53 protein-coding genes and 1 riboswitch (2 of these 54 only partly in view) are annotated in these 57,671 nt (G+C 55.2%); of the genes, 20 read left to right on the top strand and 33 right to left on the bottom strand.

What is annotated here, in order from left to right:
• Window positions 1-1,739, bottom strand: the 5' portion of a protein-coding gene (gene aceE, locus SP99_RS03630) for a pyruvate dehydrogenase (acetyl-transferring), homodimeric type (RefSeq protein ID WP_025756775.1). The gene continues 925 nt to the left of window position 1, outside the view; only the first 1,739 of its 2,664 coding nucleotides appear in the window; its start codon is at window positions 1,737-1,739; its stop codon lies off the left edge, out of view.
• Between the two features lie 123 nt (window positions 1,740-1,862).
• Window positions 1,863-2,627, bottom strand: a complete 765-nt coding sequence (gene pdhR / locus SP99_RS03625) for a pyruvate dehydrogenase complex transcriptional repressor PdhR (RefSeq protein ID WP_008501960.1) — start codon at window positions 2,625-2,627, stop codon at window positions 1,863-1,865.
• Between the two features lie 537 nt (window positions 2,628-3,164).
• Between pdhR and aroP the strand changes: the two genes are divergently transcribed.
• The 3 genes from aroP to SP99_RS03610 all read left to right on the top strand — a co-directional run bounded on the left by aroP (window position 3,165) and on the right by SP99_RS03610 (window position 7,058).
• Window positions 3,165-4,535, top strand: coding sequence for an aromatic amino acid transporter AroP (gene aroP / locus SP99_RS03620; protein ID WP_045284782.1), 1,371 nt, complete (start codon window positions 3,165-3,167; stop codon window positions 4,533-4,535).
• A gap of 164 nt (window positions 4,536-4,699) precedes the next feature.
• A complete protein-coding gene (locus SP99_RS03615; RefSeq protein ID WP_047957761.1) occupies window positions 4,700-6,097 on the top strand; it encodes a glycoside-pentoside-hexuronide (GPH):cation symporter in 1,398 nt (465 codons plus the stop codon).
• A 10-nt stretch (window positions 6,098-6,107) separates the two neighbouring features.
• Entirely contained in the window at window positions 6,108-7,058 is a 951-nt protein-coding gene (locus SP99_RS03610; protein ID WP_047957760.1) for a glycoside hydrolase family 43 protein, read from the top strand.
• A gap of 18 nt (window positions 7,059-7,076) precedes the next feature.
• Here SP99_RS03610 and ampE read toward each other — a convergent pair whose 3' ends face one another.
• Window positions 7,077-7,931, bottom strand: coding sequence for a beta-lactamase regulator AmpE (gene ampE / locus SP99_RS03605; RefSeq protein ID WP_045284785.1), 855 nt, complete (start codon window positions 7,929-7,931; stop codon window positions 7,077-7,079).
• A 9-nt stretch (window positions 7,932-7,940) separates the two neighbouring features.
• Window positions 7,941-8,492 (bottom strand): 1,6-anhydro-N-acetylmuramyl-L-alanine amidase AmpD, encoded by a 552-nt coding sequence (gene ampD, locus SP99_RS03600; RefSeq protein WP_047957759.1) that lies wholly within the window; start codon window positions 8,490-8,492, stop codon window positions 7,941-7,943.
• Window positions 8,493-8,579: 87 nt separating this feature from the next.
• On the opposite strand from ampD, the gene nadC reads away from it, so the two are divergent.
• The 4 genes from nadC (at window position 8,580) to hofC (ending at window position 12,652) form a co-directional block, all read left to right on the top strand.
• Entirely contained in the window at window positions 8,580-9,473 is an 894-nt protein-coding gene (gene nadC / locus SP99_RS03595; RefSeq protein ID WP_045284787.1) for a carboxylating nicotinate-nucleotide diphosphorylase, read from the top strand.
• Window positions 9,474-9,647: 174 nt separating this feature from the next.
• Window positions 9,648-10,085: a prepilin peptidase-dependent pilin gene (ppdD, locus tag SP99_RS03590; RefSeq protein WP_047957758.1), complete on the top strand. Its 438-nt coding sequence runs from the start codon at window positions 9,648-9,650 to the stop codon at window positions 10,083-10,085.
• A gap of 10 nt (window positions 10,086-10,095) precedes the next feature.
• A complete protein-coding gene (gene gspE, locus SP99_RS03585) occupies window positions 10,096-11,478 on the top strand; it encodes a type II secretion system protein GspE (RefSeq protein WP_047957757.1) in 1,383 nt (460 codons plus the stop codon).
• Window positions 11,468-12,652: a protein transport protein HofC gene (gene hofC / locus SP99_RS03580; RefSeq protein WP_047957756.1), complete on the top strand. Its 1,185-nt coding sequence runs from the start codon at window positions 11,468-11,470 to the stop codon at window positions 12,650-12,652. The genes gspE and hofC overlap by 11 nt, the downstream gene beginning before the upstream one ends.
• A gap of 41 nt (window positions 12,653-12,693) precedes the next feature.
• Here hofC and SP99_RS03575 read toward each other — a convergent pair whose 3' ends face one another.
• Window positions 12,694-13,737, bottom strand: a complete 1,044-nt coding sequence (locus SP99_RS03575; RefSeq protein ID WP_025756765.1) for a GMP reductase — start codon at window positions 13,735-13,737, stop codon at window positions 12,694-12,696.
• A 228-nt stretch (window positions 13,738-13,965) separates the two neighbouring features.
• Here SP99_RS03575 and coaE point away from each other — a divergent pair, with 228 nt between their 5' ends.
• The 3 genes from coaE to yacG are packed head-to-tail and all read left to right on the top strand — an operon-like array spanning window position 13,966 to window position 15,533.
• Window positions 13,966-14,586, top strand: coding sequence for a dephospho-CoA kinase (coaE, locus tag SP99_RS03570; protein WP_047957755.1), 621 nt, complete (start codon window positions 13,966-13,968; stop codon window positions 14,584-14,586).
• Entirely contained in the window at window positions 14,586-15,329 is a 744-nt protein-coding gene (gene zapD, locus SP99_RS03565; protein WP_045284792.1) for a cell division protein ZapD, read from the top strand. The genes coaE and zapD overlap by 1 nt, the downstream gene beginning before the upstream one ends.
• 9 nt (window positions 15,330-15,338) lie before the next feature.
• Window positions 15,339-15,533 carry a DNA gyrase inhibitor YacG gene (gene yacG / locus SP99_RS03560; protein ID WP_025756762.1) on the top strand — a complete coding sequence of 65 codons (195 nt, stop codon included), beginning with the start codon at window positions 15,339-15,341 and terminating at the stop codon, window positions 15,531-15,533.
• A gap of 34 nt (window positions 15,534-15,567) precedes the next feature.
• Here yacG and mutT read toward each other — a convergent pair whose 3' ends face one another.
• The 23 genes from mutT to leuO form a co-directional block, all read right to left on the bottom strand.
• The gene (gene mutT, locus SP99_RS03555; RefSeq protein WP_025756761.1) at window positions 15,568-15,960 is read right to left on the bottom strand and encodes an 8-oxo-dGTP diphosphatase MutT; all 393 of its coding nucleotides are present in this window, start codon (window positions 15,958-15,960) and stop codon (window positions 15,568-15,570) included.
• Between the two features lie 57 nt (window positions 15,961-16,017).
• Window positions 16,018-18,723: a preprotein translocase subunit SecA gene (gene secA / locus SP99_RS03550; protein ID WP_047957754.1), complete on the bottom strand. Its 2,706-nt coding sequence runs from the start codon at window positions 18,721-18,723 to the stop codon at window positions 16,018-16,020.
• Window positions 18,724-18,781: 58 nt separating this feature from the next.
• Window positions 18,782-19,285, bottom strand: coding sequence for a secA translation cis-regulator SecM (gene secM / locus SP99_RS03545; protein WP_162299935.1), 504 nt, complete (start codon window positions 19,283-19,285; stop codon window positions 18,782-18,784).
• A 280-nt stretch (window positions 19,286-19,565) separates the two neighbouring features.
• Window positions 19,566-20,483, bottom strand: a complete 918-nt coding sequence (gene lpxC / locus SP99_RS03540; protein ID WP_025756758.1) for a UDP-3-O-acyl-N-acetylglucosamine deacetylase — start codon at window positions 20,481-20,483, stop codon at window positions 19,566-19,568.
• A gap of 101 nt (window positions 20,484-20,584) precedes the next feature.
• Complete coding sequence (ftsZ, locus tag SP99_RS03535) at window positions 20,585-21,736, bottom strand: cell division protein FtsZ (RefSeq protein ID WP_008501978.1); 1,152 nt, start codon at window positions 21,734-21,736, stop codon at window positions 20,585-20,587.
• A 63-nt stretch (window positions 21,737-21,799) separates the two neighbouring features.
• On the bottom strand, window positions 21,800-23,056 hold the full coding sequence (ftsA, locus tag SP99_RS03530) for a cell division protein FtsA (RefSeq protein ID WP_025756757.1): 1,257 nt from the start codon (window positions 23,054-23,056) through the stop codon (window positions 21,800-21,802).
• A complete protein-coding gene (gene ftsQ, locus SP99_RS03525) occupies window positions 23,053-23,895 on the bottom strand; it encodes a cell division protein FtsQ (RefSeq protein WP_025756756.1) in 843 nt (280 codons plus the stop codon). The genes ftsA and ftsQ overlap by 4 nt, the downstream gene beginning before the upstream one ends.
• 1 nt (window position 23,896) lies before the next feature.
• Entirely contained in the window at window positions 23,897-24,817 is a 921-nt protein-coding gene (locus tag SP99_RS03520) for a D-alanine--D-alanine ligase (RefSeq protein ID WP_047957753.1), read from the bottom strand.
• Window positions 24,810-26,285 carry a UDP-N-acetylmuramate--L-alanine ligase gene (gene murC, locus SP99_RS03515; protein ID WP_047957752.1) on the bottom strand — a complete coding sequence of 492 codons (1,476 nt, stop codon included), beginning with the start codon at window positions 26,283-26,285 and terminating at the stop codon, window positions 24,810-24,812. The genes SP99_RS03520 and murC overlap by 8 nt, the downstream gene beginning before the upstream one ends.
• Before the next feature lie 56 nt (window positions 26,286-26,341).
• On the bottom strand, window positions 26,342-27,406 hold the full coding sequence (murG, locus tag SP99_RS03510) for an undecaprenyldiphospho-muramoylpentapeptide beta-N-acetylglucosaminyltransferase (protein WP_025756753.1): 1,065 nt from the start codon (window positions 27,404-27,406) through the stop codon (window positions 26,342-26,344).
• Window positions 27,403-28,647, bottom strand: coding sequence for a cell division protein FtsW (ftsW, locus tag SP99_RS03505; protein ID WP_025756752.1), 1,245 nt, complete (start codon window positions 28,645-28,647; stop codon window positions 27,403-27,405). Before ftsW ends, murG begins: the two co-directional genes overlap by 4 nt.
• On the bottom strand, window positions 28,647-29,963 hold the full coding sequence (murD, locus tag SP99_RS03500; RefSeq protein ID WP_047957751.1) for a UDP-N-acetylmuramoyl-L-alanine--D-glutamate ligase: 1,317 nt from the start codon (window positions 29,961-29,963) through the stop codon (window positions 28,647-28,649). The genes ftsW and murD overlap by 1 nt, the downstream gene beginning before the upstream one ends.
• Window positions 29,964-29,965: 2 nt before the next feature.
• Entirely contained in the window at window positions 29,966-31,048 is a 1,083-nt protein-coding gene (gene mraY / locus SP99_RS03495; RefSeq protein WP_008501985.1) for a phospho-N-acetylmuramoyl-pentapeptide-transferase, read from the bottom strand.
• Entirely contained in the window at window positions 31,042-32,400 is a 1,359-nt protein-coding gene (gene murF / locus SP99_RS03490) for a UDP-N-acetylmuramoyl-tripeptide--D-alanyl-D-alanine ligase (RefSeq protein WP_047957750.1), read from the bottom strand. Before murF ends, mraY begins: the two co-directional genes overlap by 7 nt.
• Window positions 32,397-33,884, bottom strand: a complete 1,488-nt coding sequence (gene murE / locus SP99_RS03485; protein ID WP_025756749.1) for a UDP-N-acetylmuramoyl-L-alanyl-D-glutamate--2,6-diaminopimelate ligase — start codon at window positions 33,882-33,884, stop codon at window positions 32,397-32,399. The genes murF and murE overlap by 4 nt, the downstream gene beginning before the upstream one ends.
• On the bottom strand, window positions 33,871-35,637 hold the full coding sequence (locus SP99_RS03480) for a peptidoglycan glycosyltransferase FtsI (protein WP_047957749.1): 1,767 nt from the start codon (window positions 35,635-35,637) through the stop codon (window positions 33,871-33,873). Before SP99_RS03480 ends, murE begins: the two co-directional genes overlap by 14 nt.
• Before the next feature lie 15 nt (window positions 35,638-35,652).
• Window positions 35,653-36,018, bottom strand: coding sequence for a cell division protein FtsL (gene ftsL / locus SP99_RS03475; protein WP_025756747.1), 366 nt, complete (start codon window positions 36,016-36,018; stop codon window positions 35,653-35,655).
• Window positions 36,015-36,956, bottom strand: a complete 942-nt coding sequence (gene rsmH, locus SP99_RS03470; protein WP_023310390.1) for a 16S rRNA (cytosine(1402)-N(4))-methyltransferase RsmH — start codon at window positions 36,954-36,956, stop codon at window positions 36,015-36,017. The genes ftsL and rsmH overlap by 4 nt, the downstream gene beginning before the upstream one ends.
• A gap of 2 nt (window positions 36,957-36,958) precedes the next feature.
• Window positions 36,959-37,417 (bottom strand): division/cell wall cluster transcriptional repressor MraZ, encoded by a 459-nt coding sequence (gene mraZ / locus SP99_RS03465; protein WP_021240528.1) that lies wholly within the window; start codon window positions 37,415-37,417, stop codon window positions 36,959-36,961.
• A gap of 598 nt (window positions 37,418-38,015) precedes the next feature.
• Window positions 38,016-39,023, bottom strand: a complete 1,008-nt coding sequence (gene cra / locus SP99_RS03460) for a catabolite repressor/activator (RefSeq protein ID WP_014168621.1) — start codon at window positions 39,021-39,023, stop codon at window positions 38,016-38,018.
• Between the two features lie 179 nt (window positions 39,024-39,202).
• Window positions 39,203-39,694, bottom strand: a complete 492-nt coding sequence (gene ilvN / locus SP99_RS03455) for an acetolactate synthase small subunit (RefSeq protein ID WP_014882536.1) — start codon at window positions 39,692-39,694, stop codon at window positions 39,203-39,205.
• A 1-nt stretch (window position 39,695) separates the two neighbouring features.
• A complete protein-coding gene (gene ilvI, locus SP99_RS03450; protein ID WP_025756746.1) occupies window positions 39,696-41,420 on the bottom strand; it encodes an acetolactate synthase 3 large subunit in 1,725 nt (574 codons plus the stop codon).
• 381 nt (window positions 41,421-41,801) lie between these two features.
• Complete coding sequence (leuO, locus tag SP99_RS03445) at window positions 41,802-42,746, bottom strand: transcriptional regulator LeuO (protein WP_047959766.1); 945 nt, start codon at window positions 42,744-42,746, stop codon at window positions 41,802-41,804.
• Window positions 42,747-43,351: 605 nt separating this feature from the next.
• Here leuO and leuL point away from each other — a divergent pair.
• The 5 genes from leuL to leuD all read left to right on the top strand — a co-directional run bounded on the left by leuL (window position 43,352) and on the right by leuD (window position 48,210).
• Complete coding sequence (leuL, locus tag SP99_RS25275) at window positions 43,352-43,438, top strand: leu operon leader peptide (protein WP_071530973.1); 87 nt, start codon at window positions 43,352-43,354, stop codon at window positions 43,436-43,438.
• Between the two features lie 90 nt (window positions 43,439-43,528).
• Window positions 43,529-45,100, top strand: coding sequence for a 2-isopropylmalate synthase (gene leuA, locus SP99_RS03440; protein WP_047957748.1), 1,572 nt, complete (start codon window positions 43,529-43,531; stop codon window positions 45,098-45,100).
• Window positions 45,100-46,191 (top strand): 3-isopropylmalate dehydrogenase, encoded by a 1,092-nt coding sequence (gene leuB / locus SP99_RS03435; protein WP_025758003.1) that lies wholly within the window; start codon window positions 45,100-45,102, stop codon window positions 46,189-46,191. Before leuA ends, leuB begins: the two co-directional genes overlap by 1 nt.
• Before the next feature lie 2 nt (window positions 46,192-46,193).
• Entirely contained in the window at window positions 46,194-47,594 is a 1,401-nt protein-coding gene (gene leuC / locus SP99_RS03430; RefSeq protein ID WP_047957747.1) for a 3-isopropylmalate dehydratase large subunit, read from the top strand.
• Between the two features lie 10 nt (window positions 47,595-47,604).
• Window positions 47,605-48,210 carry a 3-isopropylmalate dehydratase small subunit gene (leuD, locus tag SP99_RS03425; RefSeq protein WP_025758004.1) on the top strand — a complete coding sequence of 202 codons (606 nt, stop codon included), beginning with the start codon at window positions 47,605-47,607 and terminating at the stop codon, window positions 48,208-48,210.
• Window positions 48,211-48,302: 92 nt separating this feature from the next.
• Here the strand turns inward: leuD and SP99_RS03420 are convergent, their stop codons facing one another.
• The 3 genes from SP99_RS03420 to sgrT form a co-directional block, all read right to left on the bottom strand.
• Window positions 48,303-48,455 carry a Hok/Gef family protein gene (locus tag SP99_RS03420; protein WP_047957746.1) on the bottom strand — a complete coding sequence of 51 codons (153 nt, stop codon included), beginning with the start codon at window positions 48,453-48,455 and terminating at the stop codon, window positions 48,303-48,305.
• 216 nt (window positions 48,456-48,671) lie between these two features.
• A complete protein-coding gene (locus SP99_RS03415) occupies window positions 48,672-49,850 on the bottom strand; it encodes a sugar efflux transporter (protein ID WP_047957745.1) in 1,179 nt (392 codons plus the stop codon).
• Between the two features lie 120 nt (window positions 49,851-49,970).
• A complete protein-coding gene (gene sgrT, locus SP99_RS23040) occupies window positions 49,971-50,123 on the bottom strand; it encodes a glucose uptake inhibitor SgrT (protein ID WP_032672519.1) in 153 nt (50 codons plus the stop codon).
• A gap of 88 nt (window positions 50,124-50,211) precedes the next feature.
• Here sgrT and sgrR point away from each other — a divergent pair, with 88 nt between their 5' ends.
• From sgrR to thiQ, 4 genes are all read left to right on the top strand, one after another.
• Complete coding sequence (gene sgrR, locus SP99_RS03410; protein WP_047957744.1) at window positions 50,212-51,867, top strand: HTH-type transcriptional regulator SgrR; 1,656 nt, start codon at window positions 50,212-50,214, stop codon at window positions 51,865-51,867.
• Between the two features lie 36 nt (window positions 51,868-51,903).
• A riboswitch (TPP riboswitch) is annotated at window positions 51,904-52,004 on the top strand.
• 31 nt (window positions 52,005-52,035) lie between these two features.
• Complete coding sequence (gene thiB, locus SP99_RS03405; protein ID WP_047957743.1) at window positions 52,036-53,019, top strand: thiamine ABC transporter substrate binding subunit; 984 nt, start codon at window positions 52,036-52,038, stop codon at window positions 53,017-53,019.
• Window positions 52,995-54,605: a thiamine/thiamine pyrophosphate ABC transporter permease ThiP gene (gene thiP / locus SP99_RS03400; RefSeq protein ID WP_047957742.1), complete on the top strand. Its 1,611-nt coding sequence runs from the start codon at window positions 52,995-52,997 to the stop codon at window positions 54,603-54,605. Before thiB ends, thiP begins: the two co-directional genes overlap by 25 nt.
• Window positions 54,589-55,290, top strand: a complete 702-nt coding sequence (thiQ, locus tag SP99_RS03395) for a thiamine ABC transporter ATP-binding protein ThiQ (RefSeq protein ID WP_047957741.1) — start codon at window positions 54,589-54,591, stop codon at window positions 55,288-55,290. Before thiP ends, thiQ begins: the two co-directional genes overlap by 17 nt.
• A gap of 53 nt (window positions 55,291-55,343) precedes the next feature.
• On the opposite strand, the gene SP99_RS03390 is transcribed toward thiQ, so the two are convergent.
• Both SP99_RS03390 and araC read right to left on the bottom strand, forming a co-directional pair.
• Window positions 55,344-56,111: a DedA family protein gene (locus tag SP99_RS03390; protein ID WP_047957740.1), complete on the bottom strand. Its 768-nt coding sequence runs from the start codon at window positions 56,109-56,111 to the stop codon at window positions 55,344-55,346.
• A 128-nt stretch (window positions 56,112-56,239) separates the two neighbouring features.
• Window positions 56,240-57,085 carry an arabinose operon transcriptional regulator AraC gene (gene araC / locus SP99_RS03385; protein WP_047957739.1) on the bottom strand — a complete coding sequence of 282 codons (846 nt, stop codon included), beginning with the start codon at window positions 57,083-57,085 and terminating at the stop codon, window positions 56,240-56,242.
• Between the two features lie 337 nt (window positions 57,086-57,422).
• On the opposite strand from araC, the gene araB reads away from it, so the two are divergent.
• Window positions 57,423-57,671 carry the 5' end (the start) of a ribulokinase gene (araB, locus tag SP99_RS03380; protein WP_047957738.1) on the top strand. Its footprint extends 1,461 nt past the window's final position, so only the first 249 of its 1,710 coding nucleotides appear in the window; its start codon is at window positions 57,423-57,425; the stop codon falls past the right edge of the window.

Raw genomic sequence — 57,671 nt, 5'->3', positions numbered from 1 at the left:
AGCCAGGATGCGCCTGCACCCAGCTCGTTGATACCTTCCTGCAGGATCTGACCTTTCTCGTCTTCTTTGTAGTATGCAACCTGCTCACGGTCCTGCGGGGTGTACTGCTGGCCGTTCGGGCTGTAGATACCGATCTGACGGAACAGACCTTCCATACCGAAAGTACGCGCTTCGTCGGCGATGATTGGCACCAGACGATCTTTGATCGACTTGTTCTTCAGCATCACGTTCAGGGCACGAACGAAAGCGATAGTGGTAGAGATCTCTTTGTTCTGCTCTTCCAGCAGCTGAGAGAAGTCTTCCAGTGCTGGCAGTTCCAGCTTCTCGGTGAAGTTAGGCTGACGAGCTGGCAGGTAGCCTTTCAGCGCCTGACGACGTTCGTGCAGGTACTTGTACTCTTCAGAACCTTCCGGGAAGGTGATGTAAGACAGGTTTTCAACCTGCTCATCGGTGACTGGAACGTTGAAACGGTCGCGGATATAGCGCACGCCGTCCATGTTCATTTTCTTAACCTGGTGAGCGATGTTTTTACCTTCTGCGGTATCACCCATGCCGTAACCTTTGATGGTATGGGCCAGGATAACGGTCGCTTTACCTTTGGTTTCGCGCGCTTTTTTCAGTGCTGCGTAGATTTTCTTCGGATCGTGACCACCACGGTTCAGCGCCCAGATCTGCTCATCAGTCCAGTCTGCAACCAGTGCGGCGGTTTCAGGGTATTTGCCGAAGAAGTGCTCACGCACGTAGGCACCGTCTTTGGATTTGAAGGTCTGGTAGTCACCGTCAACGGTTTCGTTCATCAGCTGGATCAGTTTACCGCTGGTATCTTTACGCAGCAGCTCGTCCCAACGGGAACCCCACATGACTTTGATCACGTTCCAGCCCGCACCCGCGAAGATGCCTTCCAGTTCGTTGATGATCTTGCCGTTACCGGTTACCGGACCATCCAGACGCTGCAGGTTACAGTTGATGATGAAGCACAGGTTGTCCAGCTTCTCACGGGTCGCGATGGTGATCGCACCTTTAGATTCTGGCTCATCCATCTCGCCGTCGCCCAGGAAGGCGTATACGGTCTGCTCAGAGGTGTCTTTCAGACCACGGTGTTCCAGGTACTTCAGGAATTTAGCCTGATAGATCGCACCGATTGGGCCCAGACCCATGGATACGGTCGGGAACTGCCAGAATTCAGGCATCAGTTTAGGGTGCGGGTAAGAAGACAGACCTTTACCGTGAACTTCCTGACGGAAGTTGTTCATCTGCTCTTCAGTCAGACGACCTTCCAGGAATGCACGTGCATAGATGCCCGGAGAGATGTGGCCCTGGAAGTACACCAGATCGCCGCCGTCTTTCTCGTTCGCTGCACGGAAGAAGTGGTTGAAGCACACTTCGTAAACGGTCGCAGAGGACTGGAAGGATGCCATGTGGCCACCCAGTTCCAGGTCTTTCTTGGATGCGCGCAGAACGGTCATGATGGCGTTCCAGCGAATTGCAGAACGGATACGACGTTCCAGATCCAGATTGCCCGGGTATTCCGGTTCGTCTTCAACGGCAATCGTGTTTACGTAGTTGCTAGCCCCTGCACCTGAAGCAACCTTCACGCCGCCTTTGCGGGCTTCAGAAAGCAGCTGATCAATCAGATACTGAGCGCGCTCAACACCTTCTTCACGGATGACCGATTCGATCGCCTGTAGCCAGTCGCGAGTTTCGATCGGATCCACGTCATTTTGGAGACGTTCTGACATGGGGGTATTCCTTATCTATCTAATACGTTGATTTGTCTGGAACCTGTCCCATTGTGCTCTTGGGCAAGAACACAATAAGACAGGTTCTGCGTTTAGTTGCCGCGCTCTAAAAGTACCTGGCGCTTAATCCTTTCGTTGCTGTATGCGGCGTAATGAACGTTCGCGACGCGATTGTTCACGGCTGCGGTCCAGCAAGATTTCCTCAATGAAAGCCAGATGTCGGTGCGACGCTTCGCGCGCCTGCTCCGGTTCCCCGGCCATTATCGCCTCGAATACTCGGGTGCGATGGTTGCTTACCAGTGGGAGCATGTCCCGACGGGCATACAACAATTCAAAATTTTGACGAACGTTCTGGGCCAGCATCGGCTCCATGCAGCGTAGCAGATGGAGGAGCACCACATTGTGTGCCGCTTCGGTGACGGCGATTTGATACTGGACGACGGCGCTGGACTCGGCGTCTAAATCGCCGGACTGCTGTGCCCGTTCAATGGCCTGATGCAGCTCGCGGATACGCACGCGATCTTCATCAGTGCTGCGAAGGGCGGCGTAATAGGCCGCAATACCTTCAAGCGCGTGACGGGTCTCAAGCAGATCAAACTGGGATTCTGGGTGGTCAGAGAGAAGTTCTACCAGCGGATCGCTGAAGCTCTGCCACAGGCTGTTTTGCACAAAAGTTCCGCCGCCCTGACGACGAAGCAGCAAGCCCTTAGCTTCGAGGCGTTGAATCGCCTCACGCAGAGAGGGACGTGAAACGTCGAACTGTTTTGCCAGTTCGCGTTCTGGCGGAAGTTTCTCACCCGGGCGCAGAGTCCCTTCGAGGATTAAAAACTCCAGCTGCTGCTCAATCACATCAGATAGTTTTGGTTGGCGAATTTTGCTGTAGGCCATATTCCCTGTCTTACGCCTTTTTGCCCGGAGTCAATTGGTCTTACCAATTTCTATTTCGTATCGCTAAAGTAACAAAGTATTCACCTTCTGTCCATATTGGTTTTGATTGAAATCAGTAAACCCTGCACATTTTAACAACCTTACAGAAATAACGTTTCAGAAATGTAACTTTGCACAAATGAGTTGATTACCCCTAAAGAGGAAGTTTTAACCATAATGAAACGAGGGTTTTTGCAATCTGAAGCGATTCAACAAAGCAAATAATGAAATTTCGCCCACTTATGGCGAATTTCTATTCTATAGGTTGGGATAAGAAGAATGAGCGGAACGATTTACAAATGCTTTCTTTTTATTCAACTCGTCATCCGTGCGTCATAAAGCAGGTGCATTCGCAGGCACTTACCACTATTCTGGCGCTTACGGAAGAGTTCTCCGCTTTTTTCGGTCTTATTAACCGTAAAGAAATAAATACAGAAAATGGATATTCATAATTACACACGCTCAGCGTGAACATAACAACCACACACGAGGTTTCAAATGGAAGCTCAACAGCACGGCGATCAGCTAAAGCGCGGGCTTAAAAACCGCCATATTCAGCTCATCGCACTGGGCGGTGCTATCGGAACCGGCCTGTTTCTGGGTAGCGCATCCGTTATCCAGTCAGCCGGTCCAGGCATTATTCTGGGGTACGCCATCGCAGGCTTTATCGCCTTTCTGATTATGCGTCAGTTGGGTGAAATGGTCGTTGAAGAGCCAGTGGCGGGCTCGTTCAGCCATTTTGCATACAAGTACTGGGGCAGTTTCGCCGGTTTCGCCTCTGGCTGGAACTACTGGGTACTGTACGTGCTGGTTGCGATGGCCGAGCTTACCGCCGTCGGGAAATACATTCAGTTCTGGTACCCCGAGATCCCAACCTGGGCCTCCGCGGCGGCCTTCTTCGTCATTATCAACGCCATTAACCTGACCAACGTAAAAGTGTTCGGTGAAATGGAATTCTGGTTTGCGATTATTAAAGTGATTGCCGTGGTGGCGATGATCATCTTTGGCGGCTGGCTGCTGTTCAGCGGCAACGGTGGCCCACAGGCAACCGTTCGCAACCTCTGGGAACAGGGCGGCTTCCTGCCTCACGGCATGACGGGGCTGGTGATGATGATGGCGATCATCATGTTCTCCTTTGGTGGTCTGGAGCTGGTGGGGATCACCGCCGCTGAAGCAGACAATCCGGAGCAGAGCATTCCCAAAGCCACTAACCAGGTTATCTACCGTATTCTGATCTTCTATGTGGGTTCGCTGGCCGTACTGCTCTCCCTGCTGCCGTGGACGCGCGTCACTGCTGACACCAGCCCGTTTGTGCTGATCTTCCACGAACTGGGCGATACGGTTGTAGCGAATGCGCTTAACATCGTTGTACTGACGGCGGCGCTCTCCGTTTACAACAGCTGTGTCTATTGCAACAGCCGTATGCTGTTCGGCCTGGCGCAGCAGGGTAACGCGCCGAAAGCGCTGCTCAACGTCGATAAACGCGGCGTGCCGGTAAACACCATTATCGTATCAGCCATCGTGACCGCGCTGTGCGTACTCATCAACTACATGGCGCCAGAATCGGCGTTTGGTCTGCTGATGGCGCTGGTGGTCTCTGCCCTGGTCATCAACTGGGCGATGATCAGCCTGGCACACATCAAGTTCCGCCGTGCGAAACAGCAGCAGGGCGTCACCACGCGCTTCCCTGCCCTGTTCTACCCGCTGGGTAACTGGGTTTGCCTGCTGTTTATGGCGGCCGTGCTGGTCATCATGCTGATCACACCGGGTATGGCGATTTCCGTTTACCTGATCCCGGTCTGGATTGCCGTGCTCGGCGTCGGCTATCTGTTCAGCCAGAAAAGCCGTAAAGCCATGAAGGCCCACTAAGCCTCCTTCTGCGGTACCTGCTTTTGCGGGTACCGCACGTTGTTACCTCCCTCACACTTTCACCTCCACAGCGCTTTTATCCATATCACCGCCCTGATACTGCAACGCATATATTCCTTCGCCAGCAAATAATTCTCTCCATACCGCAAACCGGAGAGCAGTCTATGGATAACGCTAAACTGTCAGTAAAAGAAAAGATCGGCTACGGGATGGGCGATGCAGGTTGCAACATCATCTTTGGCGCCATCATGTTGTTTGTGAACTATTTTTACACCGATATTTTTGGTCTGGCGCCGGCGCTGGTGGGCGTACTGCTGCTCTCCGTGCGCGTTATTGATGCCGTCACCGACCCGATTATGGGCGCGATTGCCGACCGTACCCGCAGCAAATACGGTCGGTTTCGTCCATGGCTGCTGTGGATTGCCTTCCCCTACGCACTGTTCAGCATCCTGATGTTCACCACGCCAGAGTGGAGCTATAACAGCAAAGTTATCTATGCGTTTGTCACCTACTTCCTGCTCTCTTTGACCTATACGGCAATCAATATTCCCTACTGCTCGCTGGGCGGGGTGATTACCAACGACCCTAAAGAGCGCGTCGCCTGCCAGTCATATCGCTTCGTGCTGGTCGGTATCGCCACGCTGCTGCTGTCCCTGACGCTGCTGCCGATGGCGGACTGGTTCGGAGGAGAGGACAAAGCCAAAGGCTACCAGATGGCAATGACCGTGCTGGCGCTGATTGGAACCTGTATGTTCCTGTTCTGCTTCGCCACCGTGCGCGAGCGTGTCCGCCCGGCAGTCCAGACCAATGACCAGCTGAAAAACGACCTGAAAGACGTGTGGAAGAACGACCAGTGGGTACGCATTCTGCTCCTGACCCTGTGCAACGTCTGCCCCGGCTTTATTCGCATGGCGGCTACCATGTATTACGTGACCTGGGTGATGGGCCAGAGTACCCACTTTGCCACCCTGTTTATCAGTCTGGGCGTGGTGGGCATGATGCTCGGCAGCATGCTGGCGAAAGTGCTGACCGACCGCTGGTGTAAGCTGAAGGTCTTCTTCTGGACCAATATCGTGCTGGCGATTTTCTCAACGGCCTTTTACTTCTTCGACCCAAAAGCCACCCTAACCATTATGGTGCTCTACGTCCTGCTGAATATCCTGCACCAGATCCCATCTCCGCTGCACTGGTCGCTGATGGCCGACGTCGATGACTACGGCGAGTGGAAAACCGGGAAACGCATCACCGGGATCAGCTTCTCCGGCAACATCTTCTTCCTGAAGCTGGGCCTGGCGATTGCCGGGGCAATGGTCGGCTTCCTGCTCTCCTGGTACGGCTACGATGCCGGGGCGAAAGCGCAAAGCGCGGATGCGATTAACGGTATTGTCCTGCTGTTTACCGTCATTCCGGGCATCGGGTATCTCATTACCGCAGGCGTGGTGCGTCTGCTGAAGGTTGACCGTGAAACGATGAAGCGGATCCAGGAGGACCTGGAGAAGCGTCGCAACAACTATCGCGAGCTGAACGAGTATCAGGAACTCAGCGTCGCTGAGACAAAATAAGGAAAGTCGCATGCAAACCTGGCCAAACCCGTTTATTGAACAACGCGCCGATCCGTATATTTTGCACCACGAGGGGCAATACTATTTTATCGCCTCCGTGCCGCAGTACGACAGACTGGCGATCCGTCGCGCGGACTCGCTGGAAGGGCTACGCGACGCTGAAGAGGTGACGGTCTGGCGAAAACCCGAGACCGGCCCAATGAGTCAGCTCATCTGGGCCCCGGAACTGCACCACATCGACGGCAAGTGGTACATCTATTTTGCGGCGGCGCACACGCAGGCGCTCGATGCGCTCGGGATGTTCCAGCACCGCATGTTTGCCATTGAATGTGCCGACCGCGATCCGCTTACCGGCAGGTGGGTGGAAAAAGGGCAAATCAAAACCCCGTTCGATACCTTCGCCCTGGACGCTACCACCTTTGTTCATCAGGGTAAACGCTGGTATCTGTGGGCGCAAAAAGCGCCAGATATCAACGGAAACTCCAACCTCTACCTGTGCGAAATGGCGAACCCGTGGACGCTGAAAGGCGAGCCGGTGATGCTCAGCAAGCCGGAATATGACTGGGAATGCCGTGGGTTCCGGGTCAACGAAGGCCCGGCGGTACTGGTTCACGACGATAAGCTGTTTATCAGCTATTCCGCCAGCGCCACCGATGAAAACTACTGCATGGGTCTGGTGTGGATAAACCGCAACGCCGATCCGCAAAACCCGGCGAACTGGCACAAATCTCCGCGCCCGGTATTCGCCACCAGCTATGAAAACCGCCAGTACGGGCCGGGCCATAACAGCTTCACGAAGACCCCAGACGGGGAAGATGTGCTGGTGTATCACGCCAGAAACTACACCGAAATAGAAGGCGATCCGCTATACGATCCCAACCGCCACACCCGCCTGAAGCGCGTTCGCTGGAACGAAAACGGGATGCCTGATTTCGGCATCCCGCCTGCGGATACGATTTAATCGTTACGGCACGCTGGCTTACACCAGCGTGCCGTAAATCGTCAGCAGCGCCACCACAACCACCACCACAAACGAGGTCTTCTTCGCCATTGAGACGGCGGCTTTAGGCGTTTCGATCTTGTCGGTATGCGGCTCGCGCGCCAGGGAGAACTGCGCCAGACGTGTTAACACCTGGTACTGTGAGGTATGGCGGTCAGCAAGAGAAGCGAACCATGCGGGCAGCGCTTTTTCGCCGTGGCCAATTAACGCATACACCACGCCCACCAGACGCACCGGGAGCCAGTCGAGCACATGCAGGATGGCATCAATCCCGGACAGCAAACGCTCATGCGGCGTCAGGTAACGGGCAAGCCAGGTCTGCCAGGCGCGAAGAAAAGCATAACCCATCAGCAGGACCGGTCCCCACGGCCCGCCCACCACAAACCAGAACAGCGGAGCCAGGTAGTAGCGGAAGTTAATCCACAGCAGCGCGTTTTGCAGCTCGCGCAGGAATTCGCGTTCATCGCAATCCGGCGGCACGCCGTGGATCAGCGTCAGTTCGCTCGCCATGGCACCGCGCGCGTGGGCATCATCACGCGACGCGGCTTTAAGATAAGCGTGGTAGTGCAAACGCACCTTCCCTGCGCCAATGCACAGGACACCGAGCAGGATCCACACCACCAGCAGCGGCACGTTGAAAAACAGTCCGTACAGCGAGCGCAGCAGCAGGAAGGTAATGACCATCACCCCGGCCATCATCAGCAGCGTACGCAGCATAGAAAAGTGCTTAATCCGGCGGAAAAGCACCTCCAGCCGGTGGTCCAGATGCCAGTGCTCGCCGAGTTTAAACAGGCGTTCAGCGATGATAACCAGCAGCATGGTAAACAACGTCATGGTATCTCCTTATTCTGACGACGCGTTGAGCATGGCGCGAAACCGGGGCCAGTCAAAGGCCGGGCCAGGATCGGTTTTTCGCGTCGGGGCAATATCACTGTGTCCCGTAATATTGTCGGCGATGGCCGGATAGCGCCCGATAAGCGCGCGGGTCACGGCCACTAACTGTTGATACTGTGAATCGGTATAGGGCGTGGTATCCGTGCCTTCCAGTTCGATGCCGATGGAGAAATCGTTGCAGCGTTCGCGCCCATGATACAACGACACCCCGGCATGCCAGGCGCGCTTATCAAAAGGAACGTACTGAACCACTTCACCATCACGGCGAATCAGGCAGTGAGCCGACACGCGCAGATGCGCAATCTCAGCGAAGAAAGGATGCGCATCGGGATCTATCGTTCCCGTGAATAACGCGTCAATCCACGGACCGCCAAATTCACCCGGCGGGAGACTAATATTATGAATAACCAGCAGTGTGGGCTTTTCATCCTCCGGGCGGCAGTCGTGGTGCGGCGAGGGCACATGCCGCGCATCCACCAGCCATCCGTTTTCTAACAACATGCTGGAACTCCTTATGTATGGTGCTGTTACTCGGTTCAGAGTAGCATGTTTCAATATTATGATTCGTTACCAATTTGGAGTTTTATCATGCCGCCTCGCCGCTACAACCCCGACCACCGACGTGAAGCGCTTCTGGAACGTATTAATATGGATATTCCGGCAAGCGTCGCCCATGCCCTGAAAGAAGACCTGGGCGGCGACGTGAATGCCGAAAAGGATATTACCGCACAATTGTTGCCAAAAGAGACACGCTCTCACGCGGTGATTATCACCCGTGAAGAGGGCGTTTTTTGTGGCAAGCGCTGGGTTGAAGAGGTCTTTACCCAGCTGGCGGGCGATGATGTGCAGATCGTCTGGCATGTTGAAGACGGCGATGCGATCGCCGCAAACCAGCCGCTGTTTGAACTCGACGGCCCGTCCCGCGTGCTGCTGACCGGCGAACGTACCGCCCTTAACTTCGTCCAGACCTTGTCCGGTGTGGCAAGTGAAGTCCGTCGCTACGTTAACCTGCTGGCTGGCACCCGTACCCAGCTGCTGGACACCCGCAAAACGCTGCCGGGTCTGCGTACGGCGCTGAAATACGCGGTACTCTGCGGCGGTGGCGCAAACCATCGTCTGGGATTATCTGACGCCTTCCTGATTAAAGAGAACCACATTATTGCCTCTGGCTCCGTGCGTCAGGCGGTGGAGAAAGCCTTCTGGCTGCACCCGGACGTGCCCGTTGAAGTGGAGGTCGAAAACCTCGAGGAGCTCGACCAGGCTATTAAGGCCGGGGCTGATATCATCATGCTTGATAACTTCGAAACGGAACAGATGCGCGAAGCCGTCAAGCTCACCAACGGCCAGGCACAGCTTGAAGTGTCCGGGAACGTCACCTTCGACACGATCCGTGAGTTCGCCGAGACGGGCGTGGATTACATCTCCGTCGGGGCTCTGACCAAACACGTTCGCGCTCTCGACCTTTCCATGCGTTTCAAATAATGATGGCTCCCCTCTCCACCCGGAGAGGGGAATGTCTGCCCCGCTCGCAATTCCGTTGTACTTCCCTGCAACGCAGAATGAATTCTCTGAAGCCCCTTTCCCGTTCCCTTTTTTGCCCCTCGTTTCTGCCCTTTCGCGCTGACAGAGTAGCGCCACTTAACCTAAGGAGCAGATATGGACAAACAACACGGATTCACGCTCATTGAGTTGATGGTGGTCATTGGCATTATTGCAATTCTGAGCGCCATCGGCGTCCCCGCCTATCAGAACTACCTGCGCAAAGCGGCGCTGACGGATATGTTGCAAACCTTCGTCCCCTACCGCACCGCCATTGAGCTGTGCGCACTGGATCATGGCGGCGTGACAGACTGTGACAGCGGCAGCAACGGCATCCCTTCCCCGACGACAACACGTTATATCTCGGGAATGAGCGTAACACAGGGCGTCGTGTCATTAACGGGCCAGGAGAGCCTGACCGGGCTGGAGGTGGTGATGACGCCCCAGTGGAGCAGCGGCAACGGTATGACGGGCTGGAAACGTAGCTGCAATATCAGTAACGACAGCGAGCTCAAACAGGCCTGCGAAGACGTTTTCCGCTTCGACAATAACTGAGGAGCGGCTAATGAAAACCGATCAACTCGTGGCACTTTGTCTGCGCCATCATGCTCTGCTGCTCACCAGCGACAGTGACAGGGTAAGTATCGCCGTCGTGGGAACCCCCGCCAGTGAACTGATGGAAGCCCTGCGCTTCGCGACCCAGAAACGGATTGATATCGAGTGCTGGAGCGCAGAGCGCATGGAAAAACACCGGCAGCTCATGTCGCAATCGCATCTGCCCGTCGTTTCGCAAACACACTCAACGGTCGATATCCTCAACCACACGCTGCAGCAGGCAATAAACCAGCGCGCATCCGACATTCATATCGAACCGGGAGAGCATGCCTGTCAGATCCGTTTACGTATCGATGGGGTGCTTTACCCGCAACCTCCGCTTTCCGCCTCGCTGGCCAGCCAGTTCAGCGCACGTTTAAAAGTGCTGGGTAATCTGGATATTGCAGAGCGCCGCTTACCGCAGGACGGTCAGTTCACGATTGAGCTGGCAAACGAGCCGGTCTCATTTCGGATTGCCACGCTTCCCTGCAGCGGTGGCGAGAAAATTGTGCTGCGTCTTCTGCATCAGGTTCAGCAGGCGCTGGAACCGAAAGCGCTCGGCATGAGCGCTGAACAACTGGCCCGTTTTAATGGGGTACTCCACCAGCCGCAGGGGTTGATTCTGGTCACCGGCCCCACCGGCAGCGGCAAAACCGTGACGCTCTACAGCGCGTTGCAGGCGCGTAACACCCCGGAGGTCAACATCTGCAGCGTGGAGGATCCCATTGAGATCCCCCTGGCGGGGTTAAACCAGACACAGATAAATCCCCGGGCGGGTTTAACCTTTCAGAGCGTGCTCAGGGCGCTGCTGCGTCAGGATCCCGACATCATTATGGTTGGTGAAATTCGTGACGGTGAAACGGCCGGGATTGCCATTAACGCCGCGCAGACCGGACACCTGGTGCTGTCGACACTGCACACGAACTCAACAACGGAAGCCCTGACGCGTCTGGAACAGATGGGCGTGGCGCGCTGGATGATATCTTCCGCACTCTCGATGGTAATTGCCCAGCGTCTGGTCCGGCGTCTGTGTCCCCACTGTCGTCGGGAAGCCAGCGAGCATGCGGATTTACCTCGCGCAGTGTGGCCCAGACCGCTTCCCCGCTGGCAACCCACCGGCTGCGATCGCTGTTATCACGGTTTTTATGGCCGGGTGGCCATTTTTGAAGTGCTCGCGATCGACAATGACCTGCGACAGGCCATTGCCCGCGGAGCGGGAACAGAGGTAATCGAGGCGAGCGCCCGGCAGGCGGGAATGGTTTCTCTTTTTGAGCACGGCTGCATGGCTGTTGAAGAAGGGTTGACCACGATTGAAGAGTTGATTCGCGTCCTGGGCATGCCCGATGCCAGCTAACCGGCTCTGGCGCTGGCGAGCGCTCACCAAAGAAGGAGAACCCCGAAACGGGACGCTCTGGGCTACAGACCGCAATGCAGCCTACAGCAGGTTGATGCGTCACGATCTTCATCCTCTGACGCTGACCCGCTGCACAGAGAGACACCGCTGGCAGCCACATCACTGCTATGAGATGTTTCGCCAGCTCGCCACGCTGCTGCAGGCTGGGCTGACGTTGTCCCACAGCCTGCAAATGCTGGCAGACCAGCATCCGTCAAAACCCTGGCAGGCGCTGCTGCAAAGTCTTGCTGATGAACTCAGTGAAGGATGCCCCTTTTCTGAGTCACTCAAAAAGTGGCCTGCGGTTTTTAGCCCACTGCATGTCTCGATGGTAAAGGTCGGAGAACTAACCGGGAAGCTTGAGGCGTGCTGTCGTCAACTCGCGCAGCAACAAAAAGCGCAGCAGCAACTCAGTGCGAAAGTGAAAAAGGCGCTGCGCTATCCGGCGATCGTTCTGACGCTGGCCGTCCTCGTCGTGCTGGCGATGGTCACCCTGGTCTTGCCCGAGTTCGCCGCGATCTACAAAACATTTAACACTCCGCTCCCGTGGCTGACACAAAAGGTCATGGGAATGGCAGCATTTATGCAGTCCTACGCCCTCGCGTTGTTTGCCGTGATACTGGCAACCGTCACTGGCGCGTGGGCTCTGCGGCAGAACCCTCGCTGGCAGCGCATTCTGATGCATATGCCAGTGATGGGGACGCTGGCACAGGGCCAAAAGCTGGGACACATTTTTACCGTTCTGTCGCTCACGCAGCAGGCGGGGATCGCCTTTTTGCAGGGGCTGGAGAGCGCAGAGGAGACCGTTGATAGTCGGTACTGGCAGGGAATACTCCGCACGATTCGGGAGGACGTTGAAAAAGGTTTCCCCGTCTGGTCATCCTTTCAGAGAGCGGCCATGTTTACCCCGCTGTGTATCCAGCTTTTACGAACCGGTGAAATGTCTGGCGCGCTGGACAGCATGCTGGCAAACCTGGCCCGCCATCACACGGAACAGACCTTGCAACGGGCCGATAATCTGGCGGCGCTTCTGGAGCCATTGCTTCTGATTGTAACGGGAGTCATCATCGGCACGCTGGTGGTCGCCATGTACCTGCCGATTTTCCATCTGGGGGATGCGATGAGTGCGGGATAGTGCTGACGTGCTGGCGCACGGAGATGCGCCAGCAAAAGCCCTTACAGGCTGTTGAAAACGCGGTTTTCCTGTTCCTGAACGCGAATAAACGTCGTGCGTTTCGTCAGCTCTTTCAGGCGGGATGCCCCCACGTAGGTGCAGGCGGAACGCAGGCCACCGAGGATATCACGTGCGGTATTTTCAACCGGGCCGCGCAGGGGCAGCTTAACGGTTTTACCTTCTGCCGCGCGGTATTTTGCCACGCCACCAACATGACGGGTCATTGCAGACTCAGAGCTCATTCCATAGAACAGCATAAATTTCTCGCCGTTCTCTTCAACCACGGTACCACCACTCTCTTCGTGACCTGCCAGCATGCCGCCGAGCATCACGAAGTCCGCGCCGCCGCCGAAGGCTTTTGCCACATCACCCGGCATGGTGCACCCGCCGTCGCTGATGATCTGGCCGCCCAGCCCGTGCGCCGCATCGGCACATTCAATGACCGCGGAGAGCTGAGGATAACCGACGCCGGTCTTAACGCGCGTGGTGCACACGGAGCCCGGACCAATGCCCACTTTCACGATATCTGCACCGGAGAGGATCAGTTCTTCACACATTTCGCCGGTCACCACGTTGCCCGCGATGATGGTTTTCGTCGGCCAGGCTTCACGCGCCTTGCTGACGAACTGCACGAAGTGCTCGGAGTAACCATTCGCCACATCAATACAAACGAAGCTGAGTGCCGGGTTCGCATTCAGGATCTGTTTGGTCTTTTCGAAATCGGCATCAGAGGTACCGGTGGAGACCATTACATGCTTCACCACATCAGCAGACGCGGACGCAACAAATGCATTCCACTCTTCAGGGCTGTAATGTTTGTGTACGGCAGTCAGAATGTCGAACTGTGCCAGGGCGGTTGCCATCTCAAAGGTTCCCACAGTATCCATGTTGGCAGCGATGATCGGCACGCCAGACCAGGTCTGACCGGAATGCTTAAAGGTGAACTGACGTTCGAGTTCAACGTCTGAGCGACTTTTCAGTGTAGAGCGTTTAGGGCGGATGAGAACGTCTTTGAAACCTAACTTCAGATCTTCTTCGATACGCATGTGCGGATTCCTGGGGTTAGAGGCAAATATGTTAAAAGCACAACTCCAGTGACGTTATCATACGCACTAATACCTGCTCCGCAAGACTGCGAAATTCTCTTTTTTTACGCTACAATCCTATAAATTTACCTGGTAAAAAGCCGGTAAACAGGGCTAAACAGTTGCTGGCGCACCTTAGAGTTTTAATCAACTGATTTTAATAATGAATAATTCCCAGGATTTGATTTAATGGGGTATATCGTTGCATTAACCGGCGGCATCGGTAGTGGTAAAAGTACCGTTGCGGACGCGTTCTCTCGTCTGGGTATCACGATTATTGATGCCGATATCATTGCCCGTCAGGTGGTAGAACCAGGTACACCCGCGCTAAAGGCTATCGAAAACCACTTTGGTCAGAGCATCCTCACTGCGGATGGCACGCTTAATCGCCGCCAGCTTCGTGAGCGTATTTTTGCTGACGCGTCGGAAAAGCGCTGGCTTAATGCCCTGCTCCACCCCATTATCCACCAGGAAACCCAGCGTCAGATTGCTGCGGCCAACTCTCCCTACGTAGTGTGGGTCGTTCCACTGCTGGTGGAAAATCAGCTGCAGAAGAGAGCCGATCGGGTGCTGGTGGTTGATGTCTCTCCCGAAACGCAGATCCAGCGAACCATGACGCGTGACCACGTCTCACGTGAGCATGCTGAACAAATTCTTGCCGCCCAGGCCACGCGCGCTCAGCGCCTTGCCGTTGCGGATGATGTCATTAATAATAACGGCGCACCAGATGCCATTGCATCGGATGTTGCCCGTCTGCACGCGCAGTATCTGACGTTCGCCGCGCAGGCCGTTGCACAGGAAAAACCATAATGTCGACACACATCCTTTTTGAGCATCCGCTCAACGAAAAAATGCGTACCTGGCTGCGCATCGAATTCCTCATTCAACAGCTTTCACAACATTTGCCTGTTAACGATCATGCCACGGCGCTGCACTTCTTCCGCAACGTGGGCGATCTACTGGATGTGATTGAGCGCGGCGATGTCCGCACAGAGTTGCTCAAAGAACTGGAGCGTCAGCAGCGTAAATTGCAGGCATGGGCTGAAGTTCCGGGAGTGGATGTAAGCCGTATCGATTCCCTTCGTCAGCAGCTTAAAACCAGCAGCAGCAACCTGATGGCTGCGCCGCGCGTCGGGCAGTTTTTGCGTGAAGATCGTCTGATCGGTCTGGTGCGCCAGCGCCTGAGCATCCCTGGCGGCTGCTGTAGCTTCGATTTGCCGACGCTTCACATGTGGCTACATATGCCGCAAGCGCAGCGTGACGCACAGGTAAACAGCTGGCTGAAAAGCCTGGAGCCCATGCAACAGACGCTGTCGCTGATCCTCGATCTGATCCGTAACTCAGCGCCGTTCCGCAAACAAACCAGCCTGAATGGTTTCTACCAGGATAACGGCGATGATGCCGATCTTTTGCGCCTGAATGTATCGCTTGGCGAACAGCTTTACCCACAGATTTCCGGGCATAAGAGCCGTTTTGCAATTCGCTTTATGCCGCTGGACAGTGAGAATGGCACCGTGCCGGAACGTCTCGATTTTGAACTGGCCTGTTGTTAAGGAGTGCCGATGTCTGATATCACCACCGTTAACTGCCCAACCTGTGGCAAAACCGTTGTCTGGGGCGAAGTGAGTCCGTTCCGCCCATTCTGCTGCAAACGCTGTCAGCTCATTGATCTGGGTGAATGGGCGGCGGAAGAGAAACGTATTCCAAGCGAAGGCGATCTCTCGGACAGCGATGACTGGAGTGAAAACCAGCAGTAGTCTGTAAAGCCTGCTGGCGCTTCGCTTAGCAGGCCTACGGTTGTGCGACTAACCGCAGGATCACAGGCTCATTGGCCGGCGGGAATTTTTCGGCATCACTTGCCTGAAGTTCAACCCAGTTACCCGGCTGCCCCTCTTTTCCCCAGGGTTCGCCTTCCCAGTTTTCCACCAGCCAGAACCACAGCGTGATGTGCCTGTCCGGGAACTGGTATTCGAGCTTATCAAACAGCGTGGCGCCAAGCGGAGTGATCCCCACCTCTTCCTGAAGCTCGCGAACGAGCGCCTGTTCCGGCGTTTCACCTGACTCGATCTTTCCGCCGGGAAACTCCCATTTGTTTGCCATATGGGCGTCGGCAGCGCGCTGGGTAATGAAGATTTGGTTTTGCGGGTTGCGAATAATCCCGACGGCAATTTGCAGTATTTTCATCGTGTCACTTCCATAAAAAAGGCGCAGATGTCTGCGCCTTTTTGTTTTTTTATGAACTTAGTTCAGACGGCCGTGGCACGCCTTGTACTTTTTACCGGATCCACATGGGCACGGATCGTTACGACCCACTTTACGATCCCCGGTCTGCGCGGCGATTGCTGCGGCGGCTTCGCTGTCGTCAGTCTGGTGGCTAAGCTGCTGCATCTGTGCCAGGCGCTCAGCTTCTTCACGACGCTGCTGCTCCATCGCTTCCACTTCTTCCGGCATACGCACCTGAACCTTGCTCAGGGTGCTGATCACTTCATACTTCAGTGACTCCAGCATAGAGGCAAACATAGCGAAGGATTCACGCTTGTATTCCTGTTTAGGATCTTTCTGCGCATAGCCACGCAGGTGGATCCCCTGACGCAGATAGTCCATCGCGGCCAGGTGCTCTTTCCACAGGGAGTCCAGGGTCTGCAGCATCACACCTTTTTCGAAGTGACGCATCATCTCAGCGCCAACGACCTCTTCCTTACGCTTGTATACGTCCAGCGCGGTTTCAAAGATACGTTCGCGCAGGGTTTCTTCATGCAGTTCAGGCTCTTTGTCCAGCCACTCTTTGATTGGCAGATCGAGGTCAAAGTCGTTTTTCAGACGTTCCTGCAGGCCTTCGATATCCCACATCTCTTCCAGAGACTGCGGTGGAATATGCGCATCGATTGTCGCCTTAAACACATCCTCACGGATGCTGTTGATGGTTTCGCTTACGTCAGACACGTCCAGCAGTTCGTTACGCTGGGTGTAAATTGCGCGACGCTGATCGTTAGCCACATCGTCATATTCCAGCAGCTGCTTACGAATATCGAAGTTGCGGCTTTCCACTTTACGCTGTGCGTTAGCAATCGCTTTGGTGACCCACGGGTGCTCGATAGCTTCGCCAGGTTTCATACCCAGCTTACGCATCATGCCGGACACACGGTCGGAGGCGAAAATACGCATCAGCGCATCTTCCATCGACAGGTAGAAGCGGGAAGAACCGGCATCCCCCTGACGTCCAGCACGACCACGCAGCTGGTTATCGATACGACGAGATTCGTGACGCTCGGTACCGATGATATGCAGACCACCGGAGGCCAGAACCGCGTCATGACGAACCTGCCAGTCGGCCTTGATCTGCGCAATCTGTTCAGGGGTTGGGTTTTCCAGCTCTGCCACTTCCGCCTGCCAGCTACCGCCCAGCATAATATCGGTACCACGACCCGCCATGTTGGTGGCGATGGTCACCGCAGCCGGATAACCCGCCTGTGCAACGATTTCCGCTTCTTTGGCGTGGAATTTAGCGTTCAGAACGTTGTGTTTGATACCCGCTTTCGTCAGCTCGTGAGAGACCACTTCGGATTTTTCGATGGAGATGGTCCCCACCAGCACCGGCTGGCCTTTCGCGGTACGCTCGCGAATATCTTCGATGATGGCCTGAATTTTTTCCGCTTCGGTCATGTACACCAGGTCCGGCATGTCCTTACGGATCATTGGGCGGTTGGTTGGAACGACCACGGTGTCCAGCTTGTAGATGGAGCTGAATTCAAACGCTTCGGTATCAGCCGTACCGGTCATCCCTGCCAGCTTCTCGTAAAGGCGGAAGTAGTTCTGGAAGGTGATGGAGGCCAGCGTCTGGTTTTCGTTTTGAATATCCACGCCTTCTTTGGCTTCAACGGCCTGGTGCAGACCGTCAGACCAGCGACGTCCCTGCATGGTACGGCCGGTGTGTTCATCAACGATAATCACTTCGCCGTCTTTCACGATGTAGTCGACATCGCGGGTGAACAGCGCATGGGCGCGCAGGGCGGCAGTCACGTGGTGCATCAGCATGATGTTGCTCGGGGAATAGAGAGATTCTCCCTCTTCCATGATGCCTTCAGCCACCAGCAGTTCTTCAATTTTCACCAGACCACGTTCGGTCAGGTTCACCTGGCGCGCTTTTTCATCTACGGAGAAGTGGCCTTCACCCTGGAAGGTGTCGGAGTCTTCTTTTTCCTGACGCAGCAGGTGTGGAATGATTTTGTCAACTTTACGGTACATATCAGAGCTGTCTTCAGCCGGGCCGGAGATGATCAGCGGTGTACGCGCTTCATCGATCAGGATGGAGTCCACCTCATCCACCAGAGCATAGTGCAGTTTACGCTGGACGCGCTCTTCAGGGCTAAACGCCATGTTGTCACGCAGGTAATCGAAGCCGTATTCGTTGTTGGTGCCGTAGGTGATATCCGCGTTGTACGCTTCACGTTTAGCTGGCGCGGGCAGACCGGACATGTTGATACCCACCGTCATCCCGAGGAATTCGAACAGTGGACGGTTGTTTTCGGCGTCACGCTGTGCCAGATAGTCGTTGACGGTGACGACGTGTACGCCTTTACCGGTCAGGGCGTTCAGGTATGCCGGCAGCGTTGCGGTCAGGGTTTTACCTTCACCGGTACGCATTTCCGCGATGCAGCGCTCATTGAGCACCATACCGCCCAGCAACTGAACGTCGAAGTGACGCATGCCAAATACACGCTTACTCGCTTCACGCACCACGGCGAACGCTTCCGGGATCAGGCTTTCTAAGGTTTCGCCTTTTTCCAGACGCGCGCGGAATTCTGCCGTTTTCGCTTTCAGCTCATCATCAGAGAGTTTCTCCATCGCCGGTTCCATACCGTTGATGACAGCAACAGCTTTGCGCATACGGCGCAGGGTACGATCGTTACGACTACCAAAAACTTTAGTTAACAATTTGATTAACATAATAAATTCTCAAACGCCCCATTGTGGGCAGATAAATTAAGGTATTGAAAAAGTTAATTTAGCTGAGGCGCTGAGGCCCGGCGCGAATGCCGTGAGCCTGGCTAATCCATGTTGTGACAGAGAATAAGACGGGAGAAACGAGCGCACGTTGCGCTGACTGGCGAACCATGACCGGCGGCTGACTGTCCTGCGTGAGCAGCGCGTTAAGCGTGTCCAGCAGGGCAAGATGCTGCGCCTGGACCGGCAGCGTCTCTTCAGCAACAGGCATCGCCTGCGGTGCCATTGCAAATGACAGATGACGAATTACCGTACGGATTGCGTGCTGGTGCCAGTAATCAACGGAGAAATTCGGGCGGCGATTGGCTTCAAGCCACGCAAGGTTAGTAAAGTTAACCCGCGTGTTGAGATCGTGTTTGGTTGTGGAGGTCTTCGCCGGCGTCGCCGCTTCGGCACTGTTGCTGAGCGCAGGCAAGCCGAGACTCGCCGCGACCATCCCTAATAAGAGATGCGGCCAGAAGTAACGTCTGCCAAATTGTCGCCAGCGCGTCAGTATTCCGCTCACTTGCTCCACCACATAAGCCAGCCCGGTACAGGCTGAATTCAGTTATTTTTTTAAGCGCCCAGATATTACCACTAAAGCCAATATACATCAGCAGGAATGAGGTGCCGCCGCGGGGAAAAACGGTCAAGAATGCAGCTAACGCACACATTTTCTGCGCAGAGTAAATAAGGGGTAACGCAGGGGGCAATCAACGAAGGGTAAAAATAAAAACGACTGGTCTTCCTGGTCGGAGAGAGTACCAGGTTAACCAGTCGATTTTTTTACGAAACGGGATGAACCGTTACGCCAGAACCATGTTTGGTGCTTTGAAAGCCAGCGGCAGTTCCGCTTCGTCTTCAAAGGTCACATATTCCCAGGCTTCCTGTTTAGCCAGGACGGCCTGCAACAATTTGTTGTTCAGTGCATGACCGGATTTGAACGCGGTAAATGCACCAATGATGTTGTGACCACACATGAACAGGTCGCCGATAGCGTCCAGCATTTTGTGACGAACGAATTCATCTTCAAAACGCAGGCCGTCTTCGTTCAGTACGCGATAATCGTCAACAACGATGGCACAATCGAAGCTGCCGCCCAGGCACAGGCCGCGGGACTGCAGATATTCGATATCACGCATGAAGCCAAATGTACGGGCTCGGCTGATCTGACGCATAAACGCATCGGCAGAGAAGTTCATCGCATAGCGTTGGGTGCTTGCATCAATCGCCGGATGGTTAAAGTCGATGGTAAAGTCCAACGAGAAACCATTGTACGGTTTGAATTCAGCCCATTTGTCGCCATCTTCGACGCGAACGGTCTCTTTGATGCGAACAAATTTCTTCGCGCAGTTCAGTTCTTCGATGCCGGCATCCAGCAACAGATAAACGAACGGAGCAGCACTGCCATCCATAATCGGGATTTCTGGCGCATCGACTTCAACAATAATGTTGTCGATACCCAGCCCCGCCAGGGCGGCGTTCAGGTGCTCTACGGTAGAAATCCGCACGTCATGCTCGTTCACCAGACAAGTACAGAGCATAGTATCACGCACAGATTTGGCATCGGCCGGAAAATCTACCGGTGGATTCAAGTCAGTGCGACGATAGATGACCCCGGTATTGGCCGGCGCAGGGCGTAACGTCAGTGTGACTTTCTTGCCGGTATGTAAACCGACACCCGTCGCCTGAACGATACGTTTAAGTGTCCTTTGTTTGATCATCGTATAATCTCGCCAAATTAACTATCCAACCGAGAGTGTATATCACTAACGGTGGGTCAGTTTAGCACAAAGAGCGCAAATCCCCAAATTCCAGCCAATTCTTAGTCAGCTTGCTTACGCAGGAACGCCGGGATATCCAGATAATCTGGCTCTTTCGCCGTTTGCGGCGTTGGGTCGTTCACCACCTTCGCGGCCGGTTTCTGCTCCTGAGTCAGAGGAGACATTCCGTGCTGCTGGTAACGATCCATTACCGGTTGCTGAGTCTGTTTGTTGGTCACCAGGGTGATCTCAGGACGCTTGTCCATGCCGATACCGGTCGCCACAACAGTCACGCGCAGTTCGTCGTTCATTTCAGGGTCAAGAGATGTACCGATTACCACCGTCGCATTGTCAGAGGCGAACGCACGGATGGTATTACCCACGGTTTCGAACTCATCCAGACGCAGGTCAAAGCCAGCGGTAATGTTGACCAGCACACCGCGCGCGCCAGACAGATCGATATCTTCCAACAGTGGAGAAGAGATAGCCATTTCAGCCGCTTCTTCTGCACGGTCTTCACCGCTCGCCACGCCAGAGCCCATCATCGCGTAGCCCATTTCGGACATCACGGTGCGAACGTCAGCAAAGTCAACGTTCATCAGGCCAGGACGGGTAATCAGTTCAGCGATACCCTGCACCGCGCCTTTCAGCACGTCGTTTGCTGCACCGAACGCATCCAGCAGAGAGATACCGCGGCCCAGAACTTTCAATAGTTTGTCGTTCGGGATGGTGATCAGTGAGTCCACATGCTTGGACAGCTCGGTGATACCCTGCTCCGCGAAGGCCATACGCTTCTTGCCTTCAAAATTGAAAGGCTTGGTCACGACAGCAACGGTCAGGATCCCTAAATCTTTCGCCACTTCAGCCACAACAGGTGCTGCGCCGGTACCGGTACCGCCACCCATACCTGCTGCGATGAAGACCATGTCCGCACCTTCCAGTGCAGCGCGCAGCGCTTCGCGATCTTCTTCAGCCGCATTGCGACCCACTTCCGGGTTAGCCCCGGCTCCCAGCCCTTTGGTGATACCACCGCCGATCTGGATAGTCTGGCCTACAGCCGTCTTACGCAGTGCCTGCGCATCGGTGTTAACTGCAAAGAATTCAACACCTTCAATGCGTTCACGCACCATATGCTCTACGGCGTTACCGCCGCCGCCACCGACGCCGATGACTTTAATCACCGCGTCGTTGGTCAGTTCCATAGGTTCAAACATAATTTCTCTCTCCGTTGTGCCTGTCGCCCGAGACCGCTAATTCTCTCCGGTCTCTTAAAAAAATTAAAACTCTTTTCGCAGCCAGTTGTTCAGTCGTTTGACCCACGACCCCACTGAGACGCGTTTTTCCACTTCTGCTTCACCACTGAGATGCGTTTCCTTCCCGTAGTGGAGCAGGCCAACAGCCGTTGAATAATACGGCTCCTGAGCATAATCCGTTAAACCGGTGATATTCAGCGGCGCGCCAATACGTACTTGCGTATGGAACACGCGCTGCGCACAGGCCGCAAGACCTTCAATTTGCGCTGCACCGCCGGTTAATACAATCCCCGCCGCAAGATGATGTTTCACGCCCTGCTGACGAAGCTGTTCCTGTAACTGTAAAATCTCTTCGTTGACCAGGTTGAGCAGCTCGGTATAGCGCGGCTCAATGACCTCTGCCAACGTCTGGCGCTGCAGGCTACGCGGTGGACGACCACCGACGCTTGGCACTTCAACGCTCTCATCTTTGCCAACGATAGACCCCAGCGCACAGCCATGGCGCACTTTGATCGCTTCTGCATCGCTCGGTGGCGTACCAAAAGCGTAAGCGATATCGCTGGTCACCACGTTCCCGGCATAAGGGATCACTTTGGTGTGGCGCAGCGCACCGCCGGTATACACGGCCATGTCCATTGTACCACCACCTATATCGACCACACAGACGCCCAGTTCACGTTCATCTTCGGTCAGCACGGAATAACTTGCTGCAAGACCGGCGAAAATAAGTTGGTCAACTTTCAGGCCACAACGTTCAACGGCTTTTACAATGTTCTTCGCCATATCGTTGTGACATGTGATCAGGTGCACTTTTGCCTGCATACGTACGCCGGAGAGACCGACCGGGTTTTTAATGCCTTCCTGGTAGTCAATCGCGTATTCCTGCGGGATCACATGCAGCACGCGATGCTCATCGCGCACACGCACGGACTTCGCCGTATGCACAACATTTTCAACGTCTTCCTGCGTCACTTCTTCTTCGGAAATCGGCACCATACCGATTTCGTTCTGGCAGCTAATGTGCTTGCCAGAAAGGGCCAGATAGACAGAAGAAATCTGGCAATCGGCCATCAATTCAGCCTGATCGATGGCGCGCTGGACGCATTTCACCACCGATTCAAGATCGTTTACCCCACCTTTATCCATACCACGGGACGGGCAACTGCCTACGCCAATGATATTGACCATACCGTCGGGCAGAACTTCCCCTACTAAAGCGGCAACCTTCGCGGTGCCAATCTCCAGTCCAACTACCAGTTTTCTGTCCGTCGCCTTGATCATTGTTGTTCTGCCTGTACCTGTGCCTGATTCTGTTGCTGATTAGGTTCCTCGACCGGAGCCGGTACCCAACCGACTGCTGCGCCTGAGTCATAGCGCAAATCAACGTAGCTTATCCGTTTGCCGTCAGTCTGTGCCTGCTGCTGTAAAACCGGGTAAAGTTCTACAAAACGCGCCAGACGCTTCATTGTGTCCCCGCGACCCAGGTTGAGCTTAATGCCGTTCGTTAACGTCAACTGCCAGGAGCGGCGCGCCGTCATCGCAGCATCTTTTAACGTAAACCTGTCCTTCGCCAGCACCTGACCCATTTCACGAAAACCCTGTAACACTTCGTTTTCGCTACCTTCAGGGCCATACAACATCGGTAAATTTTGCTTGTTGACACGATCGGCCGGGACGCTGAAGGAGTTTCCGTCTACGTCAACCATGTGCTGATCATTCCAACGCGCAATGGGCACATATTCAACCAGATGAATCTTCAATTCATCAGGCCATTGCTTTCTTACACTCGCCTGTTTTATCCATGGCAGACGTTCAATCTGGCTCTGGATAATATTAACGTCCTGAGTCATAAAGGTGCCGGGCGACCCCAGCGCCAGAATTGACTGGCGAATATCATCGTTACGCGTGTAGTGGCGCTCACCGGTGACCACCAGCTTAGAAAGTGGCAACCGCTGCGCATCTTCCATCCAGCCCAGTACCATCCAGCCGCTGATAAACACGGTGCACAGCACCCCGAGCAGGAAAATAATGCCTGCAAGACGCGTTCCATTACTCCGGCGTGAAGAGGCGTATTCTTCTTCGTCATCGCGGTTGCGCGTGTTCAATGCAGCCTGAGACATATCAGCCCGCCTGGTCCAGAATGCGTACGACTAACTGCGAGAAGCTCATCCCCGCCTGACGAGCGGCCATCGGCACAAGGCTGTGGCTGGTCATTCCCGGGGACGTATTCGCTTCCAGCAGATAAAATTGTCCATCACGGTCCTGCATCACGTCGATGCGTCCCCAGCCGCGACAACCCAGAATATGCCAGGCTTTAAGCACCAGGGACTGTAATTCGGCTTCACGCTCAGCATCCAGACCACAAGGGCAGAAATATTGCGTCTCATCAGAGAGATACTTTGCCTCATAATCATAGAAGGTTCCGGCCGGTTGGATACGGATTGACGGTAAAATTTCTTCACCAAGCATTGCGACGGTAAATTCCGGCCCGCTGAGCCATTTTTCAATCAGAACTTCTTCATCATGTTGAAATGCCAGCGCTAAAGCGGAGGCTAAATCGTCAGCTTTGTCGACTTTAGACATCCCCACGCTCGACCCTTCCCGGCTCGGCTTTACAATAACCGGTAAGCCCAGTTCCGCAATGCGTGTATTAACGCTATCCGGAAGGCCCAATTCAAATTCGCGACGCGTCAGTGCCACCCACGGCGCAACCGGTAATCCCGCGCCCTGCCACAGTAACTTACTGCGCAGTTTATCCATAGAGATGGCGGATGCCATCACGCCACTACCGGTGTACGGCATGCCGATTAATTCCAGCAATCCCTGCAGGGTACCGTCTTCACCCCCCCGGCCATGTAACGCGATAAAGACTTTATCGAAGCCCAGCGCTTTTAATTGCGTTACGTCGACCTCTCTTGGATCAACCAGGTGGGCATTAACGCCGCCCTCACGCAGGCCCGCCAGCACCGCAGCGCCGGAATTCAGGGAAACCTCACGCTCTGCGGAGGTACCACCAGACAGGACAGCAATCTTATCAGCCATGATGCTCATCCTCCTGGTTTTGCGGCTTCAGTTTGATTTCCGCTAAGGTACGGGCGATTTTACCGATATTTCCCGCGCCCTGAATCAGAATCAAATCGTTACCGGTGAGGACCGGTGCCAGAATTTCCGCCACCTGTGCCGGGTCAGAAACCAGAATAGGGTCAACTTTACCGCGTCCGCGAATGGTGCGACACAGGGAACGGCTATCCGCGCCCGGAATCGGTGTTTCGCCTGCGGAATACACGTCCAGCATCAGCAGCGTATCCACCTGTGACAAGACGCTGGCGAAATCGTCGTACAGATCGCGCGTACGCGTGAAACGGTGCGGCTGGAAGATCATCACCAGATTCTTGTCAGGCCAGCCTGCACGTGCGGCTTTAATGGTGGCGTCGACTTCAGTCGGATGGTGACCGTAGTCGTCCACCAGCATCGCAGTGCCGGTTTTACCGTTTACGGCATTCAGCGGGAATTCACCGAGGAAGTCGAAACGACGCCCGGTCCCCTGGAAGCTTTCCAGCGCACGCAGGATTGCGTCGTCATCAATGCCTTCTTCCGTCGCAACGGCCACTGCCGCAGCGGCGTTAAGAGCGTTATGACGCCCCGGCGCATTCAGCGTCACGTGGAGCAGCTCTTTGTCCTGACGCGCCAGAGTGAAGTGTCCCTGCGCGCCAATCTGTTTGTACTCTTCCACGCGGACGTCAGCGTCTTCACTGAAGCCGTAAGTGGTGATTTGACGACCCACGCGCGGCAGAAGCTCGCGAATGACCGGATCGTCTACGCACATTACCGCACGTCCATAGAACGGCAGGTTATGCAGGAAGTTGATAAAGGTCTGCTTTAAGTTCTCGAAGTCACCCTGGTAGGTATCCATATGGTCAGCTTCGATGTTCGTGACAATCGCCACCATCGGCTGCAGGTGCAGGAACGACGCATCGCTTTCATCCGCTTCCGCAATCAGATAACGACTGTGTCCCAGACGCGCATGCACGCCAGCGGCTTTTACCAAACCGCCGTTGACGAACGTCGGGTCAAGACCCGCTTCCGCATAAATACTGGAAACCATCGCCGTGGTCGTGGTTTTACCGTGGGTCCCGGCAATCGCAATGCCGTGACGGAAACGCATCAGTTCCGCCAGCATTTCTGCGCGGCGGATCACCGGAATGCGCGCTTCATGGGCGGCAACGATTTCCGGGTTGTCAGAGGAGATGGCACTCGATACCACCACCACGCTCGCATCGCGCACGTTTTCCGGGCGATGGTTGAAATAGATAGTCGCCCCAAGTGACGCCAGCTGCTGCGTAACAGGGTTTGGCGCCAGGTCAGACCCGCTGATCTGATAGCCTTCGTTAGCTAACACTTCGGCAATACCGCCCATGCCAGCACCACCGATGCCAACAAAGTGAATGTGCCGGACGCGACGCATCTCGGGCACGATTGAACGCAGTTTTGCCAGTTGTTGTGTATTCATTCTCTAAACGCCATCGACTACTAAAAATTCGTGCCGCGCTTCACGCGCTGCGAGGGTTAAGCCTGGGATGCCAGACTCACTTCTTTTGCCACCCGTTCAGTCGCATCAGGAATAGCGGTCGCGCGCGCGCGTTCTGCCATCTCCAGTAATACGTCTCTGTTCCAGCCCGCCAGGGTGGTGGCGACCGCGTCGGCGGTAAACTGTGGCTGCTCAAAAATTTTCGCCGCGCCGGCCTTCTCGAGCGGCAATGCGTTCCAGTACTGCTGTCTGTCTTTGTGCTGGAACGGCACAAACAGGGCCGGCAACCCGGCGGCGGCAATCTCGCTCACCGTCAGCGCACCTGAGCGACAAACGACGACATCGGCCCAGGCATAAGCGGCGGCCATGTCATCGATAAACTCGGTGACGTTATGCTGCGGCTGCCCTGCCTCGGCATAAGCCTGCTCAACGGTCTGCTGAGCGCCTTTTCCACTCTGGTGCCAGATGGTAACGGCATCGCCCAGCTTTGCGGCAACCTGCGGCATCGTCTGGTTTAAAATGCGCGCCCCCTGCGAACCGCCGACGACCAGCACACGAACCGGCCCTTCACGACCCGCCAGGCGAGCATCCGGCAGCGGCAGCGCCAGCACGTCGACACGCACCGGGTTACCCACCACGTCTGCTTTCGGAAACGCACCGGGAAACGCCTGCATCACTTTGGTGGCGATTTTCGCCAGCCACTTGTTGGTCAGGCCGGCAATCCCGTTCTGCTCATGCAGCACGACGGGAATCCCTAACGACCACGCGGCCAGCCCACCAGGACCCGAGACATAGCCGCCCATGCCCAGCACCACATCGGGCTTAAAGCGCTTCATGATGGTGCGCGCCTGACGCCAGGCGTTAAAAATACGCACCGGCGCCAGCAGCATTGCCTTGAGGCCTTTGCCTCGAAGGCCAGAAATACGGATAAAGTCGATCTCGATACCGTGCTTCGGTACCAGATCGGCTTCCATGCGGTCTGCGGTTCCCAGCCAGCGTACCTGCCAGCCCTGATCCATTAAATGGTGCGCAACCGCCAGCCCCGGGAACACGTGTCCGCCGGTACCGCCTGCCATCACCATTAACCGCTTCGGTTGATTCATCGTGAACCTCGTGTAAACGCCTGGGCTTTTTCCAGACGCGTTTCATAATCTATGCGCAACAACAGCATGATGGCCGTCGACATAATCAACAGACTGGAACCACCATAACTGATCAACGGCAACGTCAGACCTTTGGTCGGCAGCATGCCCGCTGCGGCCCCGACGTTAACCAATGCCTGGAAACTAAACCAGATACCAATTGAGCAGGCTAAGAAACCTGAGAAGCGGTGATCGATCTCCAGCGCTTTCCGGCCGATGGACATGGCACGGAAAGCGACGAAGAATACCATTAATAACGCTAATACCACACCGATATAACCCAGTTCTTCCGCAATAATGGAGAAGATGAAGTCAGTGTGCGCTTCCGGTAAATACTCCAGTTTTTGAACCGAGTTGCCCAGACCCTGTCCCCAGACTTCACCGCGGCCAAAGGCCATCAGCGACTGCGTCAGCTGGTAACCACTGCCGAACGGGTCTTCCCACGGGTTCCAGAACGAGGTCACACGGCGAATACGGTAAGGCTCGGCGAGGATCAGCAGCACAACCGCTGATATCCCCATCCCGATGATAGCGATGAACTGCCACAGTTTTGCGCCCGCCAGGAACAGCATGGCCAGCGTCGTTACAAACAGTACGACCACCGTACCCAGGTCAGGCTGCGCCAGCAGTAACACCGCCAGCACCAGAATCACGCCCATCGGTTTTAAGAAGCCGCGCAGGTTGTTACGCACTTCATCCACTTTACGCACCAGGTAGTTCGCCAGGTAGCAGAACAGGGAAAGCTTGGTAAATTCCGCAGGCTGAATACGCAGCGGGCCAAAAGCGATCCAGCGGGATGCCCCGTTAACGGAGCTCCCGACGACCAGAACAATCAGCAGCATAATAATCGAGGCGATCAGCATCGCCGTACTGTGCCGCTGCCAGAACTCCATCGGCAGACGCAGGGTGACCAGCGCCAGGCAGAACGCCAGGATGATGTACAGGCCATCACGCTTGGCAAACAGGAAAGGATCGTTCGCCAGACGCTGCCCGACGGGCATGGAAGCGGACGTCACCATGATAAAGCCGACCGCCGCCAGCCCCAGCGTGAGCCAGAACAGCGTGCGATCGTACATGATCAGGCTGTCGTTATCTTTTTGACGAGAGCCCATCACCCAGCCTTTGAGTGCCGCAAACAGCCATACCAGGATCCCAAATCCTGGCAGGCGCGGCATTTTCAGGCGAGGGAGAGATAAACGCATCAGCCTAACTCCTTCGCCAGGCGGGTAAAGACATCACCACGCTGTTCGAAATTCTTGAATTGATCGAGGCTGGCACACGCCGGAGAGAGCAGCACCATATCGCCTGGCTTCACGCGAGGGGCAATCAGCCTCATCGCCTGTTCCATGGTTTCGGTCTGCTCGGCAATCTCAGGGCGCAGCTCAGCCAGCTCGCTGCCGTCACGGCCGAAACAGTACAGGCGGATGTTATCACCTGAGAGATACGGCTTCAGGGAGGAGAAATCAGCAGATTTGCCGTCGCCGCCCAGCAGTAAATGCAGAGTACCTTCAACGTGCAGGCCGTTCAGCGCGGCCTCGGTGCTTCCCACGTTGGTGGCTTTGGAGTCGTTAATCCAGCGCACGCCGTTATGCTCCAGCGCGAGCTGGAAACGGTGCGCCAGACCGGAAAACGTCGTCAATGCTTTCAGGCTGGAGGAGCGTGGCAGCCCGACTGCGTCCGCCAGCGCCAGCGCTGCCAGCGCATTGGTATAGTTATGCTGACCAGAAAGTTTCATCTCTTTCACGTTCAGCACTTTCTCACCTTTCACACGCAGCCAGGTTTCGCCCAACTGACGGTTCAGATGGTAATCACCCATAGTGATGCCAAAACTGATGCAGCGCTCGTCCGCGCCGCGCACCGGCATGGTCAGCGCATCATCTGCGTTAACGACGCAGACCTTTGCATTCTCATAAACGCGCAGCTTGGCGGCACGGTACTGCTGCAGACCAAATGGATACCTGTCCATATGATCTTCAGTCACGTTGAGGATCGTCGCAGCGGCAGCATGCAGGCTGGAGGTGGTTTCCAGCTGGAAGCTTGAAAGCTCGAGGACATACAGCTCACAGCCTTTGTCCAGCAGCATCAGCGCCGGCAGGCCGATATTACCGCCGACTCCGACGTTCATGCCCGCCGCTTTCGCCATCTCACCCACCAGGGTGGTGACGGTGCTTTTCCCGTTAGAACCAGTAATCGCGATAACCGGTGCCTGCGCTTCGCGGCAGAACAGCTCGATATCGCCGATAATCTCAACGCCTGCATCCGCGGCAGCGCTCAGTGAAGGATGTGCCAGCGCCATACCCGGGCTTGCGACAATCAGATCGGCTGCCAGCAGCCAGTCATCATTCAGACCACCAAGGTGGCGTTCAACCTGTTCCGGCAGTTTTTCCAGACCCGGCGGAGAGACACGCGTATCCATCACGCGCGGCGTCACGCCACGCGCGAGGAAAAAGTCCACGCAGGACAGGCCCGTGAGGCCTAACCCGATGATAACGACCTTTTTGCCCTGGTAATCTGCCATGATTAACGTACCTTCAGCGTTGCCAGGCCAATCAGCACCAGCATCAGCGAAATAATCCAGAAGCGCACAATGACGCGCGGCTCCGGCCAGCCTTTCAGTTCATAGTGATGGTGAATAGGCGCCATACGGAAGATGCGCTGTCCGCGCAGCTTGAAGGAGCCAACCTGCAAAATGACCGACAGGGTCTCAACCACAAACACGCCACCCATGATCACCAGCAGGAACTCCTGACGCAGCAGCACAGCAATAATGCCGAGCGCGCCGCCCAATGCCAGTGAACCAACGTCACCCATAAAGACCTGCGCCGGATAGGTGTTGAACCACAGGAAGCCCAGCCCTGCGCCGACAATCGCCGTACAGACGATCACCAGCTCACCCGCGTGACGCAGATAAGGGATGTGCAGGTAGTTCGCAAAGTTCATGTTACCGGTCGCCCACGCCACCAGTGCAAAACCGGCGGCTACAAAGACGGTTGGCATAATGGCCAGGCCATCCAGACCGTCGGTCAGGTTCACCGCGTTACCGGTACCTACTATCACGAAGTAGGCCAGCAGGATATAGAACAGCCCCAACTGTGGCATCACGTCTTTAAAGAACGGCACGACCAGCTCGGTCGCTGGCGTGTCTTTGCCTGCCAGATACAGCGCGAAGGCCACGCCCAGCGCGATCACCGACATCCAGAAATATTTCCAGCGCGCGATCAGACCCTTGGTATCTTTGCGAACAACTTTACGATAATCATCAACAAAACCGATGATCCCGTACCCCACCAGTACCGTCAGCACGCACCAGACGTACGGGTTGGACGGGTACGCCCACAACAGCACGGAAACGACAATGGCGGTCAGGATCATTATCCCACCCATGGTCGGCGTACCGCGCTTGCTGAAGTGCGATTCCGGACCGTCGTTACGCACAACCTGGCCGAAAGAGAGTTTTTGCAGACGGGCAATCATGCGCGGGCCCATCCACAATGAGATGAACAGCGCAGTCAGCAGGCTGACGATGGCGCGAAACGTCAGATAGGAAAAGACGTTAAAGCCTGAATAATATTTGACCAAATGTTCGGCCAGCCAAACTAACATGTCCCGTTCTCCTGTAATGCGTGCACAACCTCTTCCATGGCGGCACTACGTGAACCTTTCACTAACACTGTCACAATTTGTTTTTCTGTAATTAAGGCCTTAAGGCGCTCAATCAACGCGGCTTTATCGGCAAAATGTTCGCCAACGCCGCTGGCCTGGCTAATCGCCTGGCTCAGTTTTCCTGCGCTCAGGACGCAGTCCAGCCCTGCCGCTTTCGCCGCTTCCCCTACCTGGGTATGACAGGCTTCGCTTTCGTCGCCCAGCTCTGCCATATCACCGACCACCATGATGCGGTAGCCCGGCATCTCCGACAACACCTGCACCGCCGCCGTCATGGAGCCAACGTTCGCGTTGTAGGAGTCATCCAGCAGCAGTTTGTTTTCCGCAAGCTGGACGGGGAACAGGCGTCCCGGGACGGCTTTTAAGTTTGCCAGCCCGTTTTTAATCGCATCATGTGATGCACCCACCGCGGTCGACAACGCCGCTGCCGCAAGGGCATTGGCAATGTTATGGCGGCCCGGAAGCGGCAACAGCACATCCACGCCCCCCGTTGGGGTCATGAGCGTGAATTCCGTACCCTGCGACGTCACATGAATATTGGTCGCGGTAAAATCACTGTTGGCCGCATTTGGCGAGAAGCGCCAGGTTTTACGCGAGCCAATGATGCTCTGCCAGTTCAGCCAGTCATTGTTATCGGCATTCATAATGGCAATGCCGTTTGCCGGCAGACCGGTGTAGATCTCACCTTTCGCTTTCGCCACACCTTCCAGTGAACCAAAGCCTTCCAGATGCGCAGCCGCCAGGTTATTGACCAGCGCGGCTTCCGGGCGAGTCAGGCTCACGGTCCAGGCGATTTCCCCCTGGTGGTTAGCCCCTAACTCGATCACGGCAAATTCATGCTCTTTGGTCAGGCGAAGTAATGTCATCGGCACGCCGATGTCATTATTGAGGTTGCCCGCGGTGTAAAGCGTATTGCCGCACTGACTCAGGATTGCCGCCGTCATTTCTTTCACGGACGTTTTGCCGGATGACCCGGTCAGGGCGACGACGCGCGTCGGCACCTGCTGACGAACCCAGGCAGCCAGTTCACCGAATGCGAGACGCGTATCTTTCACCACAATCTGTGGCAGATCGCTATCCAGCTTGCGGCTAACCAGCAGCGCACCGGCGCCATTTTCTTTGGCGTTATCCGCAAAATCATGCGCATCAAAACGCTCCCCTTTCAGGGCCACAAACAGACAGCCGGCAGTGACTTTGCGGGTGTCCGTCGTCACAGCATCAATGGTGCGATCCTGACCATACAGGTCGCCCTGCAGGATTTGAGCCGCCTGGCTTAATGAAAGGCTAATCATGCCACGACTCCCAGCAGACGTGCTGCCGTTACGCGGTCCGAGTAGTCCAGACGGCGGTTGCCAACAATCTGATAGTCTTCATGACCTTTACCTGCCAGCAGAACAACATCGTTCTCCTGAGCCTGCATGATGGTGTTCGTCACGGCTTCCGCACGGCCTTCCACGACGCGAGCACGACCCGCATCAAGCATGCCCGCCAGAATGTCATTGATGATGGCGCGCGGCTCTTCCGTACGCGGGTTGTCATCGGTAACAACCGGAATATCCGCGAACTGTTCCGCAATAGCCCCCATCAACGGACGTTTGCCTTTATCACGATCGCCGCCGCAGCCAAACACGCACCAAAGTTTACCGGTGCAGTGCAGACGCGCCGCTTCCAGCGCTTTTTCCAGCGCATCCGGCGTGTGGGCATAATCCACCACGACGGTAGGCTTGCCAGGGGCACTAAACACTTCCATACGGCCACAAACCGGTTGCAAACGCGCGGCAGTTTTAAGCAGTTCAGCCATCGGATAACCCAGCGCCAGCAGCGTCGCCAGCGCCAGCAGCAGGTTGCTGACGTTAAACGCCCCCATCAGGCGGCTTTCGATTTCGCCTTCCCCCCAGGAGGAGGCAAAGCGGATCGTCGCCCCGCTGTCGTGATAGTGAACCTCAACTGCTTTCAGCCAGCGACCATGGCAGTTCGGATTAATATGATCTTCCATCGACACCGCAACTGCGTCCGGCAGCGCTGCCAGCCAGCGGCGACCGACATCGTCGTCGGCGTTGATGATGGCTTGTCCGTAATGGTGCGTGGAGTAAAGCAGCCATTTTGCAGCTTCGTAATGCTCCATATCACCATGATAATCGAGATGATCGCGGCTCAGGTTAGTGAACACCGAGGCGGCAAACTTCAGAGCCGCTACGCGATGCTGCACCAGACCGTGTGAAGAGACTTCCATCGCCGCAAAGGTGGCCCCCTGCTCTGCCAGACCGGCAAGGACATGCTGTACGTCAACCGCGGAGCCGGTGGTGTTTTCTGTCGGGATGACTTTGCCCAGCAGGCCGTTACCTACGGTGCCCATGACTGCGCCGGTCTCACCCAGTAACTGGGCCCATTGCGCCATCAGCTGCGTGGTGGTGGTTTTTCCGTTTGTCCCGGTCACGCCCACCAGACGCAGCTGGTCAGAGGGCTCATGATAGAATCGCCCCGCCAGCGCGGAAAGACGCTCGTTTAACTGGCTGAGATAGATAACCGGCACACCGTGCATTTCACGGATCTCGCCGTCAGTTGCCTCATCTTTGGCCTCAGCAATAATGGCAGCAACACCTTGCGCAATCGCCTGCGGGATATAACGACGCCCGTCCGCCTGATGACCGACCACCGCCACAAAAAGATCGCCAGAAGCCGCTACGCGGCTGTCCAGTACCATCTCTCGCAGTGCTCGCTCCGGTGCATTTGGCACCCACGGAGCGAGAAGGTCGCGCAAATTACGATCTGCCACCTGTACCCTCGCCTTGATTAATTACAAATTCACTTTTTTCGCCAGTCGCCAGCGCATCCGGTTCAACGTTCATGGTGCGCAATACGCCGCCCATGATGGCGCCAAACACAGGCGCAGAGACGGCGCCGCCGTAGTATTTACCCGCCTGTGGATCGTTTATCACGACCACCAGCGCAAAACGCGGATTGCTTGCAGGCGCAACGCCTGCGGTATAGGCAATGTATTTGTTGATGTAGCGGCCGTCTGGCCCCACTTTTTTCGCTGTACCGGTTTTGATGGCGATGCGATAGCCTTTAATCGCCGCCTTCACGCCACCACCGCCAGGCAGCGCTACGCTTTCCATCATATGCACGACAGTGCGAACGATAGATTCCGGGAAGATACGCTCGCCCGGAACCGGTGGATCAACTTTGGTAATCGACAGCGGGCGATAGACGCCGTAGCTGCCAATCGTTGCGTAGACTCGCGCTAACTGTAACGGGGTTACCATTAGCCCGTAGCCGAAAGAGAAGGTGGCCCTCTCTATGTCAGACCACCGTTGTTTTTGAGGATATAAGCCACTGCGTTCTCCGACCAACCCCAAATTGGTCGCCTTTCCAAGTCCAAAACGTGAGTAAGTCTCTACTAACGCTGAGGACGGCATCGCTAACGCCAGCTTTGAAACACCGACGTTACTCGACTTCTGTAACACCCCGGTCAGGGTCAATTCGCTGTAGCGCGCCACGTCTTTAATCTCGTGGCCGTTGATACGGTATGGGATCGTGTTCAGAACCGTGTTTTCATTGACGATACCGCGTTGCAGCGCCGTCATCACGACCATCGGTTTTACCGTGGAGCCGGGTTCGAACACGTCGGTAATGGCCCGGTTACGCATCGCATCTTTGGCGGTACCGGTAAAATTGTTCGGGTTGTAGGACGGGCTGTTGGCCATCGCCAGTACTTCACCGGTGCTGACATCCACCAGCACGGCGCTGCCTGACTCCGCCTTGTTGAACGCCACAGCGTTGTTCAGCTCGCGGTAGACCAGCGCCTGCAGGCGCTCGTCAATACTCAGGGCCAGGTTGTGTGCCGCCTGGCTGTCCGTAGACGAGATATCTTCGATAACGCGACCATAGCGGTCTTTACGCACGATTCGCTCGCCAGGCTGGCCGGTGAGCCACTTATCGAAGCTTTTTTCAACGCCCTCAATCCCCTGGCTGTCGACGTTGGTAAAGCCAATGAGGTGAGCGGTTACTTCGCCGGATGGGTAGTAACGGCGTGACTCTTCACGCAGATGAATACCTGGCAACTTCAGTTTGCGGATGTAGTCTGCCATGTCAGGGTTAACCTGACGCGCCAGATAGATAAAACGCCCTTTCGGGTTGGCATTAACGCGGGAAGCCAGCTGATCGAGCGGCATTTTCAGCGCATCAGACAGCGCTTTCCAGCGATTGTCGAGCGTGATCCCCCCCGCGTCGTGCAGCTCTTTCGGATCGGCCCAGATCGCCTTCACCGGCACGCTCACCGCCAGAGGACGGCCAGAACGGTCGGTGATCATCCCGCGGGAAGTGGCGACTTCCTGGACACGGAGGGAACGCATGTCTCCCTGGCGTACCAGCATGTCAGGCGCGACGATTTGTAACCAGGCCACGCGTCCCAGCAGGAAACCCAGCGCCAGTAAAATGCAGCCGCAAAGCAACGCAAAACGCCAACTGATAAAGTTGGCCTGTTCTTCCTGACGTTTTGGTTTTAGCGTTTTTGCCGCTGCTCTCATGCGTCGCGTTTTCCCTTATTTTTGTACTACGATATTTTCCTGGGAAGGATCAACATGCTGCAGTTGCAGCTTTTCCGTTGCGATCCGTTCAACCCGGCTGTGATCGCCGAGCGCGTTTTCTTCAAGGATCAGATTTCGCCATTCAATATCCAGCGCATCGCGTTCCAGTACCAACTGCTCGCGTTGCGCAGTCAATAAACGTGTATGGTGTGCGGTAGTCACCACCGTAACTGCCGTAACAATGATGCAAATGAACAGGCAGAGTGGCAGTTTCCCGAACCGCAAAAGATCGTCGCCGATCACGCCAGGCAAGGCATGGCGCTCGTTGCTTCCTAACGAATCCTTAACTTTGCTGAGGGTCTCTGTCACTCTGCCGATCATGCGTTCGTCCTCTCTGCAACACGCAGCACTGAACTACGGGCACGTGGATTCTCTGCCACCTCTTCTTCGCCCGGCATCAACTTGCCTAATGCTCGCAACTGACGGCCACCCAGCTTCCTGAGTTGTTCTTCCGTCATCGGCAGCCCCGCTGGCACCTGTGGACCGCGACTTTGTTCACGCATAAAGCGTTTCACAATACGGTCTTCCAGCGAATGGAAGCTGATGATGGATAACCGCCCACCCGGGGCCAGCACGTCGAGCGAGCTTTTTAGCGCCAGCTCTATTTCCTCCAGTTCACTGTTTACCCAGATGCGAACCGCCTGGAAGGTACGGGTCGCGGGATGTTTGTGTTTATCCTTCACCGGCGTCGCCGCCGCGATCACTTCGGCCAGCTCTTTGGTGCGAGTCATTGGCTCAATGCGGTTGCGCTCAACAATGGCGCGCGCAATACGTTTGCCAAAACGCTCTTCGCCAAAGGTTTTGATGACCCATGCAATATCCGCTTCGTCAGCGGTCTGTAACCACTCGGCGGCAGACTGGCCACGCGTCGGATCCATCCGCATGTCCAGCGGACCATCACGCATAAAAGAGAAGCCGCGTTCAGCATCATCAAGCTGAGGTGAAGAGACGCCAAGATCGAGAAGAATCCCGTCGATCTTGCCCGTCAGGCCGCGCTCGGCAACGTATTCCGCAAGCGCAGAGAAAGGTCCATGCACGATGGAAAAACGTGGATCATTGATGGTCTGTGCAACGGCAATCGCCTGCGGATCGCGATCGATTGCCAGCAGACGTCCTTCCTCACCCAGCTGGGAGAGGATCAAACGCGAGTGGCCACCGCGACCAAAAGTGCCATCAATGTAGATGCCATCCGGACGAATATTCAGGCCGTTAACAGCCTCGTCCAGTAACACCGTTTTATGTTTATAATTTTCCATCATATTTATAGAGACAAGTCCTGCAGCCGTTCCGATAATGTCGCGGAATCAGACTGCTCAGCGTCGATATCTTCCTTGACCTGTTGATACCAGGTCGTTTCATCCCACAGTTCAAATTTGTTGAACTGCCCGACCAGCATCACTTCTTTGGTCAGACCGGCATGTTGCCGTAATACAGGCGCAATCAGTAATCGCCCTGCGTTATCCATCTGACATTCACTGGCATGTCCCAATAACAACCGCTGCACGCGGCGTTCCTGCGGGTTCATGCTCGACAGTCGCGACAGCTTTTGCTCAATAATTTCCCATTCAGGCAGGGGGTAAAGCAGCAGGCAGGGGGAGTTAATGTCAATGGTGCAAACCATTTGACCCGCAGCGTTCTCAATCAGCTGGTCGCGGTATCGGGTTGGTACCGATAAACGCCCTTTGCTGTCGAGATTGACTAACGTTGCTCCACGGAACATGCCAGTCTCACCCCTCCTCACCACTTTAACCCACAAATTCCCACCTAAAGGAGTTTACGGAGCGAGGGAAAAGCTTGTCAAGCCAGGACTCTCCCTGTAAGGACCCGAAAGCCCTCTATTTACAGAGATAAACACTCCTGGTTAATAACTGCACAACTGGCGAGGCAAAATTAACGTTATGAATATTTGTAAGAAAAAAACCGAATATGCACACTAGCGTTAAAGCTCACTCAATATCATCGCAGATAAAATAAAGTGTCAGTTTGCGACGCGGGCAGCATTTTATGACAGATTCTCAGGGGATAACAGTGCCAGATTCACCAGGACACACGGTAAACGCGGCGGTTAGCAGGTCAGCTGTCAAAGGAAGAGAAAAAACGTCTGAATATTCATCGACCGAAGAGGGTTTGTAACAAAGTAATACAAAAATAGCCGATTAAAAGGGCTCAGTCGTTCTTAAAAGGACAATTTAAGCGTCAGAATGAATTAAGAAAAATAGGAGATTATGATCCCTCAAGAATTATCCTAATTTCTCTCCGGGAATTATCTTCCCGAATTATCACAACAAAATGGGGCAGATTTCTCCGCCCCGGAAATTTCATTTATGACGGCTTAAAATTCCGCGATGGTAGAGATTACGTTTGATACGCGTCAGGCCTGGCTTCGGTTTACGGGGCTCATCCAGACTCGCCAGCACAATCTCCAGCACGCGTTCAGCCACATCACGATGACGCTGTGCTACCGCCAGCACCGGGCACTGGAGAAAGTCCAGCAGCTCGTTATCGCCGAAAGTGGCAATGGCCAGGTCGGAGGGGAGCTTGCCTTCACGCCGTAAGGTCACATCCATTACCCCTTGCAGAAGTGCAAAAGAGGTAGTGAACAACGCCTGAGGCATCGGGTGCGTCTCCAGCCATTTCTCGAACAACTGCGCAGCGGCTTCACGTTCGTAGCTGTTGGCATAGAGGTAATGTACCTCGCGCGGATCGTCTTTCCAGGCGGTTCTGAAACCCTGCTCACGCAAAAAACTCACAGAAAGCTCAGGCAGCGCGCCAAGATAAAGCACGGTTTCTGCCGGGAACGTTCTTAGCTCAGCGGCCAGCATTTCTGCATCATCCTGATCGGCACCCACGACGCTCGTGAAATGCTCGCGGTCCAGGGCGCGATCCAGCGCGACGATCGGGAACGGGTCGTTCGCCCAGCGCTGGTAGAATGGATGCTCCGGGGGTAAGGAAGTCGACACGATAATGGCATCGACCTGACGCTGGAGCAGATGCTCAATACAGCGCATCTCGTTGTCGGGCTGATCTTCCGAGCAGGCAATCAGCAGTTGATAGCCGCGCTGGCGCGCCTGGCGCTCAAGATAGTTGGCGATACGGGTATAGCTGGTGTTTTCCAGGTCCGGGATCACCAGACCAATAGAGCGAGTGCGCCCGGCACGCAGGCCGGCTGCGACAGCATTCGGATGGTAGTTATGTTCACGAACCACCGCCATAACTTTTTCAACGGTCTTATCGCTGACACGGTACTGTTTTGCTTTACCGTTAATCACATAGCTGGCCGTTGTTCGTGACACGCCGGCTAGCCGGGCGATTTCATCCAGTTTCACAATTGCCCCTTAAAAAAAGAAAAGAGTCCATGGCCCTGTCAAGGTTATGGTTAAATCTTTTAACATCTAAACGCAGAAAAGCCTTCGCGGCAACCGCTTTTATCTGCGTTGTCGGCTGATTACGCAAAAAAAAGCCCGGCTTTGGTGACCGGGCAGAAAGAGGCGAACCTTTTTGACAACTAACGCATGATTTTCTCGCCGCGTGACAGACCCACTACACCCGATCTCGCCACCTCAACAATTTTGGCTACATCCCGCACGGATGCCAGGAAAGCATCCAGCTTGTCGCTCGTCCCCACCAACTGCACCGTATAAAGAGAAGGCGTGACGTCGATAATCTGTCCGCGGAAAATATCCGCATTGCGTTTGACTTCTTCACGCCCGTAGCCACTGGCCTGAATTTTCACCAGCATAACCTCACGCTCAACGTAAGCCCCCTGCCCCAGCTCGCTCACGCGCAGTACGTCGACCAGTTTATGCAGCTGTTTTTCAATTTGCTCAAGAACTTTCGCGTCGCCGACGGTCTGGATCGTCATGCGCGACAGCGTTGGGTCATCCGTCGGGGCGACAGTCAGGCTTTCAATGTTATAGCCGCGCTGTGCAAAAAGCCCAATGACGCGCGACAGGGCGCCAGACTCGTTTTCCAGTAAAACAGACAATATCCGGCGCATATCAGGTTCTCTCCGTTTTGCTTAACCACATTTCATCCATACCCCCACCACGAATATGCATCGGATAAACGTGCTCGGTGCCATCAACAATGACATCCATAAAGACGAGGCGGTTGTTTTTAACGTGTTCAAGCGCTTCTGCGAGCTTCGTTTCCAGCTCAGCCGGCTCAGTCACACGCATGCCAACATGGCCGTATGCTTCAGCCAGGCGAACAAAATCCGGTAGCGATTTCATGTATGACTGTGAGTGACGGCCAGAATAGATCATATCTTGCCACTGCTTCACCATGCCGAGGTAGCCGTTATTCAGGTTCAGCACGAGAACCGGCAGTTCATATTGCAGCGCAGTCGACAGCTCCTGAATGTTCATCTGGATACTGCCATCTCCGGTCACGCAGACGACGGTTTCATTCGGCAGCGCCAGCTTCACGCCCAGCGCTGCGGGCAGACCAAATCCCATCGTTCCTAAACCACCCGAGTTGATCCAGTGTCGCGGTTTATCAAATGGATAATACAGGGCGGCAAACATCTGGTGTTGCCCTACATCGGAGGTCACATACGCTTCACCTTTGGTCAGCCGCCACACCGCTTCGATAACCGCCTGCGGCTTAATGTTTTCACTGTGCGTGTCATATTTCAGACACTGACGCGCACGCCACTGTTCAATCTGCTGCCACCAGTCGCGGATCTCATCCAGCGGCTGGGTAGCACTTTCCTGCCCCAGCAGCTCCAGCATTTGCTCCAGGACCTGTCGGGCATCTCCGACGATCGGCACGTCAGCCGACACCGTTTTTGAGATTGACGTCGGATCGATATCAATGTGCAGGACGGTCGCGTTCGGACAATACTTCGCCAGATTGTTGGTCGTGCGATCGTCAAAGCGCACGCCTACGGCAAAGATCACATCGGAATGGTGCATCGTCATGTTGGCTTCATAGGTGCCGTGCATACCCAGCATACCCAGTGCCTGACGGTGGGTAGCGGGAAATGCCCCCAGTCCCATCAGCGACGATGCAACAGGAAGGTTAAGCTTTTCAATGAGTTCACGCAGCTGGACCTCGCAGGCAGCATTGATCGCGCCGCCACCAACATAGACAACCGGTTTTTTAGCTGCCAGAAGCGTTTGCAACGCGCGCTTAATTTGACCTTTATGGCCTTGCGTGGTTGGGTTGTAGGAACGCATGCTCACCGATTCCGGCCAGACGTAAGGCAGTTTGTTGGCCGGGTTCAGGATATCTTTAGGCAGATCGACCACGACCGGACCCGGACGCCCGCTTGCCGCCAGCCAGAAGGCTTTTTTCAGTACGCCTGGAATGTCTTCGGTTTGCTTAACCAGGAAGCTGTGCTTCACCACGGGACGCGAAATCCCGACCATGTCGCACTCCTGAAACGCATCGTAGCCAATCAGTGAGGTCGCCACCTGCCCGGAGAGGATCACCAGCGGAATAGAGTCCATATACGCCGTTGCAATGCCGGTAATGGCGTTTGTCGCGCCGGGACCGGACGTGACTAAGACCACGCCCACTTCACCCGTCGCACGCGCCAGGCCGTCAGCCATGTGGACCGCCGCCTGCTCGTGACGTACCAGAACATGGTCAATGCCCCCAACCGTATGCAGCGCATCATAAATATCAAGGACCGCGCCGCCAGGGTAGCCGAACACTTGCTTCACGCCCTGGTCGATCAGCGACCGGACGACCATTTCCGCGCCAGACAACATCTCCATGCTTTGCCTCCAGGCATTGTGTTACAGACGGAGTGCCGAAATCATTTCCGCACCGTCTTACGATTGGGATAAACCAATCTTATATTTTTGCAGAGTGTTCTTTACCTTAACCGCTCGTTTTGAGGCAGGCAATTAGCAAACCCGGGGAGACAATCGGTGCCTGAAGCAGAAAAAGCAGCCGTTAACGGAAGATATGGTTAATTCATCTGAGAATGGAGGATGGGATGACGAATCATCGCTGAAAAGCGCGACAATGCAGGAAATCATCTATTTTTGCGAACCAGACAGCCGCTCGAGAAAAAGCACAACAGAATAAAATATTACTACGCTTAATAAACACAGGATAAATCACATAACCTGATGCGATTTATCCTGAGACGTTTACCGGCGACAAATGCTAACAAGTAACTCTTCCATCCACTGGTGTCCTTTATCCCGCCCCGCCGCTTCATGCCAGGAGAGATAGCAGGTTCGGCTATTAAGCTTAAGCGGCAGTGGCAAAATTTGCAGATTTAAGGACTCAGAAAACTCTTCTGCCAGCCAGCGTGGCGCAATGGCCACCAGATGCGTCTGGGAGACCACATTTAATACGCTGACCATCGCCATGCCCTGATAGGCTACACATGCCTGTTTATCCGCCGTGTCATACCACGGCAGGCTAAAAGAAGCGTACCTGTCGAGAGCAACAACGGCGTGCTGCTCGTTATAAACATCACTTTCTCGTAGCGGAGAAGTCAGGCGCGGATGTTTTTTACTGGCGACCAACACCATTTCATCTTTAAACAGCGGTATGCAGGAAAATTCAGGCCGACGGAACTCTTCATATCCCAGGACAAATTCGATCTCCTGATACCGTAACTGATGTTCGGTGTTTTGATTAAGAGAGGATTTAAAGACCAAATTGATATTCGGTGCGATCTCTTCCACCTTATTATATATTATCGACGTTAAATAATTATCTAATGGGCTACAGACACAAAGATGAAAAACGCGTTCGCTGCTTAAGGGTTCAAACCCCGAGCCCGGCAACTCATTTTGTACCAACTGCAGCGCCTGGCGGATTGAGCCGAATAGCTGAAATGCACGCGCCGTGGGCTGAATCCCCCTGCCATAGCGGACGAACAGTTCATCGTTAAACATAACCTTGAGCCTGGCGACGGCATTACTGACCGCAGGCTGTGACATCCCCAACGTTTGTGCCGCGCGGGTGATATTCTGTTCCTGCATGACAGCATCAAATACCGTCAACAAATTCAGGTCCACGGTACGTAACTGCGGTTTAATCCCATCAGCAGTTTGAGCTTGTTTAATATTATTTTCTGGCACTTCAGACTCCACTGTCACGCTACACTCCCTTTGCCAACGTATTGTAATAATCTCGAAAAATATGATTTATCATGCAAATATAACCAGCGAAAGAGAATTGTTTAAAATTCGGAATATATAAAGACACTACAAGAACGGCAATAAAAGGTGCAAATGATATGTTTAACTTTAGGATTGAGATGAAACCATAAACCAAACAAATATACAATTCCCCGAGAGTTAATGATGACTTAAGTATTATTAAACTGTTATTGCCGCTGCACCTCATTACGTTAACAAGCTGTTATTCACACTCCTTTACCGAAGGGCCCGGATTGATTCATAGAACTTATAACTTAATGATATTAAAACCCTTTACGCCTGCAACACACTTAACAACGGCACCTTTCCGGTTTAAACAAATTATTTTTATTTATTTCTGCAACCTTTTTTCAAGTCCAAAAATAGACAATTAAACAGGTCAAAAAACACAAAACCAGCACAATAAGCTAAAGCAAACAGACTGCACATTTAGGCTGTCAGCGCCGTTTTTATCCTCAGGGGTTGACATGAACGGGCGTATCCAGTACCACTAAAAGCATATTGAATTTAACGGAGCACGATTCATGATTCGCACCATTCGTTTCACCGGTCTACTACTACTAAACGCATCCACTGTGCGCGGTAGACTGGCGGGCGAAATTCAGCGTTGAATCGTCACCAGTAAGACTAAAACCCGCGCCATTGCGCGGGTTTTTTTATGCTCGTAGCAAGGCGCCCTAAGACTGACAAGGACCTAACCCATGAGCCAGCAAGTCATTATTTTCGATACCACTTTACGTGACGGTGAACAGGCATTACAGGCAAGCCTGAGTGTTAAAGAGAAACTGCAGATCGCGCTGGCTCTCGAACGTATGGGTGTCGACGTGATGGAGGTCGGTTTCCCTGTCTCGTCTCCGGGTGATTTCGAATCCGTACAGACCATCGCCCGCACCATCAAAAACAGCCGCGTCTGTGGCCTGGCACGCTGTGTAGAGAAAGACATCGACGTCGCGGCCGAGTCGCTGAAAGTCGCCGAAGCGTTCCGTATCCATACCTTTATTGCGACCTCGCCAATGCATATCGCGACCAAATTGCGCAGCACGCTGGATGAGGTGATTGAACGTGCCGTGTATATGGTTAAGCGTGCACGCAACTATACCGATGACGTTGAATTCTCCTGTGAAGATGCAGGCCGTACGCCAATTGAAGACCTGGCGCGCGTTGTGGAAGCGGCCATCAACGCGGGCGCAAAAACCATCAATATCCCGGACACTGTCGGCTACACCATGCCGTTTGAGTTCTCCAGTATCATTACCGGTCTGTATGAGCGCGTACCGAATATTGATAAAGCCATTATCTCCGTTCATACCCATGACGATTTAGGCCTGGCCGTCGGTAACGCCATCGCCGCGGTACATGCCGGCGCACGTCAGGTTGAAGGGGCGATGAACGGCATCGGTGAGCGCGCAGGTAACTGCTCGCTGGAAGAAGTGATCATGGCGATCAAAGTGCGCAAAGACATCATGAACGTGCACACCCGCCTTAATCACAACGAAATCTGGCGCACCAGCCAGACCGTCAGCCAGATTTGCAACATGCCAATTCCGGCCAACAAAGCGATTGTCGGTACTGGCGCCTTCGCGCACTCCTCCGGTATTCACCAGGATGGCGTGCTGAAAAACCGCGAAAACTACGAAATCATGACCCCGGAATCTATCGGTCTGAATCAGGTGCAGTTGAACCTGACCTCGCGTTCCGGGCGTGCGGCGGTGAAACACCGTATGGAAGAGATGGGCTATAAGGACAGCGATTACAACATGGATCAGCTGTACGACGCGTTCCTGAAACTGGCCGACAAAAAAGGTCAGGTGTTTGACTATGACCTGGAAGCGCTGGCCTTTATTAACAAGCAGCAGGAAGAGCCGGAGCACTTCCGTCTGGATTACTTCAGCGTCCAGTCCGGCTCCAGCGACATCGCCACGGCGTCCATCAAACTGGCCTGTGGGGATGAGATTAAAGCAGAAGCGGCTAACGGTAACGGCCCTGTCGATGCCATCTACCAGGCGATTAATCGCGTCACCGAATATGACGTTGAGCTGGTGAAATATGACCTGACGGCCAAAGGCCACGGTAAAGATGCGCTGGGTCAGGTGGATATCGTCGTCAATTACAACGGCCGTCGCTTCCACGGCGTGGGTCTGGCGACCGACATCGTCGAATCTTCCGCCAAAGCGATGGTGCATGTTCTGAACAACATCTGGCGCGCCGCCGAAGTCGAGAAAGAGTTGCAACGCAAAGCTCAGAATAAAGAGAACAACAAGGAAACCGTGTAATGTCGAAGAATTACCATATTGCTGTGTTGCCGGGTGACGGTATTGGCCCGGAAGTAATGGCACAGGCGCTGAAAGTACTGGAAGCCGTTCGCGCGCGTTTTGCGATGAAAATCACCACCAGCCACTACGATGTGGGCGGTATTGCGATTGATAACCACGGCACGCCATTGCCGAAAGCCACCGTTGAAGGCTGCGAAAATGCCGATGCCGTGTTGTTTGGTTCCGTCGGTGGCCCCAAATGGGAACACCTGCCGCCCGCAGAGCAGCCCGAGCGCGGTGCGCTGCTGCCGCTGCGTAAGCATTTCAAGCTGTTCAGCAACCTGCGTCCGGCGAAGCTGTATCAGGGGCTGGAAGAGTTCTGCCCGCTGCGCGCGGACATCGCCGCCAATGGGTTTGATATTCTGTGCGTGCGTGAACTGACCGGCGGGATCTATTTCGGTCAGCCCAAAGGACGTGAAGGCAGCGGCCAGCATGAAAAAGCGTTCGATACCGAGGTGTATCACCGTTTCGAAATTGAACGTATCGCTCATATCGCGTTTGAGTCTGCGCGCAAGCGCCGTCATAAAGTGACCTCTATTGATAAAGCGAACGTGCTGCAGTCTTCCATTTTATGGCGCGAGATCGTCAGTGAAGTCGCTAAGCAGTACCCGGACGTTGAGCTGTCGCACATGTACATCGACAACGCGACCATGCAGTTGATCAAGGACCCTTCGCAGTTTGATGTCCTGCTGTGCTCCAACCTGTTCGGGGACATTCTTTCGGACGAATGCGCAATGATTACCGGCTCGATGGGCATGCTGCCATCCGCAAGCCTGAACGAAGAAGGGTTTGGCCTGTACGAGCCGGCAGGCGGTTCCGCCCCGGATATCGCGGGCAAAAACATCGCGAACCCGATTGCGCAGATCCTCTCTCTGGCCCTGCTGCTGCGCTACAGCCTGGATGCAGGCGATGCGGCAACCGCAATTGAAAACGCCATTAACCGGGCGTTAGAAGAAGGCGTCCGTACCGGTGATTTAGCACGCGGCACGGCGGCAGTCAGTACTGATGAAATGGGCGACATTATTGCCCGCTATGTCGCGCAAGGGGTGTAATCATGGCCAAAACCTTATATGAAAAATTGTTTGATGCGCACGTTGTTTACGAGGCACCAAACGAAACCCCGCTGCTGTATATCGACCGACATTTGGTACACGAGGTGACCTCTCCTCAGGCATTTGACGGCCTGCGTGCGCACAAGCGTCCGGTACGTCAGCCGGGAAAAACCTTCGCCACGATGGATCATAACGTTTCCACCCAGACCAAAGACATTAATGCCTCGGGTGAAATGGCACGTATCCAGATGCAGGAGCTGATTAAGAACTGTAACGAGTTTGGCGTTGAGCTTTACGATCTGAACCACCCTTATCAGGGCATCGTTCACGTGATGGGACCTGAACAGGGGATTACCCTGCCGGGCATGACCATCGTCTGCGGTGACTCCCATACCGCGACCCACGGTGCGTTTGGCGCCCTGGCGTTCGGGATTGGTACCTCTGAAGTTGAACACGTGCTGGCAACGCAGACCCTGAAACAGGGCCGCGCCAAAACCATGAAGATTGAAGTGAAGGGTAAAGCCGCGCCGGGCATTACCGCAAAAGATATCGTGCTGGCGATCATCGGTAAAACCGGCAGCGCGGGCGGTACCGGCCACGTGGTGGAATTCTGCGGCGAGGCCATCCAGGCGCTGAGCATGGAGGGGCGTATGACCCTCTGCAACATGGCCATTGAGATGGGTGCCAAAGCCGGTCTGGTCGCGCCAGATGAAACAACCTTTAACTATGTGAAGGGCCGTCTGCACGCGCCGAAAGGTCAGGATTTTGACGACGCGGTGGCGTACTGGAAAACCCTGAAAACCGACGACGGCGCAACCTTTGATACCGTCGTCACGCTGCAGGCAGAAGAGATTGCACCTCAGGTGACCTGGGGCACCAACCCGGGCCAGGTGATTTCCGTTAACGACACGATTCCTGACCCGGCGTCCTTTACCGATCCGGTGGAGCGTGCCAGTGCGGAAAAAGCGCTGGCCTATATGGGCCTGAAGCCCGGTGTACCGTTAACCGACGTGGCCATTGATAAGGTGTTTATCGGTTCCTGCACCAACTCCCGTATTGAAGATTTACGGGCGGCTGCAGAGATTGCCAAAGGCCGCAAAGTGGCGCCGGGCGTGCAGGCGCTGGTCGTTCCAGGCTCCGGTCCGGTGAAAGCTCAGGCGGAAGCCGAAGGTCTGGATAAGATCTTCATCGAGGCCGGTTTCGAGTGGCGCCTGCCTGGCTGCTCCATGTGTCTGGCGATGAACAATGACCGCCTGAATCCGGGCGAGCGTTGCGCTTCCACCAGCAACCGTAACTTTGAAGGCCGTCAGGGCCGCGGTGGGCGTACCCACCTGGTCAGCCCGGCAATGGCCGCCGCTGCGGCAGTCACCGGCCATTTCGCCGATATTCGCAGCCTGAAATAAGGAGACAATCATGGCAGAGAAATTTACCCAACATACCGGCCGGGTTGTCCCCCTGGACGCCGCTAACGTCGATACTGACGCGATCATTCCGAAACAGTTTCTGCAGAAAGTGACGCGTACCGGTTTTGGTGCCCACCTGTTTAATGACTGGCGTTTCCTGGACGACAAAGGCGAAGTGCCGAATCCCGAGTTCGTTCTGAATTTCCCGGAATATAAAGGGGCCTCCATTTTGCTGGCGCGGGAAAACTTCGGCTGCGGCTCATCCCGTGAGCACGCACCCTGGGCACTGACCGACTACGGTTTTAAAGTGGTTATCGCCCCAAGCTTCGCGGACATCTTTTACGGCAACAGCTTTAACAACCAGCTGCTGCCGGTCACGCTGAGCGACGAACAGGTCGATGAACTGTTCGCGCAGGTTAAGGCGAATCCGGGGATGTCGTTTGAGGTGGATCTGGAAGCAGAAGTGGTTAAAGCGGGCGATAAAACCTACCGCTTTAGCATCGATGCGTTCCGTCGTCACTGCATGCTGAACGGTCTGGACAGTATTGGTCTGACCCTGCAGCACGAAGATGCCATTTCAGCCTACGAGAAAAAACAGCCAGCGTTTATGGGCTAAAGGCAATGGCCCGCAACGAGCGGGCCATTACAAAGGGTGCGTTGAGGCTCAACCACTCTGGAGTGGCGGGGAAACACTCCCCGCCAATACCGCTAACGTCTTGCTTCGTAAGCCAACACTGCCGCCAGCTCCGTTTTCTCCTGTCTGAAGTGCAACTCACACAGCGAGTCGCGCACCATCCAGGTAAAGATCAACAGCGTCGTACAGATCAGAAACAAACCTAACAGCAGAGTACGTTTTGGCATTCCAGCCTCCTTATTGCTTTTCGGCAATGAAGAGACTAACCTCGCAATGTTGGTTGTGAAGTTGGTCTCCCCATCAGTTTATTGATGTGGGACGCTCCACTGTTTGCCTCTTGCGAAAGCCTGAGGCAAACAGCCTCAAGCACCCGCCACGCACTCTATTCCCCTTCTTCGTACCTGTCAGAAAGTCGTTCCATTTCGTGAAGCCGTCTTCCAGAATCAAACGTCTTTGACCCGGCAGGTCAGCCCAAGCGTAACCACCGAAATCGCCGCAATCATCCAGTACACCGAGGCATGTCCGTAACTTTGCGCCAGCGCCCCCTGAATCACGCCCGCCAGGATCACCCCGGTCGAAATACTGTTGGTAAAAAGCGTCGTTGCCGAGCCCGCGCGGCCAGGCATTAAGTCCTGGAACCAGAGCATGCCAATACCGGCGACAATGCCAATAAACACAGCGTTGAACAACTGCAGCGCCAGTAACGCTTCGCGCGAATGAAAAAGGATCAGCCCCGCGTAAAACAGTACCCCAGACGCCACCGCCACGATCATCATCCGACGCTTTCCGAAACGCTTAACGTAGTAACCCGCCAGAATCATTGCCGGAATTTCAAGCCCGGCCGCGGTACCCATTAAGATCCCGGCGAGCTTGTCCGGCAACCCCAGATCGCTGCTGATCCACAGCGGCATATCGATGATGTACATGGTGTTGCAGGTCCACATCAGCGTGGAGGCAATAAACAGCATCCGGACGTTTTTGTCCTGCCAGCCGCTCACCTCGGTGATGGGTTTATCCGTCGTCTGTTCAACGCGTGCCACGGACGGCAGGGCAAAGGCGATCAGGAGCAGACTGATGGCAAAAATCCCTGCGGCGATAGAGAACATGGCGGTAAAGCCATAGTTCAGTGCCAGCATAAAGGCCAGCGGCGGGCCAATGACCCACGCCAGCGAGAGCTGCGCACGCATCACCGAGCTGAACATCACCACTTCCCGCGCCGAGTTATCGGCATATTCCCGGGCCAGGGCGAACAGCTGCGGCATGGCGGTGTTCGCCAGCGAGGCCAGCAGCACGCCACAGGTAATGAGCGTCAGATAGTGCCGATTGAAAGCAAAGAGCAGCGCGTTACCCACAGCCATGGCGCAGCAAAAGAGGATCAGCTTACGACGATCGCCCTGGCTGTCCGAACGTTTCGCCAGCGCGAGACTGACCAGGATCCCGGCAACGGCGTTGACGGTATAAAACAGCCCCACCCAAAACGGCTGCTCGCCCACCTCGCGGCTGAGAAACAGGCTCAGCGTCGGTGCCTGCAGCGCCCCCGCCACGCCCATCATAAAGGCCACCAGCATAAAAGCGGCATAGACGCCATTCAGGCGTCGCCCCATCGTCATCAACCAGAGCATGCGCAAGTCCTTGTGAAAGCGGATCAAAACCGGGTGAAAGAATAAACGAAAAAAGCCAGCAAAAACATTTTGCTGGCGGGTGATAAGCACCAATACTCAGTCACACATGATCGAGGCGAGTTAGCGAGAAGAGGTCGGTTTCGTAACATCCCACTGCATCAGGTCTTCCAGTATTTTCAGCCGTTGCTCTGCACACTGGCGGGCCAGCCAGGACGTTCCTTTTGTCGCTGAAAAATAGTGCTGATAAAACTGACGTGCGGTAGACCTCTTCATAATTTACCTCCTCACTTCATCGGTAAGGATTATTGGCTTAATATAGGGATTAATAAATTGCTGATTTTTTGTCAGGAGTTCCTCTTTTATGCCTTCTGGTCGACTGCAACAACAATTTATCCGCCTCTGGCAGTGCTGCGAGGGGCAATCGCAGGAGACCACGCTGAACGAGCTGGCCGACCTGCTGAGCTGCTCCCGCCGCCATATGCGCACGCTGCTCAATACCATGCAGCAGCAGGGCTGGTTAAGCTGGGAAGCGGAGGCGGGACGCGGTAAACGATCGCGCCTGACCTTCCTCTATACCGGGCTGGCGTTGCAGCAGCAGCGCGCCGAAGACCTGCTGGAGCAGGACCGAATTGACCAGCTGGTGCAGCTGGTGGGCGATAAAGCCGCGGTGCGCCAGATGCTGGTTTCCCATCTCGGACGCAGTTTCCGCCAGGGCCGTCACATCCTGCGGGTCCTCTACTATCGGCCGATGAAAAACCTGTTGCCCGGCACGGCCTTACGCCGCTCAGAAACCCATATGGCCCGACAAATCTTCAGCGGCCTGACGCGGATAAATGAGGAAAATGGGGAACTGGAAGCAGATATCGCTCACCACTGGCAGCAACTTTCCCCGCTTCACTGGCGCTTTTTTTTACGCCCCGGCATCCACTTTCATCATGGCCGCGAGCTGGAAATGCACGACGTCATCACCTCTCTGGAACGCGCCCGCACGCTGCCGCTCTACTCGCATATTTCGCGCGTCCACTCGCCAACGGCATGGACGCTGGATATTGAGCTTTCACAGCAGGACCAGTGGCTCCCCTGGCTGCTGGGCTATGTGCCGTCAATGATTTTGCCCGGCGAGTGGGAATCGATGAACAATTTTGCCAGCCTGCCGATAGGTACCGGGCCCTACGCCGTCTCCCGTAATAATAACAACCAGCTGAAAATCCGCGCGTTTGATGACTACTTTGGCTATCGGGCGCTGATCGACGAAGTGAATGTGTGGGTATTGCCGGATCTGAATGAAGAGCTGAGCGCCGGCCTGACGCTGGAAGGTCCCACCACGGGAGAAAAGGCCGTGGAGAGTCGCCTGGAGGAGGGATGCTACTATCTGCTGTTCGACAGCCGCACCCACCGCGGGGCCAACCCGGCCGTCCGTAAGTGGATCAGCCATATACTGTCCCCTTCCAACCTGATCTACCATGCGGAAGAGCAGTATCAGACCTACTGGTTCCCGGCGTACGGCCTGCTACCGCGCTGGCACCATGCCCGCCCGGCGCACGCCGACAAACCTGCTGGGCTGGAGTCCATCTCACTGACCTACTACCGCGAGCATGTGGAGCATCGTTTTATCGCCAGGATCATGACCAGGCTGCTGGCAGCGGAAGGGGTTAAGCTGGAGATCAGGGAAGTGGATTATCACGAATGGCACCAGGGGGAGATAACCAGTGATATCTGGCTGAACAGCGCCAACTTCACCCTGCCGCTCGATTTTTCATTATTCTCACACCTTTATGAAGTCCCGCTGATCCAGCACTGCATCGACCGTGACTGGCAACAGGATGCCGCCCGGTGGCGTGCGGGCGAGATGAATCTTGCCGTATGGTGCCAGCAGCTGCTGGCTGAACAGGCGATCGTTCCCTTGATCCACCACTGGCTGATGATCCAGGGGCAACGCAGTATGCGAGGCCTGCGGATGAATACCCTGGGCTGGTTCGATTTCAAATCGGCCTGGTTTGCACCGCCGGAACCATAACACTTTCGTAATATTCACCAAATCATTACAATACCGCCGTTCTCAACGGGGTGCTGCATCACAGATGTGCGCTGAGATAATACCCGTCGAACCTGATCCGGATAACGCCGGCGAAGGGATTTGAGGCTGTCGCTCAAAATCCTTTGCCACTCAACCCTGAGGTGCAAAGTGTTAAAAAAAGTTCTTCCCCTGCTGGCGCTGTTTGCGCTGCCTGCTTTAGCTAAGCCCGTTCTGACGGTCTACACCTACGACTCTTTCTCTGCCGACTGGGGCCCAGGCCCGGTCGTCAAAAAAGCCTTTGAAGCGGACTGTAACTGCGAACTGAAGTTCGTGGCGCTGGAGGACGGCGTTTCCCTGCTCAACCGTCTGCGCATGGAAGGAAAAAACAGTAAAGCGGATGTGGTACTCGGGCTCGATAACAACCTGCTGGAGGCCGCCTCGCAAACCAAACTCTTTGCCAAAAGCGGCGTAGCGGCAGAAGCCGTTAACGTGCCTGGCGGCTGGAAAAACGACACCTTTGTGCCGTTCGACTACGGCTACTTTGCTTTTGTCTATGACAAAAACAAGCTGAAAAACCCGCCGAAGAGCCTGAAAGAGCTGGTGGAAAGCGACCAGAAATGGCGTGTAATTTATGAAGACCCGCGCACCAGTACGCCGGGTCTGGGCCTGCTGCTGTGGATGCAAAAAGTCTACGGGGACAAAGCGCCCCAGGCGTGGCAGAAGCTGGCCGCCAAAACCGTGACGGTGACCAAAGGCTGGAGCGAAGCCTATGGCCTGTTCCTGAAAGGCGAAAGCGACCTGGTGTTGAGCTACACCACCTCCCCGGCTTACCACATTATCGCCGAGAAGAAAGACAACTACGCGGCTGCTGATTTTGCTGAAGGGCATTATCTGCAGGTAGAAGTGGCCGCGCGTACCGCCGCCAGCAAACAGCCGGAGCTGGCAGAAAAATTCCTGAAATTTATGGTATCACCTGCCTTCCAGAACGCTATTCCTGCAGGGAACTGGATGTATCCCGTCACGAATGTTGCGCTACCAGCAGGGTTCGAGCAGCTGACCAAACCAAAAACCTCGCTGGAATTTACGCCGCAGCAGGTCGCCGCGCAGCGTGCAGCATGGGTAAGTGAATGGCAACGCGCCGTCAGCCGTTAATTCCCGGCTGGTTACTGCCCGGGCTGCTCGCCGCCATAGTCATGGTGGCGGTCAGTCTGGGTGCCTTTCTTGCGTTGTGGTTTAACGCGCCAGAGAGCGACCTGCTCGCGCTCTGGCACGACAGCTATCTCTGGCACGTCATCCGTTTTTCATTCTGGCAGGCGTTTCTGTCTGCCCTGCTGTCGGTCATTCCGGCCATTTTTCTTGCACGCGCGCTCTATCGCAGGCGTTTCCCTGGCAGGCAGGCCCTGCTGCGCCTGTGCGCCATGACCCTGATCCTGCCCGTGCTGGTGGCCGTTTTTGGCATTCTCAGCGTTTACGGCCGCCAGGGCTGGCTGGCCTCTCTGTGCGGCCTGCTTGGTCTTGAATGGACCTTCTCGCCTTACGGGCTGAAAGGCATTTTGCTGGCGCACGTGTTTTTCAATATGCCGATGGCGACACGCCTCTTTTTGCAGGCGCTGGAGAACATTCCCGGCGAACAGCGTCAGATTGCCGCCCAGCTTGGTATGCGCGGCATCTCATTCTTCCGCTTTGTCGAATGGCCGTGGCTGCGCCGCCAGCTCCCGCCCGTAGCGGCATTGATCTTCATGCTCTGCTTTGCCAGCTTTGCAACCGTGCTTTCACTCGGCGGCGGGCCGCAGGCCACCACCATTGAGCTGGCGATTTACCAGGCGCTGAGTTACGACTACGATCCCGGACGCGCCGCGCTGCTGGCGATAGTCCAGATGACGTGCTGTCTGGCTCTGGTCATGCTCAGCCAGCGCCTGAGTAAAGCCATTCCCCCTGGCAGTAATCAGATAGCGGGCTGGCGCGATCCGCAGGACAGCCTGCACAGCCGCATCTCCGATGTTCTCCTGATTGCGCTGGCGCTGGCGCTGCTGCTACCGCCGCTGCTGGCCGTTATCATTGACGGTCTGAACCTCAATCTTCTGTCCGTTCTGCAACAGCCTGTCCTCTGGCAGGCCACCGGGACCTCGCTTCGCATTGCGCTGGCGGCCGGGCTGCTGTGCGTCATGCTGACCATGATGCTGCTGTGGAGCAGCCGTGAACTCTATGCCCGGCACGCCCGAAAGGCCGGACACGCGCTGGAGCTGACAGGCATGCTGATTCTGGCCATGCCAGGCATCGTGCTGGCGACGGGCTTCTTCCTGCTGTTCAACAGCACCCTCGGCCTGCCGGACAGCGCTGACGGCATTGTGATCTTTACCAATGCGTTAATGGCCATCCCTTACGCGCTCAAGGTACTGGAAAACCCGATGCGCGATGTCAACAGCCGCTACAGTTTGCTCTGTCAGTCGCTGGGGATGCAGGGCTGGCAACGGCTGAAGGTGGTGGAATTACGCGCGCTAAAACGCCCGCTGGCGCAGGCGCTGGCGTTTGCCTGCGTGCTCTCCATTGGTGACTTTGGGGTCGTGGCGCTGTTTGGCAATGACAATTTCCGTACGCTGCCCTACTGGCTGTATCAGCAAATCGGCTCTTACCGCAGCCAGGACGGCGCGGTTACCGCACTGTTACTGCTGCTGCTGTGCTTTGCTTTATTTACCGTAATCGAAAAACTTCCGGGGCGTAATGTTAAAACTGACTGATGTAACCTGGCTCTATCAGCATCTGCCGATGCGCTTCACGCTCTCCGTGCGCCAGGGAGAGATGATTGCTGTGCTCGGACCAAGCGGAGCGGGTAAAAGCACGCTGCTTAATTTGATTGCGGGTTTTCTGCAGCCGGCGAGCGGATCTATAGTCATTGAAAACCGGGACCATACCCACACGCCCCCCGCACAACGTCCTGTCTCCATGCTGTTTCAGGAAAATAACCTGTTTACCCATCTGACAGTGCGGCAGAACATTGCCCTCGGGATGGATCCGGGACTCAAGCTGAACGCAGCCCAACGTCAAAAGCTGGAGATCATTGCTACACAGATGGGGATCATCGGGTTTATCGACAGACTGCCGGGCGAGCTCTCTGGTGGCCAGCGTCAGCGCGTGGCGCTGGCGCGGTGTCTGGTGCGCGAACAGCCGGTACTGCTGCTGGATGAGCCGTTCTCTGCGCTCGATCCCGCCCTGCGTCAGGAGATGCTGGCGCTGGTGCAGGACGTCTGTCAGCGCCAGCAGCTGACGATGCTGATGGTGTCGCACAGCATCGAGGATGCCGCACGGATTGCCCCGCGATCGGTAGTAATCGCGGAGGGACGCATTTTGTGGGATGGAGCAACAGAAGCGCTGCTGAGTGGTAAGGCGGGGGCGTCTTCATTGTTGGGCATTCCTGCGGCCTGATGCCCTCACCCTGCCCCTCTCCCATGTACAGTCCGGGGAGAGGGAAAACAACATCAATGGCTCACAACCTTCAACAGGATCTCACCGTACACCGGCATCAGCGGGTGACGAATCAACGCCACCAGCGCCACCACCGCCACGCCCAGCGTCAGCGGCGCCAGCCACAACAGGCGAGCGCGGGGAAGATAGCGCGTCAGGCGATCGATATTCGCTTTCGCGCTGCGCCACAGACGCCAGCACAGCCATGCCGCCAGCCACAGCAGCAGCGCGGTACCCAGCAGCAGCCACTTAAACTCGCCGCTTTGCATACCGTCAGGAATATCGATGGCCGCACCCGCGAGGATCCCCGGCAGGAAGTAGAACGGCGGCCAGAAGACGCAGCCGATGATATTCGGCACTACGAATTTTGCGACCGGCAGATCCAGCATCCCGGCGACCATGGGAACCAGCGGACGCGTGGGGCCGACAAAGCGGCCGACGAGAATGGTAAACATGCTGTGCTGGTGCAGCGCTTGCTCGGTTTTATCCAGCAAGGCTTTGTTCTTTTTCATGAACGACCAGCGGTGCAGCGGCTTCTTAAAGCGCCAGCCCAGCCAGAAGGAGATCCAGTCGCCCAGCAGACAGCCGACGATCCCGGCCAGCCACGCCTGCCAGAAATTGACCTCACCGCTGCCAATCAGCGCGCCAAGCCCTGCCATCATCACGGTGCCGGGCAGGATTAACCCCACGAGCGCCAGCGATTCCAGAAAGGCCACCAGCGCCACGGCGATGAGCGAATACATAACGGACTGGGTGATAAAGTGTTCCAGCAATGCCTGCATAACTATTCCGGTCAGAAAACGAATCAGCGATTCTGCTTAGCGCCCCGCACCGCGTCAAGGCAACAATTGTCTGAATAGTTTACAGGTTGCTTTGAGCATTCACCTGTTTGTTTATCTTTTTTTACCGTTCATTCACAACCCGCGCGGAATTCGCTCGGGCTGGCGCCGGTACACTTTTTAAACACACGAGAAAAATAGAGCTGATCTTCAAAGCCTACGTTGCGCCCCACGGTGGCGATCGGCATCCGGGTGGTGCTGAGCAGAAGCTTCGCCTGGCTTATACGCTGATCCTCACGCCAGCTCAGCACGCTGACGCCAAGCTGCTGACGAAACAGATGCGACAGCCGCGACGGTGAGAGACAGACATGCTGGGCAACGCTGGCGATATCAAACTGGCTATCGGCCAGATGGTCACTGATGTACTGGCAGGCATCGCGCACGCGGTTATCCAGCGGCGGATTCAGCGACGCGTTAATCGCCTCCATCCGTCGCAGCAGCAGTTGTTCAAGCAGGTTAATCGCCAGCAGTTCGGCATAACGGCCTCCCGCCTGCCCCGCCTCAATAATCTGCGCAAAAAGCTCGCGAAACTGCGCCAGATGCGCCTCATCCGGGCGGTAATAACCGGTGTGCGCAAAAATGGCTGGCCATGAAAGCCACTCCTGCCAGTAGGCGCGCGGACGGAAGTAGACCCACTGGTGATACCACTCCTTGGCATCCGGGTGACGGCCGTAATGGTGGATCTCTCCCGGGGGGAACAGCAGGATGTCTCCGGGGCGGCAGATGAACTGCTGGTCACCATTCTTGATAACCCCCTCCCCTCGCACGGTCAGGTTGAGAATATAACCTTTCATCCCGAGCGGTCGGTCAATGTAAAAATCGAGATATCCCTCAGCCTCGATAGGGGTCAGCCCCGCCACAAGGTGCGCGTTAAACGAGTATCCCGGCAGAAGGGGATCGTTTTGCGTTTCGGCCATAGATTCAGTTCTCCCAAGGGTCCTGAAGGAAACCAATTGTCCATATCATTAAAAGCAGGTCAAAAATGGTCTGCGAAAAGATCTCAAAAGCGTTATGCCTCTTTTACGTCCGCCATGTTTCAGCCTTTCCCCCTGATTTCTCCGCCAGAGCAGGCAGATCAGCAGTAACAAAAGTGTCTATAAGTGCGGCAGAAATGTCCACATTGAATATTTGCACGGCGTCACACTTTCCGTTGTAACAGCAATTTAGTCCATAAGATTAGCGGATCCTGCCTGACGATTTTCGCCCCCAGTCTCTAATGTTCTTCCATACCTGTTTTTTCGATGGAGCAACACCATGGCAATTGCGATTGGCCTCGATTTTGGCAGCGACTCGGTTCGTGCGCTGGCAGTGGACTGTACGTCCGGCCAGGAGATAGCAACCAGCGTTGAGTGGTACCCGCGCTGGCAAGAGGGGCGCTACTGCGATGCGCCAAACAACCAGTTCCGTCACCACCCGCGTGACTACATTGAGTCGATGGAAGCGGCAATCAAAACCGTCCTTGCTGACCTGACTGAGGCCCAGCGGGCAGAGATTGTCGGGATT

The sequence above is a fragment of the Enterobacter sp. BIDMC92 genome (assembly GCF_001030225.1).
Lineage (GTDB): Bacteria > Pseudomonadota > Gammaproteobacteria > Enterobacterales > Enterobacteriaceae > Enterobacter > Enterobacter sichuanensis.
This window is presented reverse-complemented; position numbering and strand designations above follow the sequence as displayed.

Excerpts from the sequence above, each read along its gene's own strand:
- pdhR (WP_008501960.1), bottom strand. The coding sequence starts at position 2,627 with ATGGCCTACAGCAAAATTCGCCAACCAAAACTATCTGATGTGATTGAG.
- aroP (WP_045284782.1), top strand. The coding sequence starts at position 3,165 with ATGGAAGCTCAACAGCACGGCGATCAGCTAAAGCGCGGGCTTAAAAAC.
- SP99_RS03615 (WP_047957761.1), top strand. The coding sequence starts at position 4,700 with ATGGATAACGCTAAACTGTCAGTAAAAGAAAAGATCGGCTACGGGATG.
- SP99_RS03610 (WP_047957760.1), top strand. The coding sequence starts at position 6,108 with ATGCAAACCTGGCCAAACCCGTTTATTGAACAACGCGCCGATCCGTAT.
- ampE (WP_045284785.1), bottom strand. The coding sequence starts at position 7,931 with ATGACGTTGTTTACCATGCTGCTGGTTATCATCGCTGAACGCCTGTTT.
- ampD (WP_047957759.1), bottom strand. The coding sequence starts at position 8,492 with ATGTTGTTAGAAAACGGATGGCTGGTGGATGCGCGGCATGTGCCCTCG.
- nadC (WP_045284787.1), top strand. The coding sequence starts at position 8,580 with ATGCCGCCTCGCCGCTACAACCCCGACCACCGACGTGAAGCGCTTCTG.
- ppdD (WP_047957758.1), top strand. The coding sequence starts at position 9,648 with ATGGACAAACAACACGGATTCACGCTCATTGAGTTGATGGTGGTCATT.
- gspE (WP_047957757.1), top strand. The coding sequence starts at position 10,096 with ATGAAAACCGATCAACTCGTGGCACTTTGTCTGCGCCATCATGCTCTG.
- hofC (WP_047957756.1), top strand. The coding sequence starts at position 11,468 with ATGCCAGCTAACCGGCTCTGGCGCTGGCGAGCGCTCACCAAAGAAGGA.
- SP99_RS03575 (WP_025756765.1), bottom strand. The coding sequence starts at position 13,737 with ATGCGTATCGAAGAAGATCTGAAGTTAGGTTTCAAAGACGTTCTCATC.
- coaE (WP_047957755.1), top strand. The coding sequence starts at position 13,966 with ATGGGGTATATCGTTGCATTAACCGGCGGCATCGGTAGTGGTAAAAGT.
- zapD (WP_045284792.1), top strand. The coding sequence starts at position 14,586 with ATGTCGACACACATCCTTTTTGAGCATCCGCTCAACGAAAAAATGCGT.
- yacG (WP_025756762.1), top strand. The coding sequence starts at position 15,339 with ATGTCTGATATCACCACCGTTAACTGCCCAACCTGTGGCAAAACCGTT.
- mutT (WP_025756761.1), bottom strand. The coding sequence starts at position 15,960 with ATGAAAATACTGCAAATTGCCGTCGGGATTATTCGCAACCCGCAAAAC.
- secA (WP_047957754.1), bottom strand. The coding sequence starts at position 18,723 with ATGTTAATCAAATTGTTAACTAAAGTTTTTGGTAGTCGTAACGATCGT.
- lpxC (WP_025756758.1), bottom strand. The coding sequence starts at position 20,483 with ATGATCAAACAAAGGACACTTAAACGTATCGTTCAGGCGACGGGTGTC.
- ftsZ (WP_008501978.1), bottom strand. The coding sequence starts at position 21,736 with ATGTTTGAACCTATGGAACTGACCAACGACGCGGTGATTAAAGTCATC.
- ftsA (WP_025756757.1), bottom strand. The coding sequence starts at position 23,056 with ATGATCAAGGCGACGGACAGAAAACTGGTAGTTGGACTGGAGATTGGC.
- ftsQ (WP_025756756.1), bottom strand. The coding sequence starts at position 23,895 with ATGTCTCAGGCTGCATTGAACACGCGCAACCGCGATGACGAAGAAGAA.
- SP99_RS03520 (WP_047957753.1), bottom strand. The coding sequence starts at position 24,817 with ATGGCTGATAAGATTGCTGTCCTGTCTGGTGGTACCTCCGCAGAGCGT.
- murC (WP_047957752.1), bottom strand. The coding sequence starts at position 26,285 with ATGAATACACAACAACTGGCAAAACTGCGTTCAATCGTGCCCGAGATG.
- murG (WP_025756753.1), bottom strand. The coding sequence starts at position 27,406 with ATGAATCAACCGAAGCGGTTAATGGTGATGGCAGGCGGTACCGGCGGA.
- ftsW (WP_025756752.1), bottom strand. The coding sequence starts at position 28,647 with ATGCGTTTATCTCTCCCTCGCCTGAAAATGCCGCGCCTGCCAGGATTT.
- murD (WP_047957751.1), bottom strand. The coding sequence starts at position 29,963 with ATGGCAGATTACCAGGGCAAAAAGGTCGTTATCATCGGGTTAGGCCTC.
- mraY (WP_008501985.1), bottom strand. The coding sequence starts at position 31,048 with ATGTTAGTTTGGCTGGCCGAACATTTGGTCAAATATTATTCAGGCTTT.
- murF (WP_047957750.1), bottom strand. The coding sequence starts at position 32,400 with ATGATTAGCCTTTCATTAAGCCAGGCGGCTCAAATCCTGCAGGGCGAC.
- SP99_RS03480 (WP_047957749.1), bottom strand. The coding sequence starts at position 35,637 with ATGAGAGCAGCGGCAAAAACGCTAAAACCAAAACGTCAGGAAGAACAG.
- ftsL (WP_025756747.1), bottom strand. The coding sequence starts at position 36,018 with ATGATCGGCAGAGTGACAGAGACCCTCAGCAAAGTTAAGGATTCGTTA.
- rsmH (WP_023310390.1), bottom strand. The coding sequence starts at position 36,956 with ATGATGGAAAATTATAAACATAAAACGGTGTTACTGGACGAGGCTGTT.
- mraZ (WP_021240528.1), bottom strand. The coding sequence starts at position 37,417 with ATGTTCCGTGGAGCAACGTTAGTCAATCTCGACAGCAAAGGGCGTTTA.
- ilvN (WP_014882536.1), bottom strand. The coding sequence starts at position 39,694 with ATGCGCCGGATATTGTCTGTTTTACTGGAAAACGAGTCTGGCGCCCTG.
- ilvI (WP_025756746.1), bottom strand. The coding sequence starts at position 41,420 with ATGGAGATGTTGTCTGGCGCGGAAATGGTCGTCCGGTCGCTGATCGAC.
- leuL (WP_071530973.1), top strand. The coding sequence starts at position 43,352 with ATGATTCGCACCATTCGTTTCACCGGTCTACTACTACTAAACGCATCC.
- leuA (WP_047957748.1), top strand. The coding sequence starts at position 43,529 with ATGAGCCAGCAAGTCATTATTTTCGATACCACTTTACGTGACGGTGAA.
- leuB (WP_025758003.1), top strand. The coding sequence starts at position 45,100 with ATGTCGAAGAATTACCATATTGCTGTGTTGCCGGGTGACGGTATTGGC.
- leuC (WP_047957747.1), top strand. The coding sequence starts at position 46,194 with ATGGCCAAAACCTTATATGAAAAATTGTTTGATGCGCACGTTGTTTAC.
- leuD (WP_025758004.1), top strand. The coding sequence starts at position 47,605 with ATGGCAGAGAAATTTACCCAACATACCGGCCGGGTTGTCCCCCTGGAC.
- SP99_RS03420 (WP_047957746.1), bottom strand. The coding sequence starts at position 48,455 with ATGCCAAAACGTACTCTGCTGTTAGGTTTGTTTCTGATCTGTACGACG.
- SP99_RS03415 (WP_047957745.1), bottom strand. The coding sequence starts at position 49,850 with ATGCTCTGGTTGATGACGATGGGGCGACGCCTGAATGGCGTCTATGCC.
- sgrT (WP_032672519.1), bottom strand. The coding sequence starts at position 50,123 with ATGAAGAGGTCTACCGCACGTCAGTTTTATCAGCACTATTTTTCAGCG.
- sgrR (WP_047957744.1), top strand. The coding sequence starts at position 50,212 with ATGCCTTCTGGTCGACTGCAACAACAATTTATCCGCCTCTGGCAGTGC.
- thiP (WP_047957742.1), top strand. The coding sequence starts at position 52,995 with ATGGCAACGCGCCGTCAGCCGTTAATTCCCGGCTGGTTACTGCCCGGG.
- thiQ (WP_047957741.1), top strand. The coding sequence starts at position 54,589 with ATGTTAAAACTGACTGATGTAACCTGGCTCTATCAGCATCTGCCGATG.
- SP99_RS03390 (WP_047957740.1), bottom strand. The coding sequence starts at position 56,111 with ATGCAGGCATTGCTGGAACACTTTATCACCCAGTCCGTTATGTATTCG.
- araC (WP_047957739.1), bottom strand. The coding sequence starts at position 57,085 with ATGGCCGAAACGCAAAACGATCCCCTTCTGCCGGGATACTCGTTTAAC.